Annotated in this window: 48 protein-coding genes and 1 pseudogene (2 of these 49 only partly in view); 18 read left to right on the plus strand and 31 right to left on the minus strand. The window is 66.7% G+C overall.

Going from position 1 to position 57368, the window contains the following annotated elements; translation table 11 throughout:
* From ACZK2R_RS06545 to ACZK2R_RS06585, 9 genes and pseudogenes are all read left to right on the plus strand, one after another.
* Window positions 1–4632 carry the 3' portion of a hypothetical protein gene (locus tag ACZK2R_RS06545; RefSeq protein WP_478487905.1) on the plus strand. 1008 nt of this gene lie to the left of the window's left edge, so 4632 of the gene's 5640 nt are visible here — the last part of the coding sequence; the start codon falls outside the window, past its left edge; the stop codon is at window positions 4630–4632.
* A gap of 50 nt (window positions 4633–4682) precedes the next feature.
* Window positions 4683–4874 carry a hypothetical protein gene (locus ACZK2R_RS06550; RefSeq protein WP_180837802.1) on the plus strand — a complete coding sequence of 64 codons (192 nt, stop codon included), beginning with the start codon at window positions 4683–4685 and terminating at the stop codon, window positions 4872–4874.
* Between the two features lie 72 nt (window positions 4875–4946).
* Window positions 4947–6848 (plus strand): hypothetical protein, encoded by a 1902-nt coding sequence (locus ACZK2R_RS06555; RefSeq protein ID WP_478487907.1) that lies wholly within the window; start codon window positions 4947–4949, stop codon window positions 6846–6848.
* 10 nt (window positions 6849–6858) lie between these two features.
* Window positions 6859–7656 (plus strand): hypothetical protein, encoded by a 798-nt coding sequence (locus ACZK2R_RS06560; RefSeq protein WP_478487908.1) that lies wholly within the window; start codon window positions 6859–6861, stop codon window positions 7654–7656.
* Window positions 7657–7810: 154 nt separating this feature from the next.
* A pseudogene (locus tag ACZK2R_RS06565) lies at window positions 7811–8461 on the plus strand (EAL domain-containing protein); the annotation flags it as partial.
* A gap of 109 nt (window positions 8462–8570) precedes the next feature.
* Window positions 8571–10235: a sensor domain-containing diguanylate cyclase gene (locus ACZK2R_RS06570; protein ID WP_180838102.1), complete on the plus strand. Its 1665-nt coding sequence runs from the start codon at window positions 8571–8573 to the stop codon at window positions 10233–10235.
* Window positions 10236–10269: 34 nt separating this feature from the next.
* On the plus strand, window positions 10270–10992 hold the full coding sequence (locus ACZK2R_RS06575; protein ID WP_032128352.1) for a pseudouridine synthase: 723 nt from the start codon (window positions 10270–10272) through the stop codon (window positions 10990–10992).
* A 144-nt stretch (window positions 10993–11136) separates the two neighbouring features.
* Window positions 11137–12207, plus strand: a complete 1071-nt coding sequence (locus tag ACZK2R_RS06580) for a sensor domain-containing diguanylate cyclase (RefSeq protein WP_125893804.1) — start codon at window positions 11137–11139, stop codon at window positions 12205–12207.
* A 120-nt stretch (window positions 12208–12327) separates the two neighbouring features.
* Window positions 12328–13488 carry an AAA family ATPase gene (locus ACZK2R_RS06585; protein WP_134951490.1) on the plus strand — a complete coding sequence of 387 codons (1161 nt, stop codon included), beginning with the start codon at window positions 12328–12330 and terminating at the stop codon, window positions 13486–13488.
* A gap of 30 nt (window positions 13489–13518) precedes the next feature.
* Here ACZK2R_RS06585 and ACZK2R_RS06590 read toward each other — a convergent pair whose 3' ends face one another.
* Genes ACZK2R_RS06590 through ACZK2R_RS06600 form a run of 3 tightly spaced genes read right to left on the minus strand, consistent with a single transcriptional unit; the run spans window position 13519 to window position 15767 of the window.
* Window positions 13519–14466 carry a DMT family transporter gene (locus ACZK2R_RS06590; RefSeq protein ID WP_049461762.1) on the minus strand — a complete coding sequence of 316 codons (948 nt, stop codon included), beginning with the start codon at window positions 14464–14466 and terminating at the stop codon, window positions 13519–13521.
* Between the two features lie 45 nt (window positions 14467–14511).
* Window positions 14512–15324: a DUF72 domain-containing protein gene (locus ACZK2R_RS06595; protein ID WP_125893806.1), complete on the minus strand. Its 813-nt coding sequence runs from the start codon at window positions 15322–15324 to the stop codon at window positions 14512–14514.
* On the minus strand, window positions 15324–15767 hold the full coding sequence (locus ACZK2R_RS06600; protein ID WP_012510493.1) for a VOC family protein: 444 nt from the start codon (window positions 15765–15767) through the stop codon (window positions 15324–15326). The genes ACZK2R_RS06595 and ACZK2R_RS06600 overlap by 1 nt, the downstream gene beginning before the upstream one ends.
* Before the next feature lie 110 nt (window positions 15768–15877).
* Here ACZK2R_RS06600 and ACZK2R_RS06605 point away from each other — a divergent pair, with 110 nt between their 5' ends.
* From ACZK2R_RS06605 to agp, 3 genes are all read left to right on the plus strand, one after another.
* Window positions 15878–17437, plus strand: a complete 1560-nt coding sequence (locus tag ACZK2R_RS06605; protein ID WP_180838103.1) for a serine hydrolase — start codon at window positions 15878–15880, stop codon at window positions 17435–17437.
* A gap of 199 nt (window positions 17438–17636) precedes the next feature.
* On the plus strand, window positions 17637–19469 hold the full coding sequence (gene smrA, locus ACZK2R_RS06610; RefSeq protein ID WP_180838104.1) for a multidrug efflux ABC transporter SmrA: 1833 nt from the start codon (window positions 17637–17639) through the stop codon (window positions 19467–19469).
* Between the two features lie 44 nt (window positions 19470–19513).
* The gene (gene agp / locus ACZK2R_RS06615) at window positions 19514–20743 is read left to right on the plus strand and encodes a bifunctional glucose-1-phosphatase/inositol phosphatase (RefSeq protein WP_478487910.1); all 1230 of its coding nucleotides are present in this window, start codon (window positions 19514–19516) and stop codon (window positions 20741–20743) included.
* Window positions 20744–20885: 142 nt separating this feature from the next.
* Here the strand turns inward: agp and ACZK2R_RS06620 are convergent, their stop codons facing one another.
* The gene (locus tag ACZK2R_RS06620) at window positions 20886–22694 is read right to left on the minus strand and encodes a DUF885 domain-containing protein (RefSeq protein ID WP_180838106.1); all 1809 of its coding nucleotides are present in this window, start codon (window positions 22692–22694) and stop codon (window positions 20886–20888) included.
* 113 nt (window positions 22695–22807) lie between these two features.
* Here ACZK2R_RS06620 and ACZK2R_RS06625 point away from each other — a divergent pair, with 113 nt between their 5' ends.
* Window positions 22808–23164, plus strand: coding sequence for a GFA family protein (locus tag ACZK2R_RS06625; RefSeq protein WP_046983156.1), 357 nt, complete (start codon window positions 22808–22810; stop codon window positions 23162–23164).
* A 32-nt stretch (window positions 23165–23196) separates the two neighbouring features.
* On the plus strand, window positions 23197–23976 hold the full coding sequence (locus ACZK2R_RS06630) for a DUF4349 domain-containing protein (RefSeq protein ID WP_180838124.1): 780 nt from the start codon (window positions 23197–23199) through the stop codon (window positions 23974–23976).
* A 31-nt stretch (window positions 23977–24007) separates the two neighbouring features.
* Here the strand turns inward: ACZK2R_RS06630 and ACZK2R_RS06635 are convergent, their stop codons facing one another.
* Complete coding sequence (locus ACZK2R_RS06635; protein WP_005415831.1) at window positions 24008–24301, minus strand: hypothetical protein; 294 nt, start codon at window positions 24299–24301, stop codon at window positions 24008–24010.
* Between the two features lie 68 nt (window positions 24302–24369).
* Window positions 24370–25314, minus strand: coding sequence for a LysR substrate-binding domain-containing protein (locus ACZK2R_RS06640; RefSeq protein ID WP_180838107.1), 945 nt, complete (start codon window positions 25312–25314; stop codon window positions 24370–24372).
* A 115-nt stretch (window positions 25315–25429) separates the two neighbouring features.
* Here ACZK2R_RS06640 and ACZK2R_RS06645 point away from each other — a divergent pair, with 115 nt between their 5' ends.
* A complete protein-coding gene (locus ACZK2R_RS06645) occupies window positions 25430–26302 on the plus strand; it encodes a DMT family transporter (RefSeq protein ID WP_180838108.1) in 873 nt (290 codons plus the stop codon).
* A 561-nt stretch (window positions 26303–26863) separates the two neighbouring features.
* Here ACZK2R_RS06645 and ACZK2R_RS06650 read toward each other — a convergent pair.
* Window positions 26864–27766 (minus strand): peptidylprolyl isomerase, encoded by a 903-nt coding sequence (locus tag ACZK2R_RS06650; protein WP_180838109.1) that lies wholly within the window; start codon window positions 27764–27766, stop codon window positions 26864–26866.
* Window positions 27767–27902: 136 nt separating this feature from the next.
* Here ACZK2R_RS06650 and ACZK2R_RS06655 point away from each other — a divergent pair, with 136 nt between their 5' ends.
* Together ACZK2R_RS06655 and ACZK2R_RS06660 are read left to right on the plus strand one after the other, a co-directional pair.
* Window positions 27903–28268 (plus strand): PadR family transcriptional regulator, encoded by a 366-nt coding sequence (locus ACZK2R_RS06655; protein ID WP_125893826.1) that lies wholly within the window; start codon window positions 27903–27905, stop codon window positions 28266–28268.
* Window positions 28265–29254, plus strand: a complete 990-nt coding sequence (locus tag ACZK2R_RS06660; protein ID WP_478487911.1) for a sensor domain-containing protein — start codon at window positions 28265–28267, stop codon at window positions 29252–29254. Before ACZK2R_RS06655 ends, ACZK2R_RS06660 begins: the two co-directional genes overlap by 4 nt.
* Window positions 29255–29453: 199 nt before the next feature.
* On the opposite strand, the gene ACZK2R_RS06665 is transcribed toward ACZK2R_RS06660, so the two are convergent.
* Together ACZK2R_RS06665 and ACZK2R_RS06670 are read right to left on the minus strand one after the other, a co-directional pair.
* Window positions 29454–30761, minus strand: a complete 1308-nt coding sequence (locus tag ACZK2R_RS06665) for a polyhydroxyalkanoate depolymerase (RefSeq protein ID WP_049461547.1) — start codon at window positions 30759–30761, stop codon at window positions 29454–29456.
* Window positions 30762–30854: 93 nt separating this feature from the next.
* Window positions 30855–31445 (minus strand): class I SAM-dependent DNA methyltransferase, encoded by a 591-nt coding sequence (locus ACZK2R_RS06670; protein ID WP_180838110.1) that lies wholly within the window; start codon window positions 31443–31445, stop codon window positions 30855–30857.
* Between the two features lie 147 nt (window positions 31446–31592).
* On the opposite strand from ACZK2R_RS06670, the gene ACZK2R_RS06675 reads away from it, so the two are divergent.
* The gene (locus ACZK2R_RS06675; RefSeq protein ID WP_049399558.1) at window positions 31593–32048 is read left to right on the plus strand and encodes a CopD family protein; all 456 of its coding nucleotides are present in this window, start codon (window positions 31593–31595) and stop codon (window positions 32046–32048) included.
* A 140-nt stretch (window positions 32049–32188) separates the two neighbouring features.
* On the opposite strand, the gene ACZK2R_RS06680 is transcribed toward ACZK2R_RS06675, so the two are convergent.
* From ACZK2R_RS06680 to ACZK2R_RS06785, 22 genes are all read right to left on the minus strand, one after another.
* Window positions 32189–33148 (minus strand): acetyl-CoA carboxylase carboxyltransferase subunit alpha, encoded by a 960-nt coding sequence (locus ACZK2R_RS06680; protein WP_180838111.1) that lies wholly within the window; start codon window positions 33146–33148, stop codon window positions 32189–32191.
* A 113-nt stretch (window positions 33149–33261) separates the two neighbouring features.
* Window positions 33262–34131, minus strand: coding sequence for a hypothetical protein (locus ACZK2R_RS06685; RefSeq protein ID WP_180838112.1), 870 nt, complete (start codon window positions 34129–34131; stop codon window positions 33262–33264).
* Window positions 34132–34195: 64 nt separating this feature from the next.
* Window positions 34196–37786 carry a DNA polymerase III subunit alpha gene (dnaE, locus tag ACZK2R_RS06690; protein ID WP_121503847.1) on the minus strand — a complete coding sequence of 1197 codons (3591 nt, stop codon included), beginning with the start codon at window positions 37784–37786 and terminating at the stop codon, window positions 34196–34198.
* A gap of 218 nt (window positions 37787–38004) precedes the next feature.
* Window positions 38005–38673 (minus strand): ribonuclease HII, encoded by a 669-nt coding sequence (locus ACZK2R_RS06695; RefSeq protein WP_049461544.1) that lies wholly within the window; start codon window positions 38671–38673, stop codon window positions 38005–38007.
* Complete coding sequence (gene lpxB / locus ACZK2R_RS06700) at window positions 38670–39872, minus strand: lipid-A-disaccharide synthase (protein WP_100437555.1); 1203 nt, start codon at window positions 39870–39872, stop codon at window positions 38670–38672. The genes ACZK2R_RS06695 and lpxB overlap by 4 nt, the downstream gene beginning before the upstream one ends.
* A gap of 53 nt (window positions 39873–39925) precedes the next feature.
* The gene (gene lpxA / locus ACZK2R_RS06705; protein ID WP_032128327.1) at window positions 39926–40717 is read right to left on the minus strand and encodes an acyl-ACP--UDP-N-acetylglucosamine O-acyltransferase; all 792 of its coding nucleotides are present in this window, start codon (window positions 40715–40717) and stop codon (window positions 39926–39928) included.
* Between the two features lie 16 nt (window positions 40718–40733).
* Window positions 40734–41192, minus strand: coding sequence for a 3-hydroxyacyl-ACP dehydratase FabZ (gene fabZ / locus ACZK2R_RS06710; protein ID WP_032128326.1), 459 nt, complete (start codon window positions 41190–41192; stop codon window positions 40734–40736).
* The gene (gene lpxD, locus ACZK2R_RS06715) at window positions 41189–42211 is read right to left on the minus strand and encodes a UDP-3-O-(3-hydroxymyristoyl)glucosamine N-acyltransferase (protein WP_010486339.1); all 1023 of its coding nucleotides are present in this window, start codon (window positions 42209–42211) and stop codon (window positions 41189–41191) included. Before lpxD ends, fabZ begins: the two co-directional genes overlap by 4 nt.
* Window positions 42212–42643: 432 nt before the next feature.
* Complete coding sequence (gene bamA, locus ACZK2R_RS06720) at window positions 42644–45007, minus strand: outer membrane protein assembly factor BamA (RefSeq protein WP_049421648.1); 2364 nt, start codon at window positions 45005–45007, stop codon at window positions 42644–42646.
* Window positions 45008–45081: 74 nt separating this feature from the next.
* Window positions 45082–46440, minus strand: a complete 1359-nt coding sequence (gene rseP, locus ACZK2R_RS06725; RefSeq protein WP_032127946.1) for an RIP metalloprotease RseP — start codon at window positions 46438–46440, stop codon at window positions 45082–45084.
* Window positions 46441–46495: 55 nt separating this feature from the next.
* Window positions 46496–47686 carry a 1-deoxy-D-xylulose-5-phosphate reductoisomerase gene (locus tag ACZK2R_RS06730; RefSeq protein ID WP_180838114.1) on the minus strand — a complete coding sequence of 397 codons (1191 nt, stop codon included), beginning with the start codon at window positions 47684–47686 and terminating at the stop codon, window positions 46496–46498.
* A 2-nt stretch (window positions 47687–47688) separates the two neighbouring features.
* Complete coding sequence (locus ACZK2R_RS06735) at window positions 47689–48525, minus strand: phosphatidate cytidylyltransferase (protein WP_010486331.1); 837 nt, start codon at window positions 48523–48525, stop codon at window positions 47689–47691.
* Window positions 48522–49289 carry a polyprenyl diphosphate synthase gene (gene uppS, locus ACZK2R_RS06740; protein ID WP_032127943.1) on the minus strand — a complete coding sequence of 256 codons (768 nt, stop codon included), beginning with the start codon at window positions 49287–49289 and terminating at the stop codon, window positions 48522–48524. The genes ACZK2R_RS06735 and uppS overlap by 4 nt, the downstream gene beginning before the upstream one ends.
* A gap of 5 nt (window positions 49290–49294) precedes the next feature.
* Window positions 49295–49849 (minus strand): ribosome recycling factor, encoded by a 555-nt coding sequence (frr, locus tag ACZK2R_RS06745; RefSeq protein WP_032127942.1) that lies wholly within the window; start codon window positions 49847–49849, stop codon window positions 49295–49297.
* 96 nt (window positions 49850–49945) lie between these two features.
* The gene (pyrH, locus tag ACZK2R_RS06750) at window positions 49946–50674 is read right to left on the minus strand and encodes a UMP kinase (RefSeq protein WP_032127941.1); all 729 of its coding nucleotides are present in this window, start codon (window positions 50672–50674) and stop codon (window positions 49946–49948) included.
* A gap of 121 nt (window positions 50675–50795) precedes the next feature.
* Window positions 50796–52334, minus strand: coding sequence for a GGDEF domain-containing protein (locus ACZK2R_RS06755; protein WP_049399536.1), 1539 nt, complete (start codon window positions 52332–52334; stop codon window positions 50796–50798).
* Between the two features lie 258 nt (window positions 52335–52592).
* Complete coding sequence (tsf, locus tag ACZK2R_RS06760; protein WP_032127939.1) at window positions 52593–53468, minus strand: translation elongation factor Ts; 876 nt, start codon at window positions 53466–53468, stop codon at window positions 52593–52595.
* Between the two features lie 126 nt (window positions 53469–53594).
* Complete coding sequence (gene rpsB, locus ACZK2R_RS06765) at window positions 53595–54401, minus strand: 30S ribosomal protein S2 (protein WP_005408748.1); 807 nt, start codon at window positions 54399–54401, stop codon at window positions 53595–53597.
* Between the two features lie 220 nt (window positions 54402–54621).
* A complete protein-coding gene (locus tag ACZK2R_RS06770; protein ID WP_125893837.1) occupies window positions 54622–55320 on the minus strand; it encodes a fimbrial biogenesis chaperone in 699 nt (232 codons plus the stop codon).
* Window positions 55320–55538: a hypothetical protein gene (locus tag ACZK2R_RS06775; RefSeq protein WP_049399532.1), complete on the minus strand. Its 219-nt coding sequence runs from the start codon at window positions 55536–55538 to the stop codon at window positions 55320–55322. The genes ACZK2R_RS06770 and ACZK2R_RS06775 overlap by 1 nt, the downstream gene beginning before the upstream one ends.
* A 320-nt stretch (window positions 55539–55858) precedes the next feature.
* Window positions 55859–56896, minus strand: a complete 1038-nt coding sequence (locus ACZK2R_RS06780; RefSeq protein WP_125893839.1) for a Csu type fimbrial protein — start codon at window positions 56894–56896, stop codon at window positions 55859–55861.
* Window positions 56893–57368: the 3' end of a fimbria/pilus outer membrane usher protein gene (locus ACZK2R_RS06785; protein ID WP_180838115.1), read on the minus strand. It continues 1903 nt past the right edge of the window; 476 of the gene's 2379 nt are visible here — the last part of the coding sequence; its start codon lies beyond the right edge, outside the window — the gene reads right to left on this strand; its stop codon occupies window positions 56893–56895. The genes ACZK2R_RS06780 and ACZK2R_RS06785 overlap by 4 nt, the downstream gene beginning before the upstream one ends.

Below are 57368 nucleotides of genomic sequence, written 5' to 3' on the forward strand. Positions count from 1 at the left end.
ATCCCTGTGCCGGCATTCGACACCAACGGCATCGCCGTCCTGGACGTTGATCATCTGCCCTGGAACGGACCCTCACCACTGCGTGCCATTCGTCTGGCACTGACGGGTGCGCAGACCACCAGCGCCTACATCGAATACGACTGGATTGCCGTGGGCCGCCCATCGCCTGGCGCATCCGTCGCCATGGTCCAGCAGGAGAGCGAGGCGCGCACCGCCGCACTGGCCGCTGAGGCTGGCCAGCGCAACACGCTGGCCGTGCAGATGCGCGGCGACTACCTCGGCAACGATCCGGCGAAGCTGACGGGCGGCCTGGCCTACAACGAAATGAGGGCGCGTGTCGGCGCGGACGAAGCGCTTAGCCAGCGCCAGTCGGCCGTGGAGGTTCGCCTGCCTGCAGGAACAGGTGCGCTCGCGTCTGAGGCCAAGGTCAATTCCGTCGAGCAGGCAAGCGTCACCCGCGACCAAGCAATTGGACAACGCATTGACCAGGTGAACGCCACGCTGCCGGTGATTGCTGCCCAGGGCGCCAACATGGTGCTCAACGGTGGATGGCAATCCGGCCGGGACGTGGCCTGGACCTACAACCATGCGTCACTCGGCGTGGCGGCCACCGAGGGCCGCGCAGGTGGTGCGTGCCTACGGGTAGACGGCGGAACCACTGTTGTGCGTGGCGCAACCGCCAACGGCGGCGTGCCTATCCCTGTCGCGCCTGGAAAGAAGTACCGCTATGGCTGCTGGTACAAGACAACGGCGGACTATAACGGGAGCGCGAATAACGGAAAGCTCCGTCTGGCCACGCAGGACAATGCGCTGATTGGTGGCGCCACCTACTTCTCCGCGAACCAGGGAGCGTGGACCTACCTGGGCGCGGTTTATGCCATCCCAGAAAACACGTCCATCACCGGTCTAAAACTCAATATCAACGTGGATCACACAGCGGGTACGTTGTGGGTGGATGACGTTGCTATTGAGGAGGTCACCGAGATCCTCGCTGTTGCCGATGGCCTCAGCTCGCTGAGCGGGACGGTCACCCAGCAGGCTGGCCTCATCAATGCACAGTCTGGCCTCATCAGCGCCCTGCGCACTGACGTGGATGGCAAGGCAACCAACGGTGCCCTCCAGGCTCTGCAGTCCCAGGTAACGCTTCAGGGGAACACGATCACCAGCCAGGGTGGAGCGCTCACCAGCGTCCAGGCCGCCATCAACAACCTTGGCGGAGACAATCGCCTGCGCAACAGCAGCTTTGAGGTTCTGTTGCCCAACGGCGTTCCTCAGTATTGGGCGCCCTCATCGTCATCCACGGACGCAGCGAACAAGACCACTCGCAAGCTGGTGGACTCTGTGCTGCCAGGTAGCACCAAGGCCTGGCGCTGGGAAATGGCGGGCATCCCTGCCACCGCCTATGCAGAGTGCTACTCGTCGGTGTACCGCATCGATCCTCAGCAGCCCGTCACGGTGTCCTGCAACGTGCGTGGCAAACCGGGGGCGCGCTTCTTCTTCCAGCTCGGGCTGAAGGATGCGGCCGGTGCATCTGTCGGTTGGCCTGGCGGGCCAGCTGCTGGCGCGGGCATGGTCGTCACGGAAGCATGGGAGCGTAAGTCCTACACGTTCCCGGCGTCGCAGATCCTCGCCAGCGCGACCGGTGCCACCCTCTACCTCCGGGTATACGGCGATGGTTCGGCGGACCAGTGGATTGAGGTGGACAACGCGCAGCTGCAGACCGGTGCCGCCGCCACGGGCTACGCGCCCTCCCTGGAGGAGACGGCCGCGCAGTCCAATGCAAACGCCGAAGCGAACAGCGCCCTCAATACGCGCGTCACCAACGCGGAGGGACAGCTGCTGTCCCAGGGCACGGCACTAACTGCCGTTCGTGCCGGCATTGGTAACGCCACGGTCTACGAAATCACCGCCAACGCAACCATCACCAGTCAGCCCACTGGAGGGCCGCGCTCGTCGGGAACACGAAACGCAGCGGGCGCAGCTGTGGGCGGTGCTGCGCGCGGCCTCAATGTCCAGGCGGTCAATGCCGACAGCACCTTGGGGCCCCGCCAAACGTTTGATACCTACGGCAACGGCGCATCGGCATGCGCCAGCTTCAACGATTGGTACGACAACGCCCTGGCCGACAATCAGTATTTCATCCTGTTCACCAGCGACCACACCGGGCCGCTGAGCAATGGCGTAAGCGCGGACATCGCCGGGACCAGGGACCGCCTCGTTGATGCCGGTGCCTCGCGTCGCAACGTGGAGGCCCTGGACGGAATTCGCATGTTCGTGCTGATCGGGCGCAAGCGCACTGGTGAAGCGGCAGGCCTGCAGCGTCTGTCGCCCCGGCCGTCCACCGCCCGCGCCGACCAGTGGGTTGAGCTCATCGTGGAGTTCGTCAACGGGCGTCCGCAAGGCAGCCTGGACGTATCCGCGCTGGAGCGGGCCACGCAGGCAAACGCGGCTGCAAACTCCAGCCTTGAAGCGCGCACGCTGGCCAACGAGAGCAGCGTTACCTCGTTGGGGCAGTCGCTGACCAACGTCAATGCCAAGATCGAGGCGATTGGTGGTGACAACCTGCTGTGGAACAGCAGCATGGAAGACGCCCCGGTAGCAACGGCAGCCCCAACCGGCTGGAACCTGGAGCGCATCCGAAGCGACGTGGGAGGCACGTTCTCATACGTTGATTCCCCACTGCCTGGTGGCGGCAAGGCCGTGCGCCTGGATTGGAAGGCAATCAACTCGCGGGATTGGTGTGGCTTGAACCGAGCGGGGCCTGGCGCAGGCTACCTGCGTGTCGCACCGTTGACGGACTACGTGCTGTCCAGCTGGGTCCGGGCCACACAGGGAACGCAGCTGTACGTTTACGTGGTGTGGATGGATGAAGCCGGGACTCAAGGGTTGGGCACCATCACGTCTCCGGTGGTGGGGGCCACTGGTAATTGGCAGCGGATCATCCTGCCCGCACGGTCAAACGCCACTGCGGCGCGCGCTCGCGTGTATGTGGGCCGCCAGTTCGCGGATGTCCCAGGCGCCTACTGGCTGGAGATCGACAATGTGCAGTTCCAGCGTGGCCTGGTAGCCACGGAGTACGCCCCAAGCGGGGCGGAGGCAGCAGCGGCAGTGGCGGCAAACGCTGCGGCAACGGCTGGCCTTACTTCGACGGTTACCCAACAGGGGCAGCAGATCACGGCGTTGGGCCAGTCGGTGACTGGCGTCCAGGCCGAAGTGAAGGGAAAAGCCAGCGCCTCTGTCGTTCAGACGCTTGAGGCAAAGGTCAACAACCATGGCAGCGGTGGGAATCTGCTCATCAATTCGACGTTCCCGAAGTATCAGCGCAACGGCTGGGGTTGGGGCTCGAATCCTGGTGCAGCATGGGTAGAGCTTGGCGATCCGACTCCCGGCAACGACAGTTTCCATCCCCCTGGCATCTATGGAGTCGGCTCGACCTCCGGTGGCACTACCTCAACGCAAATTGTCTGGTGGGGAACTGAGTACGGCATCCCTGTCGAAGCCGGCCAAACCTACATGGCTTCCGCCTGGTTCAACACTCACCGCTGCTCTTGCTACATCGAGATCAGTTACTGGGACAAGACAGGGAACTGGCTTGCGCAATGGGGCTCGCCGGAAACAGGGCATACGGGGAACAGTGGCCCGCCACTGCTTTCCGAGATGCCACGCCCAAGCATCAAGACCGTTGCACCTCCGAGAGCTGCGCTCGCTCGGTTCAGGATCATCGTCAAGCCCAACGGGGAGGCGTGGCCGTACTTCTGGATGTTCCGCCCAATGTTCTCGCGGGTTGAGCCAGATGCGACACAAGCACCGCCGTGGAATGCCGGCGGCTCGGAGAGCAGTGCCAAGTGGGGCTTTGCACTCGACGTGGATGGCACTGTATCTGGCATGGAGATGGAGGCGACCGGGGCAAAGAGTGAGCTGAAAATTCTCTCCAAGATCCTGCGTCTCATAAGTCCAGGTACACCGGACGGCATGGAGATCCAGGACGGCTACCTGCGGGTCTGGCGTGGCAACGCACAACGCATCATCGGCAATGGATTCGGGCCTGATGGGTTGATCGACTACTTTGGTCCGAACGTCGGCGCTGCTGGTGCCACCAAGCAGAATGCGACAGTGTGGATGGATGTAAATGGGAGCGCCTACTGGGGCGGTGCCATCGCGGCTGGCATCCGCCGCAATGCGGCGCAGTCCACCACAACGCAGACCCTCGGCGTTTCAATTGTCGTTGGTCCCTTCAGCACCAGCGGTCGGAACAAGAACGTAGTTGTCAGCTATCAGCGGACCGTGACACGCAGGCACGGGAACATGAATTCCACTGGCTTTGTCGCGGGCGGCGGACGGAATGCCTGTGCGGTCAACGTCTACCGCAAGCTCGGCAACAACGCTGAGCAGTTCTGGACCAGCTTTGAAGCCAGTGGCGGCGTGATGATTATGAACGAGCGCGACGGCCCCGACATTGCTACTTCCCGCTGGGCAGGCTCTGTAACCCTCAATGACAGCGAAGGCACGCAAGACCGCACCTACCGCGCAGAGATCGTCGGTTTCAGCGAACAGGATGTGAGCCATCAGTCGGGAAGTTTCACCGGACAAGACATCTCGGCCAGCCTCTCCCTGGTTTCAATCGAAGAGTGACCCGTTCGAGCGGCCGGGATACGCCGCTCATCCATCAAGAGGAAACACCCATGCGCTTTGACGCTCGCCTGTACCTTCGCACCGAGTCCGCTGACCAGCCCGGCGTGACTCTGCAGTTCCGTCCAGTCAGTCAGCCGAACATGCCGCAGATCAATCTCACGGTTGACCCGGCCGACGCGGCCGCGCTGAAGGTTGGTGCTGTCTACCGCTTTGAGGCAACTGAAATTCCTCAGGAGGGTTGATCCGTCGTGCGTACCTTTGGCCGTTGGGCGGCGTCTCCGCTCGGTGCTGGTCTGCTCGTAGAGGATGGCGGCTTGACCGTGGCCTCACCGGGGGCGGTCGTTCTTGCCCGAATCGCCAGGAGCACCTTTCCACTTGTCGGTCCTGCCGGCGCTGAGTTCATGCTGTGGGGCGATGATCCTCTTACTGCGATCATCGGCCTCTGCAACGCCGCAGCGCCGTTGTCATCCGAGCTGGGCGCATCCAACGGGGTGGGTTGGAAGCTGCACACTGGCCAAGTCGTTCGCAACGGCGTTGTGATTGCCAGCGGCCTGCCAATCCCCCTCAAGGGAGAGGCACTGGGCGTGCGTGTTCTGCCTGGCACACCCGCGCAGGCGCAGTTCTATCGGGATGGCCAGCAGGTTGCCAGTGTTGATGTCTCAGCGGGTGGGCCGTACTACTTCGCTGTGTCCATCGCTGCCACCAAAGCGCGCGGCCTGCGCTGTGTCGTGAACGCTGGCCAGTGGCAGGGGCTCAGTCCGGCCGCACTTGCGGGATGGGCCCAGGCTGCCGATCCGATCCCCACAATCCGGGTCGCAAGTGAGGACTACATGAGCGCTGCCAGCGACTCGCCAGCGAACACCGCGTTCGCTGGAATCATCGCTACCGAGGGCCTGAGTACGATCAGCGCAGTTTCGTTCTGGATGTGGGGCAACGAGTCGCGTGCCGGCAGCGCCCAGGTCCGCGTGCAGGACGCTGCAGGGATGCTGGATGCCGCTGCGCTGTCCGCTATTCGTGACGTGCCAGTCACGGTGCGCCAGGTCGGGCAAGGCCAGTCGATGGCCGGTGCGGTACCAGTCGCCCGCTATGTACTGGATCGAATCGAGGTCGAAGACGACAGTTACAAGCGCCTGACGTTCAAGGACGCGCACAGTGACCTGGATGAGCCGCTGAGCAGGGCCGTATTTCTCCCGACCCACGGCGACAGCATTGCCTGGCAGCCGCAGCCCGTGGTGATCGGGCTGGTGCGGAGCGTGCCGGCCACGGCGGTAAACAGTGATGGCTCGCTACAGTGGATCTGCGATTCGCGGCTGCAATCAGTGATGAGTGTCCGTGACCGCGCAGTGGAACTGGTTGCCGGCACGGGCTACAGCCTGGTTGCTGGTGGTCAGCAGCTGTCCCTGCAGTCGCCGCCGCTCGGGCCGCTGACGGCTGACGTGTCGACCATCGGAGCCGACCGGCCGGCAACGCTTCAGCAGGCGCTTTCCGACGTGTTCGGCCGTATCGGGAAATCTGCATGGCAGAGTGCCGACGCCCTGGCCATCGATCAGGCTACGGGCTATGCCGGGGTGGGCTACTTTGCGGACGGCAACAGCACGCCGCGCGAGGCCTTGGCTGCGATCCTGGGCAGCTACTGCGCCGACTGGTGGCAGGATGGGGATGGCGTGCTGCGCCTGGCGCGATTGATCGACCCCGAGAGCGTTGCCGATGCGAGCCTGGCATTCGAGCTCGACCTGGTCGAGCTCGCCGCTCCGCTCGTTGTGATGCCGGACCTTGCCCCCGGACTTACCCGACGCATGGGCTATCGGCCCAACGCGATAGTCCTGGCTGACGGCGATATGGCCACCGGCCTGGACCAGGTGCCGCCCAGCATCCGCAAGGAACTGTCCGCCAGCCACCGTGGCCAGGTCTACGCAACCGGGGATCTGCCTGCCTGCTACCAGCACGCGGAGGCTGCGCCAGCGGTGGAGTCTTGTTTCGATAGCCGCGTTGACGCTCAGGCGGAGATTGATCGCGTCGTGAAGCTCTACGCAGTGCCCCGCAACTTCTATGCCGGCCGGATGACCGCGCGGCCTGACTTGCAGCTGCGGCCGGGCCAGGTCGGGCGCATCCGCTACCCGCGCTATGGCCTCGCTGCAGGTCGAAAGGTGATCGTCACGGCGGTGACCAGCAACCCCATCAATGGCGAACAGACCCTGAAATTTTGGGGCGCATAAGGACTGCCACATGCTTATCGGATTTTCCCCTGCGGGCGTTACCGCTGCTGCTGACGGCGCCACTGCCGCGAACATCGCCGCCCTGATCGATGGACGGCCCACAAGCATTGCTCGGCTCAGCGGTGGCGCCTCCGCCGTCCGACTGCGGTTGACCTGGCCAGCGGCCGCTGGCGTCCGTGTCGTTGGCATGCTCGGTTTGTCCTGCCCGGTCGGCACCTCCCTCAAGCTCACTGGGCGCAAGGCTGGTGACGCTACATATGGCCAGGCCCTCGGTGGGGCCTCACTCACGCAAAAGGTGGTCGAGTTGGTGGATGGAAGCCGCGCGGCCTGGTGGGTTCTTCCAGCGGGCACTGCGGCCCTCGTGGGTATCCAGGTGGAGATTGGGGTGGCGGGCCTGGACGTGGGCGAGCTGTTCGCCCATCAGGCGGTAGACCTACCCATTGAGCCCGGTTCAGAGACTGAGCGCATCGACCCCAGCATTGTGGAGCGCACCCTGGGCGCAGGCGTCAACGTGGTGGCTCGGCGCACCTACCGGCGCCTCCGCTTTACCCCTCAGACCGACCGCCTGCAGATCGCCCGCCAGGGCGGCCTGGGTGGCGGGATGGACTGGGAGCGGCTGGCCATGGCGGCCGCAGGTGGCGCGCGGTTGTCGCTGGTGCCGCGTTGGGGGAAGGATGGCGCCCTGGACACGGAGGAGCTCCATCGGACGGCACTGTATGGCACGGTGGTGGCCGGGTCCGCTGGGCACGCTGGCGGCAACCAGTTCCGCAGCGGCGGGTGGGTGGCGGATGAGCTCCCCCCGATTTGAGCCCCGCTTGAGGCGGAGTTCTAACCCCGTTTGAGGGGCTATCGAACGGTCAGGCAAAGGGGGCTCACAAGGTCGATTCAGCCCAGACTGGCCAGAGCTGGGGATTCTGCAAACCCCGTGTCCCGATTTCGCAGAGTGACTGTCCGCTTACACCGGTCAGTTCATGCCGGCGGTGGAGCGATACGGCATGGCGGTGGCGCTGGATCGGCACGTGCTCGGGCTGTTGTTCCGCCACCTGCAGGTCTGCCCGGCACACGTGCGCCAGCTGGGCCTGTGCAACGTCAACGTTTCGGCGCAGTCGATCGCCGAGCCGGGATTCCTCGCCTTCGTCTGCGACCTGCTCGAGCGCAACCGCGCGCTGGCCTCGAAACTGTGTTTCGAGATCACCGAGACCGCGGCGATCAGCAACCTCAGCCAGGCACGCGCTTTCATCGATGCGGTCAAAGCGCGTGGCTGCCGGATGGCACTGGATGACTTCGGCTCCGGCCTGTCCTCGTTCGGCTATCTGCGCCAGCTGCCTGCGGACATCCTGAAGATCGACGGCACCTTCGTGCGTGACATGGACACCGACCCGGTCAGCCACGCCACGGTGCGGGCGATCAGCGAGCTCGGGCGGGAACTGCAGATGGAGGTGGTGGCCGAATGGGTGGAAACCGCCGAGGTGGCTGGCGCACTGACCCGGCTCGGCGTGCAGGGCCTGCAGGGCTACGCGATCGAGCGGCCGCAGCCGCTGGAACGGATGACCCTGAGTGACCTGAGGCCGGTCCGCCTGGTGGCGGTGAAGGGGCCTCCGGCCGCTGGCTGAACGGCGCACGGCGACTTTGGTCTACACATGCGTGGCGTGCCCGGCTGCGATAATGCGCGCCAGGGGCGACGCGCAGTGGGCGCGGACGTAAGCAGGAACAGGATGTGGCGTGGGCGTCAGGCAGTGGCGGTACGAAACAGGGGCGCTGCTGGTCGTCCTGCTGATGGGAGTGTTGCTTCCCGGTCTGGTGCACGCGCGCCTGGCCGAGGCCGGCCGGGATTTCCTGCTGGTTGGCGCACCGACGGACGAACCGACACCCCATCGTGGCTGTACGCCCGCGATGCTGGCCGGGCCGCGCGAGCAGGTAGAGGTACCGGCGCCGCCCGGGGGCTGGTCGGGGCAACCCCAGGCGCTGGATGTGTTCAACGTGTTCGCTGGCGAAGTCCGCGTACAGCATGGTGACCGCGAGATCTGCGGCAACATGCACGATGCGCGCACCCGTGATTCGCGCTTCCGCGCCGGCATCGGCCTGGTGGCGGTGCCAGCGGCAGGCAGCCATGAGCCGTTCCTGGTGTCGTGGCAGGCGCCGCTGAAAGCGCGCTGGGTGCCGACCTTGCGGCTGGGGGCGCCCAGTCCGGTCCAGCAGAACGATACCGCCCGCCTGCTGGTGCGCGCGGCCTGCATCGCGGTGGCGATCGCGCTGGCGCTGTCGGCATTGATGGCCTACCTGACCACCCGTGACCGCAGCTTCCTGGTCTACATCGGCGCGACGATCGTGGTGGTGGTGTGGCAGGCGGTTCTTGGCGGCTTGAGCGGCTACCCCGAACCGTGGCTGCCGGTGGGCGAGCGCGGCGCATGGTGGCTGCTGGCGCTGACCGCCGCGACCCAGGCGCTGGTACTGCCCGCTCTGTGGCGCCTCAACGGTGGGGACCGCTTGCTGCCGCGCTCGCGGCCGGCACAGCAGGCTGTGCTGTGGGGCCTGATGGGACTGGCCGCGCTGGTGCCGTGGCTGCGCTGGGACACCCTGGCGCTGGTCGCGCAGAGCCTGCAGCTGACCTTCATCCTCGGTTGCCTGTTGTCACTGGCCGCTGGCATGCGTGCCTGGTTGCGCGGTGACTGCTGGGCGTTGGCGGGCCTGGCGGCGCTGGTGCCACTGCTGGTGATGATCGCAGCCGATGCCAGCAGTGTAGGGTGGCTGCTGGAGTACCGGGTGGAAGCACTGCAGCTGTCGGTGACCTGGCTGCTGATGATGGCCGCCTATGCCATGAACCAGCGGCTGGGCCGGCTGCGCCAGCAGCGCGATGAACTGCGCCAGCTGGCCGAAACCGATGGCCTGACCGGGCTGCCCAACCGCCGGGCCGGCCTGCAGCAGCTGGCCCGTCACCTGGCACAGGTCGACCGTGAGCGCGGCCCGCTGGTGATCGGTTTTCTCGACATCGACCTGTTCAAGGACATCAACGACCGCCATGGCCACGCGGTGGGCGACCAGGTGCTGGTGGCGGTAGCGCGTGCCCTGCGCACGGCAGTCCGCAGCCAGGACGAAGTGGTACGGATGGGCGGCGAGGAGTTCCTGCTGCTGATGCCGGGCATGCCGCGCGAGGCGGCGTCGGCACGCCTGGACCGCCTGCGCCAGCGCATCACCGAAGCCGGCCAGGCCCTGCAGGTGCCGGGCCTGGAAGTGACCGCCAGCATCGGACTGGCGCAGTGGCGGCCGGGTGAGGATGACCTGGCCGGGCTGCTGCGGCGGGCCGACCATGCCATGTACGTGGCCAAGCGGGCGGGTCGCAACCGGGTGTTCGACGGCGAAGAGCTCGATCCGCCGGCCCCGGCATGAAGCGCAGCGGGCGGCGATGCCGGATAATGGACCGATGACCACCCGACTCAACAAACATATCGCCGACACCGGCTTCTGCTCCCGCCGCGAGGCCGATCGCCTGATCGCCGCCCGCCGCGTCACCGTCAACGGCCACGCGGCCGGCACCGGTGCGGTGGTGGGCGAGGAAGACCAGGTGCTGGTCGACGGCCAGCCGCTGCGCGCGCGCGTGGCACGCAAGCCCGGCGCCCGCCGCCACGTCTACATCGCGCTGAACAAGCCGGTGGGCGTCACCTGCACCACCGAAACCTCGGTCAAGGGCAACATCGTCGACTTCGTCGGCCACGAACAGCGCATCTTCCCGGTCGGCCGCCTGGACAAGGAGTCCGAAGGCCTGATCCTGATGACCAGCAACGGCGACATCGTCAACCAGATCCTGCGTGCCGAGAACGGCCACCAGAAGGAGTACCTGGTGGCGGTGAACAAGCCGGTCACCGACGAGTTCCTGCGTGGCATGGCGCGCGGCGTGCGCATCCACGACCAGATGACGCTGCCGTGCAAGACCTCGCGCATCGCCAAGTTCGGATTCCGCATCACCCTGCAGCAGGGACTGAACCGGCAGATCCGCCTGATGGCCGCCGAGTTCGGCTATCGCGTGACCCAGCTGCGCCGCGTGCGCATCGACAACATCAAGATCGGCGCGCTGAAGCCGGGCCAGTGGCGCAACCTGACCGAGCAGGAACTGCAGGGCCTGCTGCCGAAGCAGCTGGACTGGTAACGCGCGGTAGTGCCGGCCGCTGGCCGGCTGCACCAGGCATCGAATGAGCGCGGGATGCCGGCCAGCGGCCGGCACTCCCCGTTGTGCGGATTGCGCACCGGCATCAGCTAGACTCCGCAGTGACCTGCCGGAATGTGACGCTGCATGATCAAGCCCGACAAGCCTGCCAACGAAGCCCTTCGGCTCGAGGCGCTGTACCGCTACCGGATCCTGGATTCGCAGCGTGAGAAATCCTTCGACGACCTGGTCGCGATCGCCAAGGCGGTCTGCGGTACCTCGATGGCGGCGGTGACCCTGATCGACGTCGAACGGCAGTGGTTCAAGTCGATCCAGGGCATCGACGCGGCGGAAAACCTGCGCAGCGAATCGATGTGTGGCCACGCCATCCTGCAGCCGCAGGAAATCATGGTGGTCGAGGACGCGTTGCAGGACATCCGCTTCCACGATAATCCGGTAGTGACCGGCGACCCGCACATCCGCTTCTACGCCGGTGCGCCACTGATCAGTTCCGATGGCCTGCCTCTGGGCACGCTGTGCGTGTTCGATGCACATCCGCAGCACCTGCCCAGCGACAAGGCCGAGGCACTGGCCGCGCTGTCACGGCAGGTGATGCTGGTGATGGAGCTGCGCCGTTTCGCGCTCGACATCCAGAAGCACATGCTGGAGCGCGATGACTACGAGCGCCTGTTGGCGGAGTACCAGGACGTGCTGCTGGCGCAGAATGCCGACCTGGCCGAGCAGAGCCGCACCGATGCGCTGACCGGCCTCCCCAACCGCCGCGCAATGGCGGCGGCACTGGAAGAGGCGGTGGTGGAGATCGATGGGCAACCGGGCGTCGCCTGCGTTGCGTTGCTCGACATCGATCACTTCAAGCACATCAACGATTTCCAGGGCCACGCCACCGGCGACCGGGTGCTGGCCGAGCTGGGCGTGCTGCTGCGCTCGCACTTCGCCGGCCGCGGCATGGCCGCGCGCTACGGCGGCGAGGAGTTCGTGGCGGTAATGCCGGGCACCGACCTGCACACGGCCGAACTGCAATGCGAGTTCCTGCGCCTGGCCGTGGCTGACCTGCCGCTTGGATTCCCGGTCACGATCAGCATCGGTGTTGCCCAGCACCAGCCAGGTGAAAGCGTGGATGACATGCTGGCGCGCGCCGACAAGGCGCTGTACCGGGCCAAGGGCAATGGTCGCAACCGGGTGGAACGGGCGGGCTGAGCCCTGCATGCAGTAGATCCACGCCATGCGGGGATGCTTTTGCAGATGAGGTAACGCCGTGTCGCGGCCTGTGCGATTGCGCCCGGCGAATATGCCGTTCCTGTTCCCACGGACACAACCATGCTGCAGACCCTGGCCATCGCCCACTATCGCTCGCTGCACGGGCTGATACTGCCGCTGCAGCAGTTGAATGTGGTGACCGGCGACAATGGCAGTGGCAAGTCCAGCCTGTACCGCGCGCTGCGCCTGCTGGCAGAGACCGCGCAGGGCGGCGTCGCGGCGGTTCTGGCCCGCGAAGGTGGGCTCGGTTCGGCGCTGTGGGCGGGGCCGGAAAAAATGGACCGTCGGGTTGCTGCCGGCGAAATCCCCTTGCAGGGCGGCCCACGTCAGGAATCGGTGGGATTGAAGCTGGGCTTCACCACCGACGAGTTCGGCTATGCCATTGACCTGGGCTACCCACCGCCCAGCCGTTCGGCCTTCGCACTGGACCCGCAGATCAAGGCCGAGGCGATCTGGGCCGGGCCGTTCCTGCGCAGCGCCAACCTGCTGGTCGACCGACGTGGGGCAATGGTGCGGCAACGCCATGCGCGCGGTTGGGATCTGGTCGATGACCGGTTGTCGCTGTTCGACAGTCTGTTCACCCAGGTTGGCGATCCGCAGCGCATGCCGGAAACCATCGCCCTGCGCGAGTACATCCGTCGCTGGCGCTTCTACGACCATTTCCGCAGCGACGCCGATGCCCCGGCACGGCAACCGGCGATGGCCACGCGCACGCCGGTGCTGCATCACGACGGTCGCGATCTGGCGGCGGCCTGGGTGACCATCCTCGAGATCGGTGATCCGGGCGCACTGGCGCGCAGCGTGGAGGATGCGTTCCCGGGCGCCACGGTGGGGTTCGAGGAACTGGATGGCCGGCTGGCCCTGCGCTTCCACCAGCCGGGGCTGCTGCGGCCGTTGTCGATGGCCGAGCTGTCCGACGGCACGCTGCGCTTCCTGCTGCTGGCCGCGGCACTGCACACGCCGCGCCCGCCGCCGCTGCTGGTGCTCAACGAACCGGAGACCAGCCTGCATCCGGACCTGCTGCCGGCGCTGGCGCGGCTGATCATCGCGGCCAGTGCGCGCAGCCAGGTGTGGGTGGTCTCACACGCCAGCCGACTGATCGCAGCACTGGAGCAGGCGCCCGGCTGTCATTCGCTGCATCTGCACAAGGAACAGGGGCGCACGCTGTTGAGCGGGCAGGGCTTGCTGGATGCCCCGGCATGGCACTGGCCGCAGCGCTGACAAGGCGATTCGCACCCTGCGCGGATATGCTCAATCGGCGATGTTGCGTGCTTCCGACGTACCGAGAATCTCCGGGTGCTGCACCGGCTTGCGGCGGTTCAACAACGGATGCAGGAACACCGCGCCGACGATGATCGCCACGCCCAGGTAGAACCACGGCGTGACCTCGTGCTGCTCGCGCAGCAGCACCACTGCCAGCACCACCGCGTAGACCGGTTCCAGGTTGGTCACCAGCTGCACGGTGTAGGCGCTCAGGTGGCGTAGCGCGACCAAGGCCAGGGCGAACGGCAGCAGCGTGCAGAACCCGGCCAGTACCAGTAGCAGGATGCCGTCGTGCAGGTCCGGAACCACCCATAGCGGGCTGGCCAGCGCCGGCAGCAGGTAGGGCATCAGTGGCGCCAGCAGGGTCAGGGTGAGGGTGCCGGCGCCCAGCTCCAGTGCGGTGACTGTAAGCGGATCGGCGTGGCTGACCATGCGCTTGTTGAGCGAGCCGAACACCGCCACCAGCAGCGCCGATATCGCGCCGATCAACACACCCAGGCGCATGCCATCGGGCACGCCACCGACCACCAGTGCAACACCCGGCAGCACGGCCAGGCCGAAGGCGAGTTCACGCAGCTGGAACGGTCGCTTGGCTACCCACGGTTCGATGATCGAGGTGAATACCGGCGCCAGCGCGATGCAGGTGGCGGCCACCGAGGCGTTGGCCAGCTTCACCGCGCCGTAGAACGTCAGCCAGTGCAGGGCGACCAGCGCGCCGATGCCGGCGTAGCCCGCCACCAGGCGCAGTGGCAGGGTGCGCAATCCACGCCAGACCCGCGGCAGCAGCGCCAGCATCGCTGTCACCAGCAGCATGCGCCACCACACCAGCGGCAGTGCGGGCAGGGTGATCAGCTTGCCGAGGATGGCAGTGACGCCCCACAGCAGGACACAGAAGTGGATCTGCCACAGCGCTTTGCGGGTGTCGGGTGTGCTCATCCGCCTATTGTGAGGCAAGGCGGCGCCCGTCGCGCATCGGTCGTGCTATGCGCCGCCGTCCACGTGCCGCTGTAGCGCCATCGCCGCCGCAGGATTGCGCGCTTTGGCGGCGCCGATGCACAGCAGGTAGACCTCGCGCGGCTCTGACGGTGCCTGCCCGGCGAGGCAGGGCAGGTCGGCTACCGGCTCGCCGCGTGACCAGCGTCCTGCGCGCTCCGCCCAGCGCTGCTGCACGGGTGCCGGCAGGCCCTCGTTCAAGCGGGCCTGGCTGCGCTTGATCCTGGCGTAGACGAAGCCGGCACTGACATCGCCGTGTAGTGGCGCCTCGTCGCTGTCCTCGATCACCAGCGCCACGCCATGGCGGCGCGCGGCGGCGACCAGTGCCGGGCCATGTGCCTCGGCGTTGCGGACCTCCAGCGCATGCTGCAGCGGCACGCCGTCCAACTGCTTCGGCAGCTGTGCCATCAGTGCGTCCAGCGCTTCGGCATCGGCCGGATGGCGTGGGTCGAACTGCCACAGCAAGGGGCCGAGCCGGTCACCCAGCGCGAGCGCCGCCTGCAGGAACGGCGTTGCAGCCTCCACAGTGCTGGACAGGTCGCGGCGCTGCACCAGGTAGCGTGGCGCCTTCATCGAAAAACGGAAGCCGTCCGGCGTCTGCGCCGCCCATTGCGCGCACTGGGCGGCAGTGGGCGTGCGGTAGAAGGTGCCGTTGATCTCGATGCAGCGCAGCGCGCGGCTGGCATGGGCCAGTTCCTCGCGTTGCGGCAGGCCCGGCGGATAGAACATGCCACCGCGCCATTCGGGAAACACCCAGCCACCGATACCGCAGCGGATCGCGGCCTGCGTCGTTGCGGCCATCACTGGCCGTGGTCCGCGCGCCACGGATCGTAGCTGCCGAACCACCACATGTAACCTTCCGGGTCGGCACAGGCGTAGCCACGGCCACCGTAGTCCTGGTCGGCAATGTCGATGACGATGCGGGCACCGGCAGCCTTGGCCCGCGCATAGTGCGCATCGGCATCGGTGACGATCACGCAGGCGCTCTGCGTCTGGCGGCCGCCGACCTCGTCCGGCATCACCGCCAGCTTGGACCATTCGCCGCTACTGCTGCTCGAGCCGAGCATGATCATGCCGTTGCCGTATGTCAGCTGCGCATGGAACACCGTATCGCCGTCGGCATACACCGCCTGGACGTGAAAACCGAAGGCGCGTTGCAACCACTCGATGGCGGCCTGCGCGTCGCGGTAGCGCAGGCACGGAATGATGGTCGACCCGTTGCTCGGTTGTCCGTTCTCGCCCATGACACCCCTCCTATGGCACAGGGCAGGCTGCGCCCGGGGCCGTTACCATCGCGCGAAACCCTGGTGACGGCCTGCACATGGCCGCCACCCCTGTTCGGAGATCGTGCTGGATGAAAACCTGGATTGGAGGAGCCGTGCTGCTGGCGTGCACGACCATGGCGAATGCTGCCACCCCGGCGCAGCTGCAGGACCTGGATGCCACCGTCGAGCGCGTGCGCGCACAGTTCGACGTGCCCGGCATTGCCGTGGCCGTGGTCAAGGATGGCCAGGTGGTGCTGGAACGCGGCTGGGGCGTGCGCGAGCAGGGCAAGCCGGAACCGGTGCAGGCCGATACGCTGTTCGCCATTGCTTCCAACACCAAGGCGTTCACCGCCACCTCGCTGAACCTGCTGGCCGAGGACGGCAAACTGAAGATGGACGACAAGGTGATCGACCACCTGCCGTCGTTCCGCATGTCCGATCCGTTCGTGACCGGGCAGATGACGATCCGCGACCTGCTGTCGCATCGCAGCGGGCTGAGCCTGGGCGCAGGTGACCTGCTGTTCTGGCCGACCACCTCCTACAGCAATGCCGAAGTGGTGGAGCGGCTGGGCAAGGTGCCGCTGAAGGGCGGTTTCCGCGAGAGCTATGCGTACGACAACATCCTGTACGCGGTTGCCCAGCAGGTGATCGAGCATGTCTCCGGCATGAGCTACCAGCAGTTCCTGCAGACCCGCATCTTCGACAAGGTGGGCATGGCCGGCACACGCTACAACGCCGATCACCTGAAGCCGGGCGACAAGGCCGCGGTCGGCCACGCCAAGTACGATTTCAAGGACCTGCGTACCGTTGCACCGCTGACCTGGTCGAACAATGCCGGCGCCGGTGGCATCTATTCCAGTGCGCACGACATGGCGCGCTGGATGCAGGTGCAGCTGGACGAAGGCAAGCTGGCCGATGGCACCGCGCTGTTCAGCGACAAGAGCCAGCAGCAGATGTGGCGGATGATCACGCCGCAGTCGATTCCGGCGCCGAGCGTGCCGGAGCTGGCGCCGGCGCGGGCCAACTTTGCCGGCTACGGCGAAGGCTGGAGCCTGAGCGACTACCGTGGCCGGAAGCTGGTCTGGCACACCGGTGGCTGGCCGGGCATGGTTTCGCGGCTGACCCTGGTGCCGGGCGAGAAGCTGGGCGTGGTGGTGCTGACCAACCAGGAAGTGGGCGCGGCGTTCAACGCGATCACCCTGAGCGTGCTTGATGCCTATCTGGGCGGCGAGAAGCACGACTGGGTGGATGCCTATGCCAAGGCCGTGGCCAAGGGCCAGGACAAGGCTGACGAGGCCTGGGCCAAGCACCAGAACGCGCGCGACAAGGGCAGCAAGCCATCGCTGGCACTGGCCGGCTACACCGGCACGTTCCGCGACCGCTGGTATGGCGACATGCAGATCAGCGCCCAGGGCAAGGGCCTGCGCCTGCGCTTCATGAAGACTGCACAGCTGAGCGGTCGGCTGGAGCACTGGCAGCACGACACCTTCATCGTGCGCTGGGACGACCGTTCGCTCAACGCCGACGCGTTCGTGAACTTCAGCCTGGATCCGGACGGCAAGGTGCGCGAGGTGCGCATGCAGTCGATCTCCGACCTGACCGATTTCAGCTTCGATTTCCAGGACCTGCTGTTCGCCCCGGTGAAATGACGTCGCCGGGCGTGGCCCGGCGCTGCCGTTTGACGAATCCCATCGGTAGTGCCGGCCGCTGGCCTGCAACCTGATGATCCCCGGAAGCGTCGCGAGGGGGCCGGCCAGCGTCCGGCACTACCGGAACCGCGGCGATCATCGGCTGGCGTACACACGCGGCGTGGGATACTCCGCCGGCTATTGATGGCGAGGGAATGCGATGTTCCGTTGGTTTGAATCCCTGATTCCGGTGTTCCCGCCCGTGGACGGGCGCATGCCGCCGCGCAAGGTGGTGCCGTTCTACCTGCACTACCTGCGCCCGGTGTGGCCGGTGCTGCTGGCCACCCTGATCGCCGGCCTGCTGCTGGCGCTGGTGGAAGTGGCAATGTTCGATTACCTGGGCCGCATCGTCGACATGGTCGCCGAGCAGCCGGGGGGCGATTTCTTCAAGCGCCATGCCAATGAGCTGGGCTGGATGCTGTTCATCACGGTCATCGCGCGGCCGATCCTGGTCGGCCTGCACAACCTGCTGGTCAACCAGGCCATCGTGCCTGGCCTGAGCAACCGCTCGCGCTGGCTGATGCACAACTACGTGGTGCGGCAGAGCCTGAACTTCTTCCAGAACGACTTCGCCGGCAGCGTGGCCAACCGGGTGATGCAGACCGGTACCTCGCTGCGCGAATCGGCAGTGCAGATGGTCGACTCGCTCTGGTACATCGTGGTCTACACCGGCACCGCGCTGTACCTGTTCGCGCAGGCCGACTGGCGCCTGATGGTGCCGTTGATCCTGTGGCTGCTGGCCTATGCAGTGATCCTGGCCTACTTCGTTCCGCGCGCGAAGGAACGCGCATGGATCGCCTCCGAAGCGCGTTCCAAGGCGATGGGCCGCATCGTTGATGGCTACACCAACATTCCCACGTTGAAGCTGTTCGCCCATGGCGGACGCGAGCAGGCCTATGTGGCCGAGTCGATCCAGGAACTGGCGGTCAAGCACCGTGCGCAGACCCGCATCACCACCGGCATGGACCTGACCATCGCCATCGTCAACGGTTTCCTGATTGCCGGTACCTGTGGGCTCGCGCTGTGGCTGTGGAACGGTGGCCACATCACTGTTGGCGCGATCACGCTGGCGACCGGCCTGGTGATCCGCATCCACAACATGTCCGGCTGGATCATGTGGACCATCAACGGCATCTTCGAGGACATCGGTACGGTGCAGGATGGCATCACTACCATCGCCCAGCCGCTGACCGTGCAGGACCGCGAGGATGCAGTGCCGTTGCAGGTGACCCGTGGTGGCGTGCACTTCCAGGACATCCACTTCCACTACGGCAAGAAGGGCGGTGTGATTGCCGGCCTCGATCTGGTGGTGAAGCCGGGCGAGAAGATCGGCCTGGTCGGTCCTTCCGGTGCCGGCAAGTCGACCCTGGTCAACGTGCTGCTGCGCCTGTACGACCTGGAAAGCGGCCGCATCCTGATCGACGATCAGGACATCGCCCATGTCACCCAGGAGAGCCTGCGCCAGCAGATCGGCGTGGTCACCCAGGACACCTCGCTGCTGCATCGCTCGATCCGCGACAACCTGCTGTATGGCCGCCCCGATGCCACTGACGAGCAGCTGCATGCCGCCGTGGCCAAGGCGCGCGCCGCAGCCTTCATCGATACGCTGGTGGACGGGCAGGGCCGGCGTGGCTACGACGCGCACGTGGGCGAGCGCGGCGTGAAGCTGTCCGGTGGTCAGCGCCAGCGCATCGCCATCGCCCGCGTGCTGCTGAAGGACGCACCGATCCTGGTGCTGGATGAGGCGACCTCGGCACTGGACTCGGAAGTGGAAGCGGCGATCCAGGACAGCCTGGACCAGCTGATGGGCGGCAAGACGGTGATCGCGATCGCGCACCGGCTGTCGACCATCGCACGCATGGACCGGCTGGTGGTGATGGACCAGGGCCGCATTGTCGAGACCGGCACCCATGCCGAGCTCATTACGGCCGGTGGCCTGTACGCGCGCTTGTGGGCGCGGCAGACCGGTGGTTTTGTGGCTGCAGACCAGTAGACCCACGCCATGCGTGGATGCATTCCCTGGGGTCGGAGGCCCGCATGATTCGTTCTCTACGCCCCCTGCTGCTGGCGCTGGTGCTGGCACTGGTCGCCACTGCCGCAGCCGCTGCATCGCCATCAGTGGAAGGCGAAGCCCTCGAGCAGGTCATCCTTCTCAGCCGCCACAACCTGCGCGCACCGGTGGTGGCATCGGGTGCGTTGGCCAATGCGACTCCGGAGCGCTGGCCGAGCTGGGACGTAGGCGCCGGCGAGCTGACCACCAAGGGCGGCGTGCTGGAGGTCTACATGGGCCGCTACATCGGCCAATGGCTGCGGCAGGCAAAGTTGATGCCGGCAACGGGCTGTCCGCAGCCGAGCGACTTCCACGCGCACGCCAACAGCCTGCAGCGCACCCAGGCGACCGCACAGTTCTTCGTTGCAGGTGCCTTCCCGGGCTGCCACGTGACGGTGGAACAGCGCATGCCGCTGGGCACGATGGATCCATTGTTCAATCCGGTGATCCACAACAGAGACACGCTCTTCCGCGAGCGTGCGCTGTCGGCGATGCAACAGGCGCAGGCCGCATCGGATCTGGCACCGGCGCTGGCGGCGGTGGAGGCGATCACCCGCTACCCGCAGTCGGCTGCATGCGCAGGCCGCAGCGAATGCCACCTGACGCCGGCCGATTCCATTTTCAGCGCAGAGCCGGGCAAAGAACCGCGTACTTCCGGTTCGCTGGCCCTGGCAAGCGGGTTGGTCGATGCCTTGTTGATGGAGCACTACCAGGGAAGTGGCATTCCCGGCGAAGGCTGGGGCCGATTGAACACGGAGGACCAATGGCAGGCGCTGGCGCAGGTCCGCAACCGCTACCAGGACATCCTGTTCGGAACACCCGAGGTGGCGCGTGACGTGGCTGCGCCGCTTTTGGCAAGAATAAACGGGCTGTTCGAAGATCCGGCGTCACCGAAGGTGAGCCTGCTGGTCGGCCACGATTCCAACATCGGTTCCGTGCTGGCGGCGCTGGGAATCACGGACTACACGTTGCCGGGCCAGTATGAGAAGACACCGATCGGCGGCCTGCTGCAGTTTGAACGCTGGCGTGATCGTGGGGCCAGCGAAGTGCGTTTCCGCCTGGCCTACGTCTACCCGACCACCGCGCAACTGCGAGATGCGCTGCCGTTGAGCGATGTACAGCCACCCGGTCGGGTGGAGCTCGCGCTTCCCGGGTGTGGGCAGAATGGATGCAGTGACGTGCAGTTCGAGCGCGTGCTGCATCGCGCGGTGAATTGAATGCCATCCACGCATGGCGTGGATCTACTGGCAGGCGGGTAGTAGATCCACGCCATGCGTGGATGGGTCCATCCCGGGACGCCGAACAGAAAACGGCCCGGGTTTCCCCGGGCCGTTCCGTTTCCAACTCACACCTGCGCGATCACTCGATCGGCTGGTCCAGCATCAGCTGGCGTGCGAAACGCACCGGCGGCGCGCCGTAGGACAGCATCTGGTCGTGATAGGCCTTGAGGTTGAACTTGTCGCCCAGCTTGTCCTGCATCGCCTTGCGGGTGTCGAAGTGTTCCTGCGCACCGACGAAGTAGGTCGGCAGCTGTGCCGAGGTCAGCTGCGCGCGCACCCACTTGCCCGAGGCTTCGCTCTCCTGCTGGAAGGCGTCGTGGGTCATCAGGTGCATCGCCTTCTCGCGATCCCAGTTGTCCACGTGTACGCCCTGGTCGAGGATCGCGTTGGAGATCGTGCGCAGGTAGAACTTCAGCTGCACCAGGTGGAACAGCGGGTCGTTGTTGAGGTAACCCTGCTCCTGCATCATCCGCTCGGTGTAGACCGCCCAGCCTTCGGCGAACAGGCCAGAACGCAGCACCGCACGCAGGGTGGAGGGGAACTTGGCCGAATGCCAGCCTTCCAGGTAATGGCCCGGAGTACCTTCGTGGATGCTCAGCAGGTGGATCATGCGCGAGTTGTACTCACGCAGGAACGAGTCGACCTGCTTGTCGTTCCAGTCGTCCGGAATCGGCGACACGGCGTAGAAGGTCTTCAGGTTCTTGTCCAGCGGGCCCGGCGAATCGCAGTAGGCCACGGCCACGCCACGCTGGAATTCCGGCATCAGGATGATGTCCACCGGCGCGTCGGGCAGGGTCATCAGATCGTGCTCGCGCACGAATGCGGTGGACTGCTCCAGTGCGGCCTTGGCATCGTCGACCACCTTGTCGCGCGCCGGCTTGTCGGCATAGGCCAGCTCCAGCGCGGCCTCGATCGCCTTCTGCTGCTGCTCGTCGGTCGGCTGTGACGGCATCTCCGGTGCGCCCGGCTTGTCCTTCAGCACGGTCTGCGCGATGCCGTACATGTCTTCGCGCACGCGCTTGAGTTCGGCGCGTGCTCGCTCACCGATCTCCTGGCGCGACAGCGACGAGTTCAGCGCGAATTTCAGCTTCTGGTCGTACTTTTCCGCACCGATGCGGAAGTCGCCCTTGGCGTTCGGCACCAGGGTCTTGTCCAGCCAGGTCTGCTGTTCGTCCACCGCCTTCTTCAGGCCATCGATGGCGGCCTGCAGGCGCTGCTGGTCGGCCTGCGGCAGTTCGCCGATGTGCGGGGTGATGAAGGTATCGACGATGCTGAGGATGCCCTTGTTCTGCTTGGCCACCGTCTCGGCATGGATCTTCGGCACGCGGGCCGGATCCAGGTTCTCGCGGGCCTGGGCGAAGATCGCCGGCAGCTTCTCCATGCGCGCGGTGGCCGACTTCAGGCGCTCGGGCAGCGGTGCGAACTCACGGGCCATCAGGCCGTAGATCGCGCTGCCGGCCACGCCGTTGTACAGCTGCGGGTCCCACTTGCCGGACTGCATGACCTCGGCATTCCAGATCTCGGACTGCAGCTGGTTGCGCAGGATCGCCGCGTCCACCTGGTTTTCGCGGCCGAGCTTGGCCACCTCGATCTTGTCCAGCTCGCCCAGCAGCGCCTTGTAGGCGGCCAGGGTCTTCTGCTGGCCGGCGGCGCTCAGGTCGTCGATCTCGCTGTCGTAGCGGTGGTCACCGATCTGGGTGGCGCTGACCGGCGAGAGCTGCATCCAGGTGTCCAGGGCGCGCTTGGACAGGTCGGCGAAGGCGGCATCAACCGCCGCGTCACCGGCCTGCTGGCTGGCGGCCGGGGTGGAACCGTTGGTCGGGGCGTCGGCCGGCTGGCAACCGGCAAGGGCGGCGACCAGGGCGAGGGCAAGAAGATGCGGGCGCATCGGCGTTCCTGTACTGGGGTCAATTCCCGAGCATAGGCCTCCGGGGCTGCTTTGTCCCCGTGCCATAGGATTACCATGGGCACTGACAAGGACCCTCCAGCGGAGCGCAGGACATGGAATACCAGGGAAGCTGCCATTGCGGCAGGATCGCATTCACCGTACAGGCCGAGGCGCCGATCAGCGACGTCATCGACTGCAACTGCTCGATGTGCCGTCGCCGCGGCAGCCTGCTGTGGTTTGCCCCGCGCGAGGCGTTCCAGCTGAGCACCAATCCCGCGGACGTGGCCACCTACCACTTCAACAAAGCCCACATCGATCATCACCACTGCCGCGAGTGCGGCGTTGCCCCCTACAGCGAAGCGGTGGACCCGCGCACCGGTACGCCGATGGTGGCGGTGAACGTGCGCTGCGTACCGCAGGTAGACCTGGCCACGCTGGCGGTGATGTCCTACGACGGAGCGGCACTGTGACGCCGCTGCGCGCGTGGACGCGTGTGGTGGCGATGCCGGTGCTGCTGCTGGCGCTGGCGGCCTGTGCCAAGAACGGCGAGAGGGCGCAGGAGGCGGGTGCGGCCGCTGCCGATGCTGCTGTCGCTTCGCCGGAAGGTGCGTTTCTGGCCTACGAGCATGACGTGCAGATCCAGCTGGAAGCGGCGCAGATTGCACCGCGCATCCAGCAGGTGGCGCAGGCCTGCCAGAGCGCGAAGTTCGGTGACTGCGCGGTGCTGCAGGTCGACCAGCGCAGTGGCGAGCAGCCCAGCGGTGAGGTCAAGGTACGCATCGCGCCGAAGGGCACCGAGCCGTTGATCGCTCTGGCCGGTGAGGGGGGCACGCTGCAGTCGCGCAATACGCGCGCCGAAGACCTGGCGCAGGAGGTAGCAGACACCGCACTGACCAAGGCGCGGCTGGAGAAGGAACATGCGCGGCTGCTGTCCTACCAGGACCGCAAGGACCTGAAGATCGAAGACCTGATGGCGATCACCACGCGCCTGTCGGAGATCGAAGCGGGCGTCGAGCAGGCCAACAAGGATTCTGCGCAGCAGCGCCGGCGCATCGATACACAGCTGGTCACGATGCACTTCGACACCACCTCGGGCCAGCGCAGCCGCAGCGAGATCGGTGAGGCGCTGAGCGAATCGGGCAGCATCCTCAGCACCAGTATTGCGTTCCTGATCCGCGCCGCGGCCGCGCTGCTACCGGTGGCGGTGCTGGCCCTGATCGCGGCCTGGGGTGTGCGGGCGTGGTGGCGTCGCCGACGCCGCAGGCTGCCGCCCAGCCTCTGAGGTGAAGGTTGATGCCGGCAGCCAGCCGGCATCAGCCCTCGTCGGTCTCGTACTCGACGAACACATCCAGCTCCAGCGCCAGTTCCTGCACCGCATCGCGCACCTTCTGCGCGGTGCTTTCGTTGCCGACTTCCACCTCCAGTTCGTGGATGCCCGGGCCGATGTCATCGGACAGCCCGGCAGAACTGGAATCGTCGTCGTCCATGTGCGGCATCAGGTCGTCGGTTTCCTCGACATGTTCGATGCCGTCCAGGCCGAGCAGCAGGTCGCTGATGGCACGGGCGTCGTCTTCGGTTCCGGTGATGCGCAGTCGCAGCATGGCCATGGCGTCGATACGGTGTGGGGTTGCCTGCAGCCTAGCCAGCGTGAAGCAAAGAACGGGTGAGGGCGCAGTCAGCCGTGCGTGGCCGGGCGCCCGAGCAGGCTTTCCGGCAACGCGGGAATCGGCGTGCGTTCGTCCTGCGCCTGCTCCAGCAACCAGTCGATGAACAGGCGCGCGGCGTGGCTCGGCGGTTGCCCTTCGGCATGCACCACGTGATACGCGTAGCGCGCCTTCAGCGCCGGGCCAGGCAGGCGTACCACCTCGTAGCGCTGCAGGTAGGGCTGCGCGATATGGGTACGTGCCAGCACCGTGCCCATGCCGTACACCGCGGCACGCATCGCATCGGTACTGTCGGCGAAGGTGTGCATCGGCGGCAGTGGCGAGGGTGGGCGCACGCCGGCATGGCGGAACCAGTCACGCCAGCCCTGCGGCGACAGATCGGTCAGCAGCGGCAGGTCGGCGATGCGCGCCGGATCGACCAGCGTTTCAACCCCGGCCAGCGCCGGCGAGGCCACCGGGAACAGGTAGTCATCCATCAGGTGCTGTGCACGCAGGCCGGGCCACTGGCCCAGGCCATAGCGGATGCCGACCTCCGGCCCGTTGTCGTCGTAGCGGTCCAGGCCGCTGCCGGTGTGCAGCTCGATGCGTATGTGCGGATGGGCCTGGGTGAAGCGCGGCAGTCGTGGCAGCAGCCAGCAGTATGACAACGAGCGCAGCGTGGTGATCCGCAGTGGCACGCTGTCGGCGTCAGGCTGCAGATGATGGGCGACCGCAGCCACATCAGCGAATGCCGCACTGGCGGCATCGGCCAGCTGCCGTCCCTCGGCGGTGAGGCGAACGCCTCGCGCATGACGCAGGAACAGCCGGGTCTCCAGCACCTCCTCCAGCCGGCGCACATGGTGGCTGACCGCGCTGGCGGTCAGGTGCAGCTCCTGGGCGGCCTGGGCGAAGTTCTGGTGGCGCGCTGCAACCGCGAACACGGCCAGTGCGGGGAGCAGGGAGGGGCGTAGCTGCATGTCCAGCCTCAAACCATATTTGTGGCTGGCAGCGATACTACGCGCTTGTGTGGCGGGCGTCTGCGCCTGATCCTGTCTGCCTTGGCCAGGAACAGACGATGGACGGAGGCAGGGCATGAATGCGGTCCCACAGGCGGCCGAGCGCGACTGGCGCACGCCGCTGGAATTGACCCTGCTGGGCGCCATCTGGGGCTGCTCGTTCCTGTTCATGCGGTTGGCGGTGCCGTCGTTCGGCCCGTTCGCGCTGGTCGAGGTGCGGCTGGTGCTGGGCGCGCTGGTGCTGCTGCCGTTCCTGTGGCGCGCCCGCGCGCAGTTCCCGCCGCGGCGCTGGCTGTGGCTGGCACCGATCGGCCTGATCAACTCGGCGCTGCCGTTCGTGCTGTTCGCCTATGCCGCCGAACAGGCACCGGCCGCGATCGGCGCGATCTGCAATGCGATGACGGTGCTGTTCGCCGCGCTGATCGCCTTCCTGTTCTTCGGCGAGAAGATCAGCATGCGCCGTGCGGGCGCGCTGCTGGTCGGCTTCGCCGGCGTGGTGGTGCTGGCCACGGCCAAGGTCTCTGGCCTGAGCATCGGCACCGCGGTGCTGGCCGGTGCGGCGGCCTCGCTGCTGTACGGCCTGGGCGTGAACCTGGTGAAGCGGCACATGACCGGCCTGCCGTCGGCGGCCGCGGCGGCGGCAACGCTGTCGTGTGCCTCGCTGTGGATGCTGCCGATGGCGGTCAGCCATTGGCCGCAGGCGGCGATTCCGGCCAAGGCCTGGGGCGCAGCGATCGCGCTTGGCGTGGCCTGCACCGGGCTGGCGTTCCTGATGTTCTATCGTTTGATCGGCCGTATCGGCCCGTCGCGTGCGTCGACCGTGACCTATCTGATTCCGCTGTTCGGCGCTGCGTTCGCGTGGTTGTTCCTGGGGGAAGCGGTGACGGTGCAGATGTTGATTGCCGGTGCGTTGATCCTGGGTAGTGTGGCGGTGAGTCAGAAGGGCTGATGCGTTGGCGTTTTGCGCGTGGCGCGTGCTGAAGGTGCTTCATCGTTCATGGGCGTCACTTTTCTTTTCGCGCGAAAAGAAAAGTAACCAAAAGAAACGCGCCGCCAGGTCGCGAGCCGCCGTGCTTCGCACGTCGGTCCCCTGCGCTTCTCGGTGAATCAGGGGACGGTGCCGAACTCGCTGCGCTCAGACATCGGCACCTCTTCGCCCCTGATTCCCCTGCGATGCTCGGCTCACTCAAGGCGGACCCAGATCAAAGACCGCAGCTGCACCCAGTAGATCCACGCCATGTGTGGATGCCTTTGCCGTTGATCTTGACCTTCCAGTCCGCCTTGAGCGAGCCGAGCACCGCAGGTCCGGCGAGGGCGAAGAGGCGCGGGTGTCTGAGCGCAGCGAGTTCCCGCGCCGTCCCTCGACGGGCCGAGGAGCGCAGGGCACCGGTGCGTAGCACCGGCTCGCGGCCGGCGGAACGTTTCTTTTGGTTACTTTTCTTTGCGTACAAAGAAAAGTAACGCCCATGAACGATGAAGCGCCTTCAGCACGCGTAACGTGCGGAAACCATCACCGCACCGGCACCGGAACATTGCAAAGATCGATATGCCCCGCCGGGCGCTTGTAGAAATCATCCACGCGATTCCGCCGCGCTTCCACCGTATCGGCGAAGGTCTTCGAGTCGGTACGCAGTACCTGGATCGGCGTGCGCTCGGCCACCGGCACATCGCTGGCACGGCGGATCGACACGATCGGCGTACGCAGCTTCGGGTCGGTGTAGAAGCCCATCGGCGCCGGGCCGCGCGGGGTCGCGCTGAGCAGCTCCATGCCCTTCAGCACGCGGCCGACCAGGGTGATGTTGCGGTCCAGCTGGCGCGGCGACTGGCCGGTCACCACGTACAGTTCGGCACCGATGCTGCTGTCTTCCTCGTTGCTGCGGCCAGCGCCGAGCATGCCGTAGCAATGCGCCAGCCAGGCCTTGCCGGCCTGCGGGTCCTGGCCGACCGGGAAGCCGTCGACGAAACCGGTCTGCGCGGCCCAGCCATCGCGATCCGGCAGCACGCTGACCTTCAGGCCGGCGCTGGCGCGTTCGAATTCGGCCGGCAGCTTGCGCGCGGCGCTGCCGAACGGCTTGGCCTTGGCGGCGTCATCGGCGTCGGCATCGCCGAACTGCACCACGAAGTTGTCCTGCGAGCGGTAGATGCTGGTGCCGTCCCAGAAGTGCTCGCGGGCGAAGGTCTGGATGTTGGCGACATGGCGCGGGGCGAACTGCGGCGCCAGCTCGATGATCACCCGCCCGGCCGGCAGTTCCATGTACAGCAGGTTGGCCGGGTCCGGGGTGCGCCAGTCGCTGGCCGCCGAAGCATCAAGAATCTGCTGCGGACTGCGGTAGGGCGTGGCCGCGCCGGCCAGGACGGGCAGCAGGCAGGACAGGGCGAGGGCGGTCAGGGCAAGGCGACGGCGGTGCGGCATGGGAACCCCGGAACATGAACGAGGCTTCGATTCTGCGTGAGCGGCCCGGCCACGCCAACCGGCAGAGTGACTAACGACACACTCGCTATACCGAACTTCGCACTACTGTGGACTTCAACGTAGTGGAGGGCCGGTCATGTCCGAGGACGATGTCCAGCTGAAGAAGTTCCAGAAGGAGCTCAGCGCCGGAACGGTGTCGCTGGCCCTGCTGGCGGTGCTGGCCCGGGCCGGGGAGCCGCTGTACGGCTACCTCATTGCCAAGGAGCTGGAGCGGGTGGGCGAGGGCGTGCTGAGCGGCAAGCAGAGCGCGCTGTACCCGGTGCTGCGCAATCTGGAGGGCGCCGGCCTGCTGGAAAGCCATGTGGAGCCGTCCAGCAGCGGGCCGCCGCGGCGCTACTACCGCATCAATGAACGTGGCCGCGAGGTGCTGGCGCAATGGCGCCGGGCCTGGCAGGCCACACGCGATTCCGTCGATTCCGTGTTGGAGGGGGTACCGCAATGAACGACCCGAGCCTGGCAGGCCGAGCCCTGCCCACGACCATCCCGCAGTACCTGGCGCAGCTGCGCGCGTCATTGGAAGGCGCCGACCCGGCGATGGTGCAGGACGCGCTGTACGACGCCGAGGAATACCTGCGCTCGGAGCTGGCGGCGCAGCCCGGCCGCAGCGAGGCCGAGGTGATCGCCGACGTTGCCGGCAGCTACGGTGCGCCGGACGAGGTAGCCGAAATCTACCGCGAGACCGAAGTGACGGTGAATCGCGCGCTGCGTACACCGCGTGCGGATACCGCACCGGTGCTGCGTGCGGCGGCGGAAGCCAGTGGCGTCGAGCCGGCCGCACCCCGGCCGGTACCGGTGCCGCGTTCGCTGCTGGCGCGCTTCTTCGGCGTGGTGACGGATCCGCATACCTACGGTGCGCTGTTCTACATGCTGCTGTCGCTGGCCACCGGCATCTTCTTCTTCACCTGGGTGGTGACTGGCCTGTCGCTGTCGCTGGGCCTGCTGATCCTGATCATCGGCATCCCGCTGACCGTGCTGTTCTTCGGTTCGGTGCGCGGGCTGGCGCTGCTGGAAGGGCGGCTGGTGGAAGCGCTGCTGGGCGAGCGCATGCCACGTCGTCCGCGTTACACCGACCGCAGCCGCACCTGGCTGCAGCGCATCGGCGACATGTTCACCGATGGCCGCACCTGGCTGACGCTGCTGTACTTCGTGCTGATGCTGCCGCTGGGCGTCATCTACTTCACCATCGCGGTGACGCTGCTGTCGCTGTCGCTGAGCCTGATCTGGGCGCCGGTCGCGGCGATCTTCAGTGGCGACATCCCCGGCGTGTACATCAACGACGTGAACGTACTGCCGATGGCGGCCTCGCCGCTGGTGGCAATCGCGGTTGCCGCGGCGGGGGCGCTGCTGCTGCTGCTGACGATGCATCTGGCACGCGGCATCGGCAAGCTGCATGGGCTGATCGCCAAGAACCTGCTCGTGCGGCTGTAAGCGGGTGCGGACGCTCCGGTAGGTGCCAACCTTGGTTGGCACGATCCATCAGTGCAGGGGCGCTTGGCGGAATTCGCTTTGGTAGGTGCCAACCTTGGTCGGCACAATCCTTCAGATACCGGGATTCAGGGTAGAGCGCCAACCAAGGTTGGCATCTATCAGGGCGTACCGACCAAGGTCGGCACCCACCCTGGGCGAGTTACCCCGCCTTTCGCCGCAACGGGGTGACGTTGCTCTTCTTCTTCGTGACCTTCGCCGCCGGTGCTTCGGCATGCGCGGCGAAGAAGTCGCGCACCTTCGGGTACACGACTTCGCGCCAGCGACGGCCGCTGAAGATGCCGTAGTGGCCGGCACCTTCGACGATGAAATGCTCACGGCGGCCAGCGTCGATGCCGGTGCACAGCGCCTGCGCGGCTTCGGTCTGGCCGAGGCCGGCGATGTCGTCCAGCTCACCCTCGATGCTCAGCAGCGCGGTGTCGCGGATCGCCGACGGATCGACCTTCTCACCGTTGACCACCCACTCGCCACGCGGCAGCAGGAAGTCCTGGAACACCACGCGGATGGTATCCAGGTAGTACTTGGCCGGCATGTCCAGCACCGCGTTGTACTCGTCGTAGAAACGACGGTGCGCGTCGGCGTCTTCCAGGTCGCCCTTGACCAGGTCGGTGTAGAAATCCCAGTGCGAGCTGAAGTGGCGGCTCGGGTTCATCGACAGGAACCCGGCGTGCTGCAGGAAGCCCGGGTACACGCGGCGGCCGGCGCCGGGATAGCTGGCCGGCACGGTGTGGATGACGTTGTTCTCGAACCACGACAGCGGGTTCTGCGTGGCCAGGTTGTTCACTGCAGTCGGGCTGCAGCGCGCGTCGATCGGGCCACCCATCATCACCAGCGTGCGCGGCGTCGGCTCGCCACGGCTGGCCATCAGCGAAACCGCCGCCAGCACCGGTACGGTCGGCTGGCACACGCTGACCACGTGCAGGCGCTCCACGCCGAGGTGGCGGATGAACTCCTGGATGTAGGCGATGTAGTCGTCCAGGCCGAACTCGCCTTCGCTGGCCGGCACCATGCGCGCGTCGACCCAGTCGGTCACATACACGCGGTGGTCGCGCAGCAGCGTGCGCACGGTGTCGCGCAGCAGCGTGGCGTGGTGGCCGGACAGCGGCGCCACCACCAGCACGAACGGCTGGTTGAGCATGGTGTGCAGCTGGTCGGCTTCATTGCTGTGGCGCTTGAAGCGCAGCAGCTTGCAGAACGGCTTGCTCACTTCCTCGTGCACGACGATCGGCACGCGCTCGCCATCGACGTCGATTTCGTTGATGCCCCACTCGGGCTTCTCGTAATCCTTGCCGATGCGATGGAAGAGTTCATTGACCGCCGCCAGGCGATCAGCGCCGGGCATCTGCGACCACCAGTGGCCCTGGTTGGCGAAGAACCTGGCGTTGGCCTGGGCCTGGTGCACCCAGGGGGCGAGCAGGTTGCGGGTCAGTTCGTGCAGTTGATAGAGCATGACGACCGAATATGTATGGTCATATGTTGCCGCGCAGCATATCCCATCCGGGTGTCCCGCAGGTTAAGTTGGCTGAAAATAATGAATCCGGATTCACATCCGTTCCAGCGCGGCCGCATCGCCTGCCGGGGCGGGGCCGAGCCAGCAATGCGACCCTACCGGCTGCAGACCGTGCCGGGCCAGCGTCCGCCGGTACCAGCGCGCCGGGCGGGCCTGGAAACCCTCGTGGTCGCCCTCGAACGCGTCCTCGGCGGCGAAGGTCTCCAGGAAGGCCACGCCGCCGGTCAGCTCCGCCACGCCGGCCAGTCCGGCACGCAGCTCACGGTCGGGCACGTAGTGCATCACGTCCGAGCAGATCAGCAGGTCGACCGGGGCGCAGGGCCGCAGCCAGGCGAAATCACCGAAGCGGGCCAGGTGCAGGTTGCGGGTGCGGCCGTAGCGGCGCACAGCGTACTCGCTGCTGTCGAAGCCGAGGTATTCGACCTTCGGACGCAGCTTCAGCAGCGGCGCGTGCCAGGCGCCTTCGCCGCAGCCGATATCCAGCACGCTGCGGATCGGTCGCTCCAGGTAGTACTCGGCGCTGGCCACAGCCAATGCCACCTTGCGTGCCAGGCGGGCGCTGCCACCGATGTCGGCGCTGCGGTACCAGCGTTGGAAGTAGGCGGCGTCGTAGGTCTTGTCCATGGGGCGGTCGCAGTGGTGAAAACGGCGCTTATCGTACGGCGTTGCGGCGTGCCATGCGTCGATGTGTCGCGGCGCTGGGGCGTGGGGTGGCCCGGCCACGGCATGCGAGAATGGCCGCCAACCTACGCCAGCCGCCGGAGCGAGCGCATGCAGAGCTACTACTGGGTCAAGACCTTCCACATCGTGTTCGTGGTGGCGTGGATGGCGACGGTGTTCTATCTGCCGCGCATCCTGGTGAACCTGGCCGAGACCGCTGGCCAGCCGGCGGTGACCGAGCGCCTGCAGCTGATGGGCCTGCGCCTGTACCGCTTCGGCCACTCGATGTTCGGTCTGGCATTCCTGCTGGGTCTGGTGCTGTGGCTGGGCTACAAGGTCATTCCGGATTTCCCGACGATGGTTGCCTCGGGCGGCGCCGGTTGGCTGCATGCCAAGCTGGGGCTGGTGGTGCTGCTGCTGGCGTATTTCATCTGGATCGGGCGCCTGCTCAAGGGCGTGGCCAAGGGCAGGGCGCTGCCGTCGTCGCGCGCGCTGCGCTGGATCAACGAGATCCCGCTGCTGGCCTTCATCCCGATCGTGTGGCTGGTGCTGGCCAAGCCATTCTGACGCGGGGTCATCTGCACCCGGTAGATCCACGCCATGCGTGGATGCCGCCAGGGCGCAAACGAAAGAGCCGGGCGATTGCCCGGCTCTTTCGTTTCTGCAATCACCTGCGTGTTGCCGGCCAGCGGCCGGCACTACCGGGCTTAGGCCGCTTCGTACGTGCCGTAGCTGCGCAGGCGGGCGTAGCGCTGTTCCAGCAGCTGCTCGGTGGACAGCTTGTCCAGCGCGTCCAGCTCGTTCAGCAGCACCGCCTTCAGGCGCTTGGCCATCTGCGTCGGGTTGCGGTGGGCGCCGCCGGTCGGCTCGCGCACGACCTTGTCGACCAGGCCCAGGCTCTTCAGGCGCGGGGCGGTCAGGCCCAGCTGTTCGGCGGCATCCTTGGCCTTGCCGGCATCCTTCCACAGGATCGAGGCGCAGCCTTCCGGGGTGATGGTCGAGTACACCGAGTACTCCAGCATCACGGTGCGGTCGCCCACGCCCAGCGCCAGCGCGCCGCCGGAGCCACCTTCACCGATCACGGTGCAGATGATCGGCACCTTCAGTTCGGCCATCTCGATCAGGTTGCGTGCGATCGCTTCGGACTGGCCGCGCGATTCGGCATCGATGCCCGGCCAGGCGCCGGCGGTGTCGATCAGGGTCAGCACCGGCAGGCCGAAGCGATCGGCCATCTTCATCAGGCGCAGGGCCTTGCGGTAGCCCTCCGGCTTGGGCATGCCGAAGTTGCGCTTGATCTTTTCCTTGGTGTCACGGCCCTTCTGGTGGCCGATCACCATCACTGCACGGCCGTTGATGCGTGCCAGGCCGCCCATGATCGCCTTGTCGTCGGCGAAGGCACGGTCGCCGGCCAGCTCCTGGAACTCATCGAACATGACGCGTAGGTAGTCGGCGGTGTACGGGCGCGACGGATGACGGGCCAGCTGCAGTACCTGCCACGAGGTCAGGTTGCGGAAGATCTGCGCGGTGCGCATGCGCAGCTTGTCCTGCAGCGCGTGCACTTCCGCCTCGACATTGACCGCCGGCCCGGCACTGGCGTTGCGCAGTTCCTGGATCTTGGCTTCCAGGTCGGCGATGGGTTGCTCGAAGTCGAGGTAGTTCGGATTCATCGGAAGCCGTCGTGTAAAGAAGAGGGGAATTCTAGCCGAATGCGTGCAAACCACCCGTACGCCTTCGTCTGGAAGGCGACGGTAGCGCAGCCGGGCAGGGGGCGCCAGTCAGCTCAGGGCACCACCAGGGCGCTGCGGCCCATCAGCTGGCTGCGCTGGGAAACGAAGTCGTTGTAGGCCTCGTTGGCCTCCCGGCCCAGCCCGCTGCCCAGGGTGGCGGTGGCCGAGGTGAAGGCCATCTGCGCGGCGAAGTCCTGCTTGCGCAGGGCCTTCTGTTCATCGGCGGTGGTGGCCTTCAGCCAGCGCGCATAGACCTCACGCAGCGGCGCGGCATGCGCCTCGAAGGCCGGCACCAGCGCCGGCAGGCTGGCCGGGGCCGGTTCCAGGCTGAACGCCGGGGCCACGTAGCCGGCCGGCTGCTCGCGCTTGAACGCACCCGGCTCGCCCATGCCTTCTTCGACGTAGGCGATGAAGGCGGGGGCGGTGAACACCTTGGCCACGATCTGGCCACCACTGGCGTCGACGTGGGCCACCACCTTTTCCTTCGGGAAGGGCTCGCGCACGCCGTAGGTCCAGGTCTTGTCGATGAACAGTTCGTGGTGCTTCTCGAACGGGCCTTCGAAGTCGACGCCACCCAGCTCGATGCCGGCCTTGCCGGTGCCGAAGTTCTTCAGCTTGCTCTCGTCGGTGACGTAGATCTCGCGGGCGACCACGTACTCGCTCAGGGTCGGGTTGATCAGGCCGCCACGGCCATCGACGTAGACGATGAAGCGCACATCACCGAGCTTGTCGGTATGCAGGCGATGCTCGCCGACGGCCAGCGAAATCGGGCGCGAGCCCTGTGCGGCCACCGGCAGGTCCTTGCCATCGATGCTCAGTGCCAGCGGCGTGTCGGTCGGGTTGTCGATCTGGAACTCGACCTTCGAGGGCGAACAGGCGGCCAGGGCCAGCGCGGCGGCGAACGGGAACAGCAGGGTCTTCATCGGCAATCGTCCTTGATACATGGAACGGGAAAGCAGGGGTTTCAGCAAAACCAGGGAGCCAGCTTCAGCTGGCCCACGGCGGGCTGTAGCGCACCTTCAGGGTGCGCACGGCGGGGTCGGCGCGCAGCGCCTCCATCAGCTTGGAATCGATGCGTACCGCGCTCTGCCCGGACACATCGAGCATGCCGGCGACGCCGCCGTGCGGCCCCTTCAGCAGCAGGTCCAGGCGCAGCGGCGTGCGGCCAGGGCGATGGCGGTCGAGCAGCGCATCAATGCGTTCCCAGACCGGGCGCTGCTGGCGCAGGTCCAGGCGCAGCGAGAGCCGGGTGGCGTAGTTGGCGCAGACTTCGTCGAAGTCCCAGCACTGGCGGATGCGCAGCGCGAAGCCACCGTTGAATTCGTCCTCGCGCAGGCCACCCTTGACCACCAGGATGCGGTCCTTGGTCATCAGGTGGCCGAACTCGGCCATCGCGTCGGAGAACGCGCTGCACTCGACGCGGCCACGGCCGTCCTCGAGCTGGATGAAGATCTGGCTCTCACCCTTGCGGCGCACGCCGACCACCTGGCCGGCCAGCACGGTCTGTACTTCCGGGCGCCAGCGCTTCTCGCCGCCGCCGCCGCCGCCACTGTTGGCGCTCCAGATCTTCTCCACCGAGCCCAGGTCGTTGCCGACCAGGTCGCGCACATCGTCGCGCCAGGGATCGAACGGGTGGCCACTGAGATAGAAACCCAGCGTGTCGCGCTCGCCATTGAGGCGCTGCAGCAGCGGCCATTCCTCGGCTTCGGGCAGGTCCAGCTGGATCGTGGTCGCGCTCGGGTCGGGGCCGCCGAACAGCGAGTTCTGCCCGGACGCACGTTCGCGCGCCATCTGGTCGGTGGCCTTGATCACTTCCGGCAGCTGCAGCATCAGCGAGGCGCGGTTATGCCCGAGCTCATCCAGTGCGCCGCAGTTGATCATCGCTTCCAGCGTGCGCCGGTTGAGCTTGGCCGATCCGACGCGGGTGCAGAAGTCGAGCAGGTCCTTGTAGTCGCCACCCTTCAGGCGCTCGTCCACCACCGCTTCGCAGGCACCCTGGCCGACGCCCTTGATCGCGCCCAGACCGTACTGGATGGTGTCCGGGGTGACGGCTTCGAACATGAAGGCCGAGTGGTTCACCTTCGGCGGCAGCACGGTCAGGCCGAGGTTGCGCACCTCGTCGAGGAAGCCGACCACCTTCTCGGTGTTGTCCAGGTCCGAGGACAGCGTGGCCGCCATGAACTCGGCCGGGTAATGGCGCTTCAGCCATGCGGTCTGGTAGCTGACCAGCGCGTAGGCAGCGGCGTGCGACTTGTTGAAGCCGTAGCCGGCGAACTTCTCCATCAGGTCGAAGATCGCGTCGGCCTTGGCCTCGTCCACGCCGTCCTTGGCCGCGCCTTCGCGGAAGATCTCACGGTGCTTGGCCATTTCGGCCGGCACCTTCTTGCCCATCGCGCGGCGCAGCAGGTCGGCGCCGCCCAGCGAGTAGCCGCCGACGATCTGCGCCATCTGCATCACCTGCTCCTGGTACACCATGATGCCGTAGGTGTCCTTCAGGATCGCTTCGGTGCGCGGATCGGGATAGATGATTTCTTCCTGGCCGTGCTTACGCGCATTGAAGGAGGGAATCAGGTCCATCGGGCCGGGGCGGTACAGCGACACCAGCGCGATCAGGTCTTCGAAACGGTCGGGGCGCGCGTCCTTCAGCAGGCGGCGCATGCCCGAGGATTCGAACTGGAACACTGCGCCCGTATTGCCGTTGGCGAAGATGTCCTTGTAGGTGGGCGTGTCGTCCAGCGGGATCGCGGCGATGTCCACCGGCGGGATGCCGGCGCGCTCATGGCGCTTGTTGATCGCCTTCACCGCCCAGTCGATGATGGTCAGCGTGCGCAGGCCGAGGAAGTCGAACTTCACCAGGCCCACTTCTTCCACGTCGTTCTTGTCGAACTGGGTGACCGGGTTCTTGCCGAGGCCGTTCTCGTCGTGTTCGGCGTACAGCGGGCAGAACTCGCTCAGCGGTTCGGGCCCGATCACCACGCCACCGGCGTGCTTGCCGGCGTTGCGGGTCAGGTCTTCCAGCTGCAGCGCCAGGTCGATCAGGTCGCGGACATCGTCCTCGGTCTCGTAACGCTGGATCAGTTCGGCCGACGCCATTTCCGAGCTCGGGCCTTCCTTGCCCTTGCCCAGCGCATCCTTCAGGTGGATGCCGAGGATGTTCGGGATCAGCTTGGAGACACCGTCGACCAGGCCATACGGGAAACCGAGCACGCGGCCGGAGTCGCGCACCACCGCCTTGGCGGCCATGGTGCCGTAGGTGATGATCTGGCTGACGCGCTCGCGCCCGTACTTGCGCGCGACGTAGTCGATCACCTCGTCGCGGCGGTCCATGCAGAAGTCGATGTCGAAGTCGGGCATCGACACGCGTTCGGGATTGAGGAATCGCTCGAACAGCAGGTTGTACGGCAGCGGGTCCAGGTCGGTGATCTTCAGCGCCCAGGCCACCAGCGAACCGGCACCCGAACCGCGGCCGGGGCCGATCGGAATGCCCTGGTTCTTGCCCCACTGGATGAAGTCGGCCACGATCAGGAAGTAGCCCGGGAAGCCCATCTTGATGATGGTGTTGAGCTCGAACTCCAGGCGCTCGAAATACTCTTCGCGGGTCTTGCCCGGCGCCAGTGGATTCTTCTCCAGGCGCTCTTCCAGGCCATCGCGCGACATCTTCTGGATCCAGGTGTCCAGGGTCTCGTCGTCCGGCACCGGGTAGTTGGGCAGGAAGTAGGTGCCCAGCCGCATCTCGATGTTGCAGCGCTCGGCCAGCGCCAGCGTGTTGTCGATCGCATCGGGGATGTCGGCGAACAGCGCGCACATCTCCTCGGCCGACTTCAGGTACTGCTGGTCGCTGTATTCGCGCGGGCGCTTGGGGTCGTCCAGCACGCGGCCGGTGGAAATGCACACGCGCGCTTCGTGCGCGCTGAAATCCGTCGGCGACAGGAAGCGTACGTCGTTGCTGGCCACCACTGGCAGGCCACGCTGGCCGGCCGCCATCAGCGCGAACTGGTTGAAGGTTTCTTCGCCCTCGCGGCCGGTGCGGGTCAGCTCCAGGTGCAGGCCGTCGCCGAACACGCGTTGCCAGTCGGCCAGCTGCTGCTCGGCCAGTTCATGCTTGCCGTCCAACGCCAGGCGCCCGGCCAGGCTCTGCCGGCCAGCGAGTGCGAACAGGTTGGCGTTGCCGGCCTTCAGCCAGTCCGGGTGGATTGCCACGCCGCCTTCCGGGCGATGGCCTTCCATCCAGGCGCGGGTCAGCAGCCGCGACAGGCTCAGGTAGCCTTCGCGATCGCGGCACAGCAGGGTCATCCGCCACGGGTCCTGGCCTTCCTCGGCGATCAGTACGTCGGCGCCCGCGATCGGCTTGATGCCTACGCCTTCGGCGGCCTTGTAGAACTTGACCAGCGCGAACAGGTTGTTGAGGTCGGTCACCGCCAGCGCGGGCAGGCCGAGCTCGACCGAGCGCGACAGCAGGTTGGCCTGCTTGGCCTTCTTCGGGTCCGCCTGGTCGGGCTTGGCCGGCACGCGGATGGTCGAGTCCGCCAGCGAGAACTCGGTGTGGACGTGGAGATGTACGAAGCGGGAGTTGGACATGCCGGACCAGGTTGGAGCGCGCGGGCCCCGGGTGCTGACGGAAGATCGTCGCCGGGGTCGGGATGCGCTGGAGTGCCCGGTCAGGGTAGCGAGGGTAGGGGGAAGCGACAAGGACTTGACGGTGCGCCGATTGCGCGAATGTCGCCGGGCATGGCCCGGCGCCAGCGGAGGCGTTCACATTGCCGTGAAAGCGCCGGACGATACCCGGCAGCCGTTGTTCAAGCGATGGCTGTGATCGCGGGGGCTGGCGCTGTTTCCAGGCACTCGCGCACCGGGGCGAAGCTGCGCCGGTGCTCCACGCAGGGGCCGTGCTCGCGCAGGGCGGCCAGGTGGGCCGGGGTGCCGTAGCCCTTGTGCTGCTCGAAGCCGTACTGCGGATGGCGGGCATGCACCTCCTGCATGTAGCGGTCGCGCGAGACCTTGGCCAGGATCGAGGCGGCCATGATCGCGCGGTCGATGCCATCGCCGCCGACCAGCGCCTGCGCCGGCAGTACCAGACCCTTGGGCACCACGTTGCCATCGATGCGCGCGAAGCCGGCCACGTGGGCGACCGCTGCGACCACGTCGCGCATGCCCTGCAGGGTGGCCTGGTAGATGTTCAGACGGTCGATGGTGTCCACGTCCACCAGCACCACATGCCAGGCCAGGGCGCGCTCGATGATGCGGTCATGCAGCTGCTCGCGGCGCGCCGCGGTCAGCTGCTTGGAATCGTCCAGGCCGTTGATGCGCGGCCGTGCCGGGTCGAACACCACGGCCGCCACCGCGACCGGCCCGGCCAGCGGGCCACGACCGGCTTCGTCGACGCCGGCGACCAGGCGCTCCGGCTCGACCACCGCCGCGCCATCGAACAGGGTCAGGCTGGCCGCTGCGGCGTGGCGGCGGCTCATGCCTGGGCCTGGTCGCGCATCAGCAGCTCGCCGACGGCGTCGGCGGCACGTGCCGACGCATTGCGGCGCAGGCGCTCATGCAGGCGGGCATAGGTGTCCTGCAGGTCGGTCACCCGCTGCGGGTGGTCGAACCATTGCTGGATGGCCGCAGCCAGCTTGTCCGGCGTGCAGTCATGCTGCATCAGCTCCGGTGCCAGGTCCTGGCCGGCCAGGATGTTGGGCAGGGCAAAGCGGTCGACCTTGATCAGGCCGAATGCCTTGACCAGACGGTAGGTCAGCTCGTTGACACGGTAGCCGACCACCATCGGCCGCTTCACCAGCATCGCCTCCAGGGTCGCGGTACCGGACGCCAACACCACCACGTCGGCCGCGATCATGGCGTTGCGCGCCTGGCCGTCGAGCACATGCGAGTACGCGACCGGCAGCGCCGAGCGCGACAGCTGCTCTTCGATCAGCCGCTTGCATGCGGGGTTGGCGGCAGGCACCACCACGTGCAGGCCGGGGATGCGCTCGGAGACCTGCCAGGCGGCTTCGAAGAAGGGTTCACCGAGGCGCGAGATTTCGCCCAGGCGGCTGCCTGGCAACACCGCCAGCACCTTGGCCGACGTCGGCAGGCCAAGCGCGGCGCGCGCTTCCTCGCGGTTGCCCTGCAGGGGGATGTCATCGGCCATCGGATGGCCAACGAAACGCGCGTCGATGCCGTGCTTGGCATAGATGGGCGGTTCCATCGGGAACAGGCACAGCACCAGGTCGGCGCTGCTGCCGATCTTCTCGGCGCGCTTCTCGCGCCAGGCCCAGACCGAGGGGCTCACGTAATGCACGGTGCGCACGCCGCGCTGCTTCAGCCAGCGTTCGATGCCCAGGTTGAAGTCGGGCGCGTCGATGCCGATGAACACGTCCGGCTGCCATTCCAGCGCACGCTGGCGGAACGCGGAACGCAGTTTGAGCAGGCGTGGCAGATGGCGCAGTACTTCGGTCAGGCCCATCACCGCCAGCTCGCTGGCATCGTGCCAGGTCAGGCAGCCGGCGCTGCGCATGGCATCGCCACCGATGCCGGCGAATTCGGCATTCGGAAAGCGTGCCTTCAGTTCGCGCACCAGTCCCGCACCCAGCAGATCACCAGAGGCCTCACCGGCCACCAGCGCGATCCGCAAGGGGCGCTCGCTGAGCACCCGCTGCGCGGGGACGCTGCCGGCCATCGAGGCCAGCGGAATCACGGCGGCGCCGGCCGGCGCCTGGCCGGTCGTGCTGCTCATCGCAGCAAGGGCCTCTCGGCGTGCTCGATGAAGTCCAGCATGGCCTTCACGTCATCGCTGTCGCGCGCCTGTTCGGTCAGCTGCACCTTGGCTTCGGCCAGTGGCAGGCCCGCCACGTACAGCGTGCGGTAGGCACGCTTGATGGCGGAAATGCGCTCGGCGTCGAAGCCGCGGCGCTTCAGCCCTTCGCTGTTGATGCCGCGCGGGCGGCCCAACGAATCGGTGCCGACCATGGTGAACGGCGGAACATCGCCATTGGTCAGCGCGCCCATGCCGAGGAAGGCATGCGCGCCGATCCGGCAGAACTGGTGGGCCCCGGCGAAGCCGCTGATGATCACGTAGTCACCCACGGTCACGTGGCCGGCCAGGGTGGTGTTGTTGGAGAACACGCAGAAGTTGCCGACATGGCAGTCATGCGCCACGTGCGTGTAGGCCAGCATCCAGTTGTCGTCGCCGATGGTGGTGATGCCGCCGCCGCCGCCGGTGCCACGGTTCAGCGTGACGAACTCGCGGAACACATTGCGGTCGCCGATCACCAGCTCGGTGCGCTCCCCTGCATACTTCTTGTCCTGCGGTTCGCCACCGACGGCTGCGTGGCCGATGAAGCGGTTGTCGCGGCCGATCTTCGTCGGGCCGTGGATGCTGCAGTGGGGGCCGATCACCGTGCCGGCACCGATTTCCACATCGGCACCGATCAGGGTGAACGCGCCCACCTGGACGTCATCGGCCAGGCGCGCGGCCGGGTCGATGACGGCGGTCGGGTGGATCCGCGGTGCGTTGTCAGTCATTCCTGCCTCCAGTGGATCAGCCCTTGGCGCCGGCGCACATGACTTCGGCCGAGGCAACGACTTCACCGTTGACCTTGGCTTCGCCGTAGTACCAGCCCATGTTGCGGATCAGGCGCTTCATCTGCACATCCAGCATCAGCACGTCGCCGGGAACGACCTGCTTGTTGAAGCGGGCGTTTTCCACCTTGACCATGTAGAACAGCTTGGACTGCGAGTCACGGCCGAGCGTGAGCTGGGTCATCACGCCACCGGCCTGCGCCAGCGCTTCGATGATCAGTACGCCGGGCATGATCGGGCGGCCCGGGAAGTGGCCCTGGAAGAACGGCTCGTTGATGCTGACGTTCTTCTGCGCAAGGATGCGCTTGGCGTCGATGTCGAGCTCAAGCACCCGGTCCACCAGCAGGAACGGGTAGCGGTGCGGGAGCAGTTCCTGGATCTGGCAGACGTCGATCGGAAGCTGCAGCGTGTCGTTCATTCTTTCTCCTTGCCAGCAGCCAGGACGCGGCGAGCCAATGCGTCCAGCTGCTTGAAGCGCGCGGCGTTCTTGCGCCACGTGCGGTTGTCGGTCAACGGGGTGCCGGACGAGTACTCGCCCGGCTCATGGATGGAATTGCGGACCACCGACTTGCCGGTGATCACGACCTTGTCGCAGATCTCGAGGTGGCCGACCACGCCAACGTGGCCGCCGAGCAGGCAGTAGCGGCCGATCTTGGCGCTGCCGGCGATGCCGGTGCAGCCGGCGATGGCCGAGTGCGCACCGATCTGCACGTTGTGCGCGATCTGCACCAGGTTGTCCAGGCGCACGTCTTCGTCCAGCACGGTGTCTTCCAGCGCACCACGGTCGACGCAGGTGTTGGCGCCGATCTCGCAGTCATCGCCGATGCGCACGCCGCCGAGCTGCGGCACCTTGATCCATTTGCCGGCGTCCATGGCCAGGCCGAAGCCATCGGCGCCGAGCACGGCACCGGGATGCACACGAACCCGCTTGCCGAGCTTGACCCGGGTGACCAGGGTGACCCGCGCGATCAGCTCGCAGCCGTTGTCCAGGCTGCAGTCTTCGCCGATCACGCTGCCGGTGCCGATGATGCAGTTTTCGCCGACCACGCTGCGTGCGCCGACGGAGACGAACGGGCCGATATGCGCGCTGGCGGCGACCTGCGCGCTGGGATCGATGACGGCGCTGGGGTGGATGCCCGGCGGGCGCGTCGGCGCGATGTCGAACAGCGCGGCGATCTTGGCGAAGGTGGTGTACGGGTCCTTGGCCACGAGCGCGGCGCCGGGGGCGGCCTCGGCGTCGTCGGCACGCAGGACCACCAGCGAGGCCTGGCTGTCGGCCAGCTGGGCGCGGTAGCGTGGGTTGGCGAGGAAGGTCAGCTGGCCAGGACCGGCATGGGCGAGGGTGGCCACGCCATGGATGGCGGTGGCGGGGTCGCCGTGGACCTGCAGGCCGAACTGCTCGGCGAGTTGCTGGGCGGTGTAGGTGGGAGTATTCACGGCGGGAGTTTAACGTGTGACGGCATTGCGGTCATGCGGGGCGGTCATGCAGCCAACGGCAGGGCCCCTCGCGGCCGGCAGAGCCAGTGTCATGGGCTGGGTCGGACGGGGCGGGGCTGCGGGGGGCGGCGCAAGTACGTCCATGTAGCCTTGGTCGCCGCATCCATGCGGCTCACACCCCCGCAGCCCCACCCCGTCCGACCTCCGAGGGCGTGGCGCGAGTGCCAGCCACGGAAAAACAGAAAAGATCAAAAGCAGAGCGGGCGCTTCCGGCATCCAGGCCAAACGAAAACGCCGGGCAATGCCCGGCGCTTCGTACCCCGTCTGGTGGAGAGCCCCCCTTTGTTAGGGGGGCGCGCCAGCGGCGCGGGGGATAGGTGAAATGCGCGGGCAATTCACCGGAGGTGGATCAGTTCTGAGGAACGTTGTTCCTCAGAACTGGCCACCGAACGTGAATTGCAGCCGCTCGATCTTGTCGCCGTCTTCCTTCTTCAGCGGGAAGGCGTAGCTGATCGAGATCGGGCCGACCGGGGCGCGCCACAGCAGGGCCACACCGGTGGACACGCGCAGTTCGTTGGCCTTGAAGTTGTCCACGCCGGTGTAGACGTTGCCGAAGTCGACGAAGGCCGACACGCGTGCCGACGGGCTGTCGAACAGGCGCGGGAAGTAGGCTTCGACCGAACCGACGGTCTTCAGCGAACCACCCAGCGGCTGGCCTTCCGGATAACCGCGGGTCACTTCGCGCGGGCCGAGGGTGTTGTCCTCGAAGCCGCGCACCGAGTTGGTGCCACCGGCGTAGAAGTTCTCGTAGAACGGCAGGCCCTTGGCTGTGACCGAACGCAGGTTGCCGGCCTCGTCAGGCACCATCGCGGTCTTGTCGCTGCCATAGCTGTCGCCGTAACCCACTTCGGCGCGGGTGTTGATGACCAGCGACGGCATGATCGGCCAGTACTTGCTGATCTGGTAGTTCAGCTTGTAGTACTCGATGGTCGAGCCCGGCAGCGTCGTTTCCAGGCCAACGCGCTGGTAGGTACCACGGGTCGGCATGAAGTAGTCGTTGCGCGAGTCGCGTGCCCAGCCCAGCTCCGTGCGCCATGCATGGAAGGTCTTGCTGCCCAGTACGTTGATGTAGTCGATGATCGACTGCGGCGTCGAGCCTGGGTAGGTGGTGATCTGGTTGCTGTCGATGCCGAACATCAGCGAGACGGTATCGGTCTCGGTGATCGGCACGCCGAACACCACCTGCGCCGAACCATTGGTGCTGTTGTACTGCGCGGTGTTGAAGTCGGAGTAGTCCAGTTCGCGCCAGGACAGGTTGTAGCCCAGCGACACGCCGTCATCGGTGAAGTACGGGTTGGTGTAGCTGAAGCCGTAGCGCTGCAGGTAGCTGCTGCGCGAGGCTTCGACCGACACGCGGTTGCCGCCGCCGAGGAAGTTGTTCTGCGACAGCTGCACCGAGGTGGTCATGCCGTAGGACTGCGAGTAGCCCAGGCCGAACACGAAGCTGCCGGACGTGGTTTCCTTGACGTTGTAGACGACGTCGACCTGGTCGTTGCTGCCGCTCACGGCCGGGGTTTCAACGTCCACCGACTCGAAGTAGCCCAGGCGCTGCAGGCGGATCTTGGAGCGGTCGATCGCGGCCTGCGAGTACCAGCTGTTCTCGAACTGGCGCATTTCGCGACGCATCACTTCGTCGGACGTACGCGTGTTGCCACGGAACAGGATGCGACGCACCGATACGCGCGGGCCGGGCACGACCTGCATGTTGATCGCCACGGTCTGCTCGGGGCGGTTGGTGGTCGGGATCGGGTTCACCTTGGCGAACGCGTAGCCGATGTTGGACAGCGAGTTGGTGATGGTGTCCGAGCTGAATTCCAGCAGCGCACGCGAGAACGTGTCGCCGGACTTCTGGATCACCATGCGCTCGACGTCCTCCTGCGGAAGGATCGTGTCGCCGCTGACCTTGATCTCGGAGATCTTGTACTGCGCACCTTCGGTCACGCCGGCGGTGAGGAACATGTCGCGCTTGTCGGGGCTGATCGACACCTGGGTCGAATCAATGCTGAAGTCGACATAGCCGCGGTCGAGGTACCAGGAATTGAGCTTTTCCAGGTCGCCGGACAGCTTTTCCTTGGAGTACTGGTCGTCACGGCGGTACCACGATGCCCAGTTGTGCTCCTTGGACTCCCAGGTCTCCAGGATGTCCTTGCTCTCGAACTTCTCGGTGCCGACCAGGTTGACGTGACGGATCTTGGCCGCCTTGCCTTCCTTGATGGCGATCGCGATGTCCACGCGGTTGCGGTCCAGCGGGCTCACCGTCGGGGTGATCTCGACGTTGTACTTGCCGCGGTCGTTGTACTGGCGACGCAGTTCCTGGGTCACGCGGTCCAGGCTCAGGCGATCGAAGGTGCCGCCCTCGGTCAGGCCGATGTCGGACAGGCCCTTGAGCAGCTGCTCGGACTTGATGTCCTTGTTGCCGGTCACGGTCAGCTTGTTGATCGCCGGGCGTTCCTTGACGGTCACCACCAGGATGCTGCCCTGGCGGTCCAGCTGCACGTCTTCGAAGAAGCCGGTCTTGTACAGGGCGCGGATGGTCTCGCCGACCTTGTTGTCGGTGACCGTCTCGCCACGCTCCACCGGCAGGTAGGTGAATACCGTGCCCGAGCTGATGCGCTGCAGGCCATCCACGCGGATGTCGCTGACAGTGAAGGGCTCGGCTGCCTGGGCCAGGGCGGGAGCGCCGGTGACGGCGGCGAGGGCGAGGGCCAGCAGGCGGCGATTGGGGAGTCGCGTCATGTCACGTCCGGTAGGAAGGTCGATTTCATTGGTGCGGGATGCCGACGCTGTAGACGGCAACAACGTGGAAAAGTTCATCGCGGGACCAGGCCGAGGATGTCGTTGTAGAACGCCAACCCCATCAGCCCGGCCAGCAACGCCAGGCCGATGTACTGGCCGGCGGCGATGGCACGCTCGCTCAGCGGGCTGCCCTTGACCAACTCGATAAGGTAATACAGCAGGTGGCCGCCGTCCAAGATCGGGATCGGCAACAGGTTGATGATGCACAGGCTGAGTGACAGCAGGGCAAGGAACTGCAGGAACCAGTCCAGGCCGCGTTTGGCCGAGATGTTGGCTACCCGGGCGATGGTGACGGGCCCGGAAACGTTCTGCAGCGAGGCTTTGCCGGTGACGATGCGGCCCATCATGCCCAGCGAATCGGCCGCCAGGCGGCCGGTTTCGCGCACGGCCACGGTGACCGCGTCGAGCGGGCCATAGCGCAGCAGGGTGTCGTAGGGAGGGCTGAACGAGGTCGGGAACTGCACGCCGATCTGCCAGATCGGCTCGCCCTTTGAATCCTTGCCCTGGCGCGGGGTGACTTCCAGCGCCAGGCGCTCGCCGCCCCGCAGGACCTCGATCATGCCCGGGCCGCCGGCGCGGCCCAGCGTCTGGATCTCGCCGATGACCTGGTCGGCGCCGTCGATGCGCTGGCCGTCGATCGCTACGATCAGATCGCCCGGCTGCAGCTGCCCGGCCACCACGGAGTCCGCGGTGAGCGACTCGACCAGCGCCGGTTGCAGCCACGACTGCCAGTACAGGCCAGCCAGGATCGGCACGCGCCGTTCATCGAAGCCGGGGGGCAGCTGCGACAGCGGCAGGCTGCGCACGCGCACCTGGTCGGCCGGGTCCAGCACTTCCAGCTTCACGTCGCGGCGGTCCATCGCGGCGGCGGTCAGCGCCATGCTGGCCTCGCCGAGGGTGACCACCGGGCGCTCGTCCACGCGCAGCACGCGGTCGCCGCTGGTCAGGCCGGCGCTGGCGGCGATGCCGCTGACACGGCCGATGGTCGGCGAATAATCCTGCTTGCCGATCACGAACATCGCCCACAGCAGCAGGATGCACAGCAGCAGGTTGGCGATCGGTCCGGCGGCGACGATGGCGATGCGCTGCCAGACGGTCTTGTGGTTGAAGGCCTGACCGCGCTCGTGCGGGTGCACTTCGACCTCGCGCTCGTCCAGGAACTTCACATAACCGCCCAGCGGGATGGCGGCGATGGCGAACTCGGTGCCGTGCCTGTCCCGGCGCGACCACAGCGGCCGGCCGAAGCCGACCGAGAAGCGCAGGATCTTTACCCCGCACAGGCGCCCGACCCAGTAATGCCCGAACTCGTGGAACGTGACCAGCAGCCCGAGGCTGACAATCATCCACCAGACCGATCCGATGAAGTCAGTCATGCAGGCTCACAGTGGCGGGCAGGGGCGGCGTCGTCATGCTGGGCGAGGCGGTCGTTCAGGCGGCGTCGATGGCGTTCAGGGTCAGCTGGCGTGCCCGCTGGTCGGCGGACAACAGGACCTCCAGTGTATCGGCTGGCTGGGTCGGCAGTGTTGAAAGAGCGTTAGCAACCAGCTCCGGGATGGTCAGGAAACCGATCCGGCCCTGAAGAAACGCTGAAACCGCCTCTTCATTGGCAGCGTTCAGCACCGCCGGGGCGGTGCCGCCGGCCTGCATCGCCTGCCAGGCCAGGGCCAGGCAGGGGAAGGCGTCGGTGTCCGGGGCCTCGAAATCGAGCCGGCCCTGGGCCAGCAGATCCAGCCCGGATACGCCCGATTCAATGCGTTGTGGCCAGCCCAGGCCAACGGCCAGTGTGGTGCGCATGTCCGGCAGGCCCATCTGCGCCAGAGTCGAGCCGTCCACGAACTCGACCAGCGAGTGGACCAGGCTCTGCGGGTGCACCAGCACTTCGATGCGCTCACCGGGGATGCCGAACAGGTGGTGGGCCTCGATCACTTCCAGGCCCTTGTTCATCAACGTCGCCGAATCGACCGAGATCTTCGGCCCCATCGACCACTTCGGGTGGGCAACGGCCTGGGCCGGGGTGACCTGGGCCAGCTCGGCGCGGCTGCGGCCACGGAACGGGCCGCCGGAGGCGGTCAGCAGGATGCGGCGCACGCCGGCGCCATCGACGCTGGCATCGCGCGAGCGCAGGCACTGGAAGATCGCGCTGTGTTCGCTGTCGATCGGGATGATCTCGGCGCCGGCGCGTTCTGCGGTGCGGGTCAGCAGCTCACCGGCCAGCACCAGCGATTCCTTGTTGGCCAGCAGGATGCGCTTGCCCGCGGCGGCGGCGGCCAGGGTGGAAGACAGCCCGGCCGCACCGACGATGGCGGCGACCACGGTGTCGCAGGCATCGCTGGCGGCCAGCTGGTCCAGCGCGGCATGGCCGGCATGCGCCTCGGTGGCCAGTCCGGCATCGCGCAGGCCATCGCGCAGCTCAGCGAACAGCGATTCGTCGGCGATCACCGCGTGCGCGGGCCGGTGCTGGCGGCACAGTGCCAGCAACGCCTGCACCTGACGACCGGCGGCCAGCACGGTGGCCTGGTAGCGCTGCGGGTGGCGGGCGATCACGTCCAGCGTGGAGGCACCGATCGAGCCGGTGGCGCCGAATACGGCGACCCGGCGCAGGTTTGCGACAGCATTCATGGTCAGAACCCGAAGATTTCCTTGCCGAGTGCGAACACCGGCACTGCAGCCAGGACGCCGTCGACACGGTCGAGTACGCCACCATGGCCCGGAATCAGGTGGCCCGAGTCCTTGGCGCCCGCGTGGCGCTTGATCAGGCTTTCGAACAGATCACCCAGCACCGAGGCGAACACCGCCACCACCGAAGTGATCAGCAGGCCCGGCAGGTGTGCGGTATCGATGCCGGCCAGCCAGCCCAGGCCGACGGCCACGGCGACACCGGCCAGCAGGCCGCCGAACAGGCCTTCCCAGGTCTTGTTGGGGCTGATGCGCGGGGCCAGCTTGTGCTTGCCGAAGTGACGGCCGGCGAAATAGGCGCCCGAATCGGCCGCCCAGACCAGTGCCAGCGCAGCCAGCAGCCACAGGTGGCCCTGCTTGCCCGGCGGATCGCCGCCGGCATGGATCAGCACCAGCGCGGCCCAGGCCGGAACGATGGCCAGCGTACCGGCCAGCATCTTCACGATGCGCGAGGGTGCCGACGGCTGCGCGCCGAAATTGAAGAAGCGCAGCCAGACCAGCGCCGCCAGCCACCAGGCAACACCGGCCAATGTGGTGATCTGGAACAGCACCAGCGTGCTGCCATCGGCCCACACCAGCAGCACCATCAGCAGCAGGTTCAGTACCAGCAGCACGGTGCGCGCCAGGGTGTCTTCGATGCCGGCCAGCTTCAGCCACTCCCACAGGCCGATCAGCAGCACCGCAGCGGCCGCCGCTGCCAGCCATTGGGTCGGCAGCAGCAGGATCGCGGCAATGGCGACCGGCGCCATGATCAGCGCGGCAAGGACTCGGGTCTTGGTCATGGGCTGGAAGTCTCGGTGGCCAGTGCGGCGATCTGGGCGCTGGTCAGGCCGAAACGACGCTCACGGCTGCCGTAGGCGTCCAGCGCCTGCTGCAGCAGGGCGGGATCGAAGTCTGGCCACAGCGCCTCGGTGAACCACAGCTCGGTGTACGCCAGCTGCCACAGCAGGAAGTTGCTGATGCGGGTGTCGCCACCGGTGCGGATGAACAGGTCCGGTGGCGGCAGGTCGGCCAGGGCGACCTGGCTGCCCAGCAGCGATTCGTCGATCTGTTCGGGCAGCAGGCGGCCGGCGGCGACTTCAGCGGCCAGCGCGCGCGCGGCACGGGCGATGTCCTGGCGGCCACCGTAGCTGGCGGCGATCGACAGGGTCAGGGTGGTGTTGTCTGCGGTGCGCTGCTCGGCCAGCTGCATGCGGCTGACCAGCCCGGCACCGAAGCGTTCGCGCTCGCCGATGAAGCGCACGCGCACGCCACGCCGATGCAGCTCGTCCACTTCGCGGTCGAGCGCGCCGAGGAACAGCTTCATCAACGCATCGACTTCTTCCTGCGGCCGGCCCCAGTTCTCGCTGGAAAACGCGAACAGGGTCAGCGCCGGAATGCCCAGCTCAAGGCAGCGCTCGATGGTGCGGTTGACCGCACGCGCGCCGGCCCGGTGGCCGATCACGCGCGGACGACGGCGCTGCTGTGCCCAGCGCCCATTGCCATCCATGATGATGGCAATGTGGCGGGGCAGGGCGGCCGGCAACGGAGGCGGGACTGAAGGCATCGACTTCAGACCGACAGGAGTTCTTTTTCCTTGTCGGCAACGACCTTGTCGACGTCCTTGATGTTGGTGTCGGTCAACTTCTGGATGTCGTCCTCACCGCGCTTCTTCTCGTCTTCGCTGATCGCCTTGTCCTTGACCAGCTTGGCGATTTCCTTGTTCGCGTCCTGACGGATGTTGCGGATCGCGATCTTGGCGCCTTCGCCTTCCTTCTGCACCTGCTTGGCCAGCTCCTTGCGGCGCTCTTCGGTCGGCGGCGGCATGTTGATGCGGATCGCGGTGCCCAGGGTGTTCGGGGTGAACTCGGCGTTGTAGAGACCCTTTTCGATCTCCTTGATCATGCTCTTGTCGAACGGCGTGACCAGCAGCGAGTGGGCGTCGGCGTTGGAGATCGATGCGACCTGGTTCAGCGGGGTGCTGGCGTTGCCATAGGCGCTGACCGTGACGCGGTCCAGCAGGGCCGGGGTGGCGCGGCCGGTGCGGATCGAGGTGAGGGTGTGCTTCAGAGCGTCGATGCTCTTGGCCATGCGCGTCTGCGCGTTGTTCTTGATGTCGTTGAGCATCGCCCGGTCCTGGGTGTAACTGGAATCGGGCGATTATAGGCGAATACGGGACGCTGCCGGGCCAGAATCGGCCCGGAGCTCGCCTGGCGCTCAGGCTCAGGCCGGGTCGCGGCCCTGGACCAGGGTGCCGATGTTCGCGCCGCTGAGGATCTTCAGCAGCTCGCCCGGCTGGCCCATGTCGAACACGCGCATCGGCAGGTCGCTGTCGCGGGCCAGTGCGAAGGCCGCGGTATCCATCACTTCCAGGCCGCGGCGGATCACTTCGTCGTAGCTCAGGCTGTCGAAACGGACCGCGTCGCTGTGCTTGTTCGGGTCCTTGTCGTACACGCCATCGACCTTGGTGGCCTTCAGCAGCAGGTCGGCACCGATCTCGATCGCACGCAGCGCGGCGCCGGAGTCGGTGGTGAAGAACGGGCTGCCGACGCCGGCGGCGAAAATCACCAGGCGGCCCTTTTCCAGGTGGCGGATGGCGCGGCGGCGGATGTAGTCCTCGCACACGTCGTTGATCTTGATCGCGCTCATCACGCGGGCCTTGGCGCCCAGCTTTTCCAGGGCGTCCTGCATGGCCAGGGCGTTGATGACCGTGGCCAGCATGCCCATCTGGTCGCCGGTGACCCGGTCCATGCCGCCAGCGGCCAGGCCGGCGCCGCGGAAGATGTTGCCGCCGCCGATCACCAGCGCCACTTCGGCACCGGCCTGCTGGGCTTCGATGACCTCACGGGCCAGGCGATTGATGATCTTCGGGTCGATGCCGTAGTCCTCATCTCCCATCAGCGCCTCCCCGGACAGTTTCAGAAGGATGCGACGATAGGCGAGCTTGGACATGGGGACCTCGGGTGCGTGGAAATCGCGGGCGATTCTACGCGCATGCGGCGTTGGGCCAAAGTGTTTTGTGCACTGCGGCGCGAAATCCTGCCGTCCGCCCCGCTCACGCGGGGCGTCCCGTTCAGCCCAGCTCGGCGCCGGCGGTGGCTGAAAGCTCGTCGTGGCCGAGGGCGCCGGGGGAGCGGGCGATCACCCGGTTGCGGCCCAGGTTCTTCGAGCGGTACAGCACATCGTCGGCTGCGCGCAGCAGGTCCTGCACGTCGGCAAAGCGTTCGTAGCCGCCCTGGGTGGCCACGCCGGCGGAGAAGGTGACGAACAGCGGGCCTCCCTCCAGCTCGGCCATCGGCGTGGCGACGATGTTGGCCAGCACACGCCGGATCACGTCCAGCGCCACCGATTCACTGGTGTTGGGCAGCAGCGCGACGAATTCCTCGCCACCGAAGCGGGCCACGGTGTCGCTGTTGCGCAGCTGGCCCTGCAGCTTGCCTGCAAAGGCGCGCAGCACCTCGTCGCCGGTCAGGTGGCCGTGGGCATCATTGATTTTCTTGAAGTCGTCCAGGTCGATGAAGGCCACCGACAGCGGCCAGCCCTGGCGCCCGGCGCGCAGGAACTCCTGTTCCAGCACCGCCTCCAGCTGGCGGCGGTTGAGCACGCCGGTCAGGGCGTCGCGGTGGGCCTGGTCGGCCAGGCGCTTGGCCCGCGCCTCGAATTCGTCGGCGCGGCGGCGTGCCTGATCGGCATCCTGCAGCTCGCGCAGGTTGCGCAGGGTGGCCAGTTCCTGCGCGTGGTCGATCAGCTCACGGACCCGCGAGGGCGAGTTCAGGCCGGCCTCGAACAGGCTGGCGATATCCGGAAGGGCATCGCTGATGCGGGTCAGCACCTGATCGAAACGGGCGCTGTCGAGCTCCAGCCGGTCATGCACCTGGTGCAGAGCGCGTTCGCGGGCGGCATCGGCGTCTTCGTCCAGCCAGATGTCGGCAACAGCGCCGGACAGCTGCACGCATGCCTGGAACGGCGAATCGGCAGCGTCGTCGTCCTCGCTGTGGCTGATGCTTTCCACCAGGTAGCGCGGCAGGCCCCACTGTTCGGCCACCCAGGCGCCGACATCGGCGTGGCTGCAGCCCAGTTCCTCGCGCTCGCGTGCGACCAGATCGGTATTGTCACGGGCTTCGCGCAGCAGTGGCAGGTAGCGCTCCGATTCGGCCTGGGCCAGGCACAGCACGCCCAGGTCCTGCAGCAGCCCGGCCAGCATCAGTTCCTCCAGCCGGCGCAGGCCGCGTGCCTGGCCCAGCTGGCTGGCGGCCAGGGCGCTGAGAATGCTGCGCTTCCACGCGCGCTGGCGCAGGTCGTGGTCGGCACCGCCGCCACCGGTCAGGCCCTGGGTGACGGTGAAGCCGAGGGCGAGGCTGATCGTGGCATTCAGGCCGAGCATGGTCAGCGCCTGGCCGAGGTTCTCGATGCGGCGGCGGCTGGCGTACAGCGGCGAATTGGCGATGCGCAGCATGCGAGCGCTCAGCGCCATGTCGATGGCGATGATGTCGGCGGCGGTGGCGATATCCGCTTCCGGGTCCTGGGCCAGCTCGATGATGCGCAGGGCAATACCGGGTGGCGAGGGCAGGTTGCGGCAGAGCGCCAGGGCAGCTGTCAGCTCGGGAGGCATGTCGGGTCGTTCAATTCCATTGGGACAAGAATACCTAGGAATGCATCACAGTCCGCGATTTTCGTTCCTGCTATGTGACTGTGGATTCCCTGCGCCGAGTATCGGCTTGATTCGCGCGCAACGCAAAGGTGCCGGTTGTGCGCACCAACGGTGCGCACCGGCCGATGGGGCATGGGTTCATCCCTTGGCCCATACATAAAAAAAGAGCCGCGGTTTCCCGCGGCTCCTTCTGGTCGCTTCACAGCCGGAAGGCTGGAATCAGACCTGCATCGCCTTGGCAACTTCAGCGGCGTAGTCTTCCACCACCTTCTCGATGCCTTCGCCGACGATCAGCAGCTTGAAGCCCGCCACGTCGGCGCCAGCGGCCTTGACCACCTGCTCGACGGTGGTGTCGCCCAGCACGTAGGTCTGGCCGTACAGGGTCACGTCGCTGACGATCTTGTTGATCTTGCCGCTGATGATCTTTTCCAGGATCTCGGCCGGCTTGGCCTTGTCCTTTTCGGACATCTTGGCCAGCTCGATTTCCTTTTCCTTCTCGACGAACTCGGCCGGGACGTCCGCAGCCTTGTTGTGCGGCGGCTTCAGGGCTGCCACGTGCATGGCCAGGCCACGGGCCAGCTCGACGTCGCCGCCGACCAGGTCGACCAGCACGCCAACCTTGCCGTTGGTGTGGACGTAGGCGCCGATGGTGTTGTTGCCATCAACCTTCACCATGCGACGGATCTGGATGTTTTCACCCAGGGTCTGCACGGCGGTGGCGCGGGCTTCTTCAACGGTGCGGCCATCGGCCAGCTTGGCAGCCTTCACGGCTTCGACGTCGTTGGCGCCCGATGCCAGGGCGGCAGCGGCGACGGCATTGACGAAGGACTTGAAGTTGTCATCGTTGGCGACGAAGTCGGTTTCCGAGTTGACTTCGACCAGCACGGCCTTGCCGCCATCCTGGGCCAGGCCCAGACGGCCTTCGGCGGCCACGCGGTCAGCCTTCTTGTCGGCCTTGGCAGCGCCGGACTTGCGCATGGCTTCAGCAGCAGCGTTGATGTCGCCGTTGGCTTCGGTGAGAGCCTTCTTGCATTCCATCATGCCGGCGCCGGTGCGCTCGCGCAGTTCCTTGACCAGGGAAGCAGTGATTTCCACGGGATTACCTCACGAAAGAAAGGGGTTGGGCCGGCATGGTGGCCGGCCCGTGTGACACGGTCCTGTCACGCGCCAAAGGCTGCGCGCAGGGAGGGTGGACGCCGGGCGTCCACCCCGGGGCCTGGATCAGGCCTGGGCGTCGTCGCCCTTCTTGGCAGCCTTCTTGGCCGGAGCGCGGCGGGCCGGCTTCTCTTCGCCTTCAGCAGCGGCTTCGGCGAACTCTTCCTCACGCACCGAAGCAGCGTGCGGAGCAGCAGCCTTGCCTTCCAGCACGGCGTCGGCAGCGGCGCGGGCGTACAGCTGCACAGCGCGGATGGCGTCGTCGTTGCCCGGGATGGCGTAGTCCACCAGTTCCGGGTTGTAGTTGGTGTCGACCACGGCGATGACCGGGATGCCCAGCTTCTTGGCTTCCTTGATCGCGATGTCTTCGTGGCCGATGTCGATCACGAAGATGGCGTCCGGCAGACGGTTCATGTCCTTGATGCCGCCCAGCGAGGCTTCCAGCTTGTCGCGCTCGCGACGCAGGCCCAGCACTTCGTGCTTGACCAGCTTCTCGAAGGTGCCGTCGGTTTCACCGGCTTCCAGTTCCTTCAGGCGGGCAACAGACTGCTTGACGGTACGGAAGTTGGTCAGGGTGCCGCCCAGCCAACGCTGGTTCATGAACGGCATGCCGCAACGCTCGGCTTCTTCCTTGATGGTTTCGCGGGCGCTGCGCTTGGTGCCCAGGAACAGGACGGTGCCGCGCTTCTGGGCAACCGACGAGATGAAGTTCATCGCATCGTTGAACAGCGGGACGGTCTTTTCCAGGTTGATGATGTGGATCTTGCCGCGGGCGCCGAAGATGTACGGAGCCATCTTCGGGTTCCAGTAGCGGGTCTGGTGGCCGAAGTGGACGCCGGCTTCCAGCATCTGACGCATGGTGACCTGGGGCATTGCAATACTCCTGATATGGAACCGGCGATTCCGCCCGCGGGGATAGGTATGCGGGACGCGTGGAAGCGCGGATGGTTCCGGGGTTGGGCTTCCCTGTTGCCTCCGTGGCCGAACTCCTTGCGGAGCACCCCGGCACGGATGGGGGCAGCAGGTGTGGATTCACCGGTGACGTCCGGTGTGGACGGTCTCCCGCGCACGCAGGCGGCAGGAATCCGGTCGATTATAGCCCGCTGGGAGCGCTCGCTGCAATTGCCGGGTCCGGCGCGGTCAGATCGACCACGCGGCCGTCCTGCAGCCGGGCCTGGAAATGGCCACCGGCATAGCTGTCGGCATGGACGGGGAGGGCCCAGCGGCGTTCCCGGCCCGCCAGCAGGTAGCCGGCCAGTCCCGGCAGCAGCAGGGTGCGGCGTCCATCGCCGGCGACGAACGCAAGATCGTGCAGGCGGGCGTGAACGGAACCTGCGTTGCGCAGTCGCAGAAGAGGCTGCGACGTGCCGGATTCGATTCCGGCATGCAGGTCCGGCCGCGCCAGGGGCGCCGCATGCCCCCGGAACAAGGGCAGCGAGTAGCGTGGCAGGCCCGGTCCGCTGGGGCTCAGGATCACCCGGTAGGCCTGCTCGACGGCAACGGGCGACGTCTCCCGAGGCAGCAGCCAGATGCGTTGACGGGTGCCGGGCGGGAGGTCGAGCCGGGCGGGGCTGGCCAGGATCTGGTCGCTGGGCCGCAGCTTTTCCGCATCGACCTGCTGTTCCCAGGCCAGGATCCGAACCTCGCCCTGCCAGCGGCCGGGCCCGGGGTTGTACAGCCACAGCTCGCCGTGCCCCCCTTCGGCGGGCAGCTGCAGGGTGGTGGGCACCAGGTCCAGCGCCGCAGCGGGCAGTGCCAGCAGCAGTGCCAGCAGGCTCAGCAGGATGCGCATCAGTAGATGAGGGTCACGGCAGGCGCCGCGTCGTCGCTGTCGGCCGGCGGCGCGAGGTCGCGGATCTGTTGCGGAAGCTCGGGCGCGTCGCTGCGCCGGTGCGGTGCCGTGCATCGGGTGTTGCCGGCATCACTGCTGCAGCCCTCGACCACAGTCAGCCGGATCTGCAGGGAGGTGCTGCCGGGATCGGCCCACGCGGGCGTACTGGCGACCAGCATCGCCCCGATCAGAAGTGCGCGAACCACCTGCCATCCACCGTACTGTAGGACCCGTTGCGCGGTATCGGCCGGATCGGCCGAATCTGTAGGCTCGACTGCCAGTCGACTGGTCCTGGCGCAGGAGGGATGCGCACATCCACGCACGGCGTGGATCTACCGAAACCCACCCCGGTGGGTGCCGACGATTCCAAACCCACCCCGGTGGGTGCCGACGATTCCAAACCCACCCCGGTGGGTGCCGACCGTTCCAAACCCACCCCGGTGGATGCCGACCATTCCAATCCATCCCGGTGGATGCCGACCGTTGGTCGGCACACAGGTCAGTAAGTGATCGTCACCTGCACCAGATCGTTGTAGGTACCGGCCGGGGGCTGGCCGGTGACCGGCGGCACCCGGCCATGGATGGTCAGCTGCTGCGCGCTGCCATTTCCGGTGCCGCCAACGGTATCGACATTGAGGGTATTGCCCCAGCGCAGGCTGCGCGCGGCGTCGCGGTACAGCTCATAGGGGAGGTAGTAGGTGCCGCTGCCAATGGTGGTGGCCATGCGCCGGGTGGTGGAGGCGGCGGGGTTGTTCTGGCCGTTGTTGAGGCTGATCTGGTAGGCGGTGTTCTTCAGGCAGGTCAGCGTGAGCGTGGCGGTCCGGTCGATGTTGGCGGAAATGCTGCCGGTGACGTTGCCGAAGTCCATGTTGGTGGTGACGTAGCTGCCGCATTGCGGCAGCACGTTGGCAGTGGCAGTGAAGCTGAAGGCCGCACTGGCGCTGTTGGTGCCGGTTGCGCCGCCGTTGCAGGTGGCCGGCACGGTGGCGTTGCCGAGCAGGACTTCATTCCAGGCCCAGGTGAGCACCACGTTGGCGCCACTGAAGGTGCTGCTGTAAGCACCCGAAGCGAGGATCTGGTTGGCGGGGATCTGCGCGAACAGCTGCACGGACTGCGCACCGCTGCCGCCGGTCAGCAGCGGCACGTTGTAGCTCATGGTCAGTTCCTGCGCCGGCGGCGTGCCGCGTGGCACCAGGCCGGTGACCTGGCCGTAGCTGGCGTTGTTGTAGAGCTGGAAATTCATGGTGTCGCTGCTGGAAGTGGACATCGTGCGGAAGGTGGAGCTGCTGCCGCCGCCACTGCCTGCGCCGACACCCACGCAGACGCGGACGCCGGTGGTGGCCAGCAGGCTCAGTGCGGCGGTGGTGCAGGTCACCGTGATGTTCAGCGTCGCCGCCGTAGGGCCGGGAGCGTTGCTGTTGATGTTGCCGAACGGCAGAGTCGGGTTCGCGGTTGCCGTGCAGACCGCTGTCGCCTGGGCCGGTAGTGCCACGAGCAGGCCGGCGAACAGCAGCATGCCGAGCAGCAGCACTCTCATGGCGCCACCTCCGGGATGCACGGCAGCGGTGCCGGCTTCGGCCGGGCGCCGGACGCCACTACCTTGGGCTGCTCGGGTACCTTCACCCGGCACTGGCCGCGGCTGGTGGTGATGTACAGCACGCTGCCGGCAGCGACGTCTTCCAGATACAGCAGGCCGTCATAGCCCACCGTGGCCTGGCGTCCGCCGGGCAACTGCACTTCGCTGCCCACTTCCAGCGGCTGCCCGTCCATGCTCTGCAGCGTCAGGCTCAGAGAGGGCCGCGAGCGCAACTGGAATGTCACGTGGGTCCCAGCGCGCTGGCGCGGCGTCACCCAGTCCTCGATGCGGTCGGCACGCATGTCCTCGGGCAGGTCCAGGGTGTCGATCGAGACCCGGTTGCGCTGCCAGGACAGCAGCGGGCTGACCAGCAACAGGCCACGATCATCGGTGACGCCGATCAGGCGGTTCTCCAGCCGCACCGGCACGCCAC

It is taken from the genome of Stenotrophomonas sp. 96582_Sma, assembly GCF_056480905.1.

Excerpts from the sequence above, each read along its gene's own strand:
- ACZK2R_RS06550 (WP_180837802.1), top strand. The coding sequence starts at position 4,683 with ATGCGCTTTGACGCTCGCCTGTACCTTCGCACCGAGTCCGCTGACCAG.
- ACZK2R_RS06560 (WP_478487908.1), top strand. The coding sequence starts at position 6,859 with ATGCTTATCGGATTTTCCCCTGCGGGCGTTACCGCTGCTGCTGACGGC.
- ACZK2R_RS06575 (WP_032128352.1), top strand. The coding sequence starts at position 10,270 with ATGACCACCCGACTCAACAAACATATCGCCGACACCGGCTTCTGCTCC.
- ACZK2R_RS06580 (WP_125893804.1), top strand. The coding sequence starts at position 11,137 with ATGATCAAGCCCGACAAGCCTGCCAACGAAGCCCTTCGGCTCGAGGCG.
- ACZK2R_RS06585 (WP_134951490.1), top strand. The coding sequence starts at position 12,328 with ATGCTGCAGACCCTGGCCATCGCCCACTATCGCTCGCTGCACGGGCTG.
- ACZK2R_RS06590 (WP_049461762.1), bottom strand. The coding sequence starts at position 14,466 with ATGAGCACACCCGACACCCGCAAAGCGCTGTGGCAGATCCACTTCTGT.
- ACZK2R_RS06595 (WP_125893806.1), bottom strand. The coding sequence starts at position 15,324 with ATGGCCGCAACGACGCAGGCCGCGATCCGCTGCGGTATCGGTGGCTGG.
- ACZK2R_RS06600 (WP_012510493.1), bottom strand. The coding sequence starts at position 15,767 with ATGGGCGAGAACGGACAACCGAGCAACGGGTCGACCATCATTCCGTGC.
- ACZK2R_RS06605 (WP_180838103.1), top strand. The coding sequence starts at position 15,878 with ATGAAAACCTGGATTGGAGGAGCCGTGCTGCTGGCGTGCACGACCATG.
- smrA (WP_180838104.1), top strand. The coding sequence starts at position 17,637 with ATGTTCCGTTGGTTTGAATCCCTGATTCCGGTGTTCCCGCCCGTGGAC.
- agp (WP_478487910.1), top strand. The coding sequence starts at position 19,514 with ATGATTCGTTCTCTACGCCCCCTGCTGCTGGCGCTGGTGCTGGCACTG.
- ACZK2R_RS06620 (WP_180838106.1), bottom strand. The coding sequence starts at position 22,694 with ATGCGCCCGCATCTTCTTGCCCTCGCCCTGGTCGCCGCCCTTGCCGGT.
- ACZK2R_RS06625 (WP_046983156.1), top strand. The coding sequence starts at position 22,808 with ATGGAATACCAGGGAAGCTGCCATTGCGGCAGGATCGCATTCACCGTA.
- ACZK2R_RS06630 (WP_180838124.1), top strand. The coding sequence starts at position 23,197 with ATGCCGGTGCTGCTGCTGGCGCTGGCGGCCTGTGCCAAGAACGGCGAG.
- ACZK2R_RS06635 (WP_005415831.1), bottom strand. The coding sequence starts at position 24,301 with ATGGCCATGCTGCGACTGCGCATCACCGGAACCGAAGACGACGCCCGT.
- ACZK2R_RS06640 (WP_180838107.1), bottom strand. The coding sequence starts at position 25,314 with ATGCAGCTACGCCCCTCCCTGCTCCCCGCACTGGCCGTGTTCGCGGTT.
- ACZK2R_RS06645 (WP_180838108.1), top strand. The coding sequence starts at position 25,430 with ATGAATGCGGTCCCACAGGCGGCCGAGCGCGACTGGCGCACGCCGCTG.
- ACZK2R_RS06650 (WP_180838109.1), bottom strand. The coding sequence starts at position 27,766 with ATGCCGCACCGCCGTCGCCTTGCCCTGACCGCCCTCGCCCTGTCCTGC.
- ACZK2R_RS06655 (WP_125893826.1), top strand. The coding sequence starts at position 27,903 with ATGTCCGAGGACGATGTCCAGCTGAAGAAGTTCCAGAAGGAGCTCAGC.
- ACZK2R_RS06660 (WP_478487911.1), top strand. The coding sequence starts at position 28,265 with ATGAACGACCCGAGCCTGGCAGGCCGAGCCCTGCCCACGACCATCCCG.
- ACZK2R_RS06665 (WP_049461547.1), bottom strand. The coding sequence starts at position 30,761 with ATGCTCTATCAACTGCACGAACTGACCCGCAACCTGCTCGCCCCCTGG.
- ACZK2R_RS06670 (WP_180838110.1), bottom strand. The coding sequence starts at position 31,445 with ATGGACAAGACCTACGACGCCGCCTACTTCCAACGCTGGTACCGCAGC.
- ACZK2R_RS06675 (WP_049399558.1), top strand. The coding sequence starts at position 31,593 with ATGCAGAGCTACTACTGGGTCAAGACCTTCCACATCGTGTTCGTGGTG.
- ACZK2R_RS06680 (WP_180838111.1), bottom strand. The coding sequence starts at position 33,148 with ATGAATCCGAACTACCTCGACTTCGAGCAACCCATCGCCGACCTGGAA.
- ACZK2R_RS06685 (WP_180838112.1), bottom strand. The coding sequence starts at position 34,131 with ATGAAGACCCTGCTGTTCCCGTTCGCCGCCGCGCTGGCCCTGGCCGCC.
- dnaE (WP_121503847.1), bottom strand. The coding sequence starts at position 37,786 with ATGTCCAACTCCCGCTTCGTACATCTCCACGTCCACACCGAGTTCTCG.
- ACZK2R_RS06695 (WP_049461544.1), bottom strand. The coding sequence starts at position 38,673 with ATGAGCCGCCGCCACGCCGCAGCGGCCAGCCTGACCCTGTTCGATGGC.
- lpxB (WP_100437555.1), bottom strand. The coding sequence starts at position 39,872 with ATGGCCGGCAGCGTCCCCGCGCAGCGGGTGCTCAGCGAGCGCCCCTTG.
- lpxA (WP_032128327.1), bottom strand. The coding sequence starts at position 40,717 with ATGACTGACAACGCACCGCGGATCCACCCGACCGCCGTCATCGACCCG.
- fabZ (WP_032128326.1), bottom strand. The coding sequence starts at position 41,192 with ATGAACGACACGCTGCAGCTTCCGATCGACGTCTGCCAGATCCAGGAA.
- bamA (WP_049421648.1), bottom strand. The coding sequence starts at position 45,007 with ATGACGCGACTCCCCAATCGCCGCCTGCTGGCCCTCGCCCTCGCCGCC.
- rseP (WP_032127946.1), bottom strand. The coding sequence starts at position 46,440 with ATGACTGACTTCATCGGATCGGTCTGGTGGATGATTGTCAGCCTCGGG.
- ACZK2R_RS06730 (WP_180838114.1), bottom strand. The coding sequence starts at position 47,686 with ATGAATGCTGTCGCAAACCTGCGCCGGGTCGCCGTATTCGGCGCCACC.
- ACZK2R_RS06735 (WP_010486331.1), bottom strand. The coding sequence starts at position 48,525 with ATGACCAAGACCCGAGTCCTTGCCGCGCTGATCATGGCGCCGGTCGCC.
- uppS (WP_032127943.1), bottom strand. The coding sequence starts at position 49,289 with ATGCCTTCAGTCCCGCCTCCGTTGCCGGCCGCCCTGCCCCGCCACATT.
- frr (WP_032127942.1), bottom strand. The coding sequence starts at position 49,849 with ATGCTCAACGACATCAAGAACAACGCGCAGACGCGCATGGCCAAGAGC.
- pyrH (WP_032127941.1), bottom strand. The coding sequence starts at position 50,674 with ATGTCCAAGCTCGCCTATCGTCGCATCCTTCTGAAACTGTCCGGGGAG.
- ACZK2R_RS06755 (WP_049399536.1), bottom strand. The coding sequence starts at position 52,334 with ATGCCTCCCGAGCTGACAGCTGCCCTGGCGCTCTGCCGCAACCTGCCC.
- rpsB (WP_005408748.1), bottom strand. The coding sequence starts at position 54,401 with ATGCCCCAGGTCACCATGCGTCAGATGCTGGAAGCCGGCGTCCACTTC.
- ACZK2R_RS06770 (WP_125893837.1), bottom strand. The coding sequence starts at position 55,320 with ATGCGCATCCTGCTGAGCCTGCTGGCACTGCTGCTGGCACTGCCCGCT.
- ACZK2R_RS06775 (WP_049399532.1), bottom strand. The coding sequence starts at position 55,538 with ATGCTGGTCGCCAGTACGCCCGCGTGGGCCGATCCCGGCAGCACCTCC.
- ACZK2R_RS06780 (WP_125893839.1), bottom strand. The coding sequence starts at position 56,896 with ATGAGAGTGCTGCTGCTCGGCATGCTGCTGTTCGCCGGCCTGCTCGTG.